The organism is Acinetobacter sp. MB5, from assembly GCF_003261585.1.
In the GTDB taxonomy this organism is placed as follows: Bacteria; Pseudomonadota; Gammaproteobacteria; order Pseudomonadales; family Moraxellaceae; genus Acinetobacter.
In genome coordinates this window covers 1-57671 of sequence record NZ_POVU01000012.1, presented here as the reverse complement: position 1 = coordinate 57671, position 57671 = coordinate 1, and the positions used below count along the sequence as shown (strand labels likewise).

The 57671-nt window shown below is 39.8% G+C and carries 49 protein-coding genes and 2 riboswitches (1 of these 51 running past the window's edge); of the genes, 31 read left to right on the top strand and 18 right to left on the bottom strand.

Annotated elements, in window-relative coordinates:
* Both C1A47_RS13220 and C1A47_RS13215 read right to left on the bottom strand, forming a co-directional pair.
* On the bottom strand, positions 1-915 hold the 5' portion of the coding sequence (locus tag C1A47_RS13220; protein WP_111895491.1) for a phenylacetaldoxime dehydratase family protein. 141 nt of this gene lie to the left of the window's left edge; 915 of the gene's 1056 nt are visible here — the first part of the coding sequence; its start codon is at positions 913-915; the stop codon falls past the left edge of the window.
* 2 nt (positions 916-917) lie between these two features.
* Positions 918-1937 (bottom strand): carbon-nitrogen hydrolase family protein, encoded by a 1020-nt coding sequence (locus C1A47_RS13215; RefSeq protein ID WP_111895490.1) that lies wholly within the window; start codon positions 1935-1937, stop codon positions 918-920.
* A 255-nt stretch (positions 1938-2192) separates the two neighbouring features.
* Between C1A47_RS13215 and C1A47_RS13210 the strand changes: the two genes are divergently transcribed.
* A complete protein-coding gene (locus C1A47_RS13210) occupies positions 2193-3134 on the top strand; it encodes a helix-turn-helix domain-containing protein (protein ID WP_111895489.1) in 942 nt (313 codons plus the stop codon).
* 141 nt (positions 3135-3275) lie between these two features.
* Here C1A47_RS13210 and C1A47_RS13205 read toward each other — a convergent pair whose 3' ends face one another.
* From C1A47_RS13205 to C1A47_RS13155, 11 genes are all read right to left on the bottom strand, one after another.
* On the bottom strand, positions 3276-3515 hold the full coding sequence (locus C1A47_RS13205; protein WP_227539785.1) for a helix-turn-helix domain-containing protein: 240 nt from the start codon (positions 3513-3515) through the stop codon (positions 3276-3278).
* 342 nt (positions 3516-3857) lie between these two features.
* Positions 3858-6332, bottom strand: coding sequence for a plasma-membrane proton-efflux P-type ATPase (locus tag C1A47_RS13200; RefSeq protein ID WP_111895487.1), 2475 nt, complete (start codon positions 6330-6332; stop codon positions 3858-3860).
* A gap of 98 nt (positions 6333-6430) precedes the next feature.
* Complete coding sequence (locus C1A47_RS13195; RefSeq protein WP_111895486.1) at positions 6431-6793, bottom strand: STAS/SEC14 domain-containing protein; 363 nt, start codon at positions 6791-6793, stop codon at positions 6431-6433.
* Between the two features lie 72 nt (positions 6794-6865).
* Positions 6866-7096 (bottom strand): hypothetical protein, encoded by a 231-nt coding sequence (locus C1A47_RS13190; protein WP_111895485.1) that lies wholly within the window; start codon positions 7094-7096, stop codon positions 6866-6868.
* Positions 7097-7480: 384 nt separating this feature from the next.
* Positions 7481-7810, bottom strand: coding sequence for a DMT family transporter (locus C1A47_RS13185; RefSeq protein ID WP_111895484.1), 330 nt, complete (start codon positions 7808-7810; stop codon positions 7481-7483).
* A gap of 14 nt (positions 7811-7824) precedes the next feature.
* Positions 7825-8712, bottom strand: coding sequence for a hypothetical protein (locus C1A47_RS13180; protein WP_111895483.1), 888 nt, complete (start codon positions 8710-8712; stop codon positions 7825-7827).
* Positions 8713-8720: 8 nt separating this feature from the next.
* Positions 8721-9713, bottom strand: coding sequence for an isopenicillin N synthase family dioxygenase (locus C1A47_RS13175; protein ID WP_111895482.1), 993 nt, complete (start codon positions 9711-9713; stop codon positions 8721-8723).
* A 78-nt stretch (positions 9714-9791) separates the two neighbouring features.
* Positions 9792-10673, bottom strand: coding sequence for an ABC transporter ATP-binding protein (locus C1A47_RS13170; RefSeq protein ID WP_111895481.1), 882 nt, complete (start codon positions 10671-10673; stop codon positions 9792-9794).
* On the bottom strand, positions 10673-11617 hold the full coding sequence (locus C1A47_RS13165; RefSeq protein WP_111895480.1) for an ABC transporter permease: 945 nt from the start codon (positions 11615-11617) through the stop codon (positions 10673-10675). The genes C1A47_RS13170 and C1A47_RS13165 overlap by 1 nt, the downstream gene beginning before the upstream one ends.
* Before the next feature lie 389 nt (positions 11618-12006).
* Positions 12007-14172, bottom strand: coding sequence for a malate synthase G (locus C1A47_RS13160; RefSeq protein ID WP_111895479.1), 2166 nt, complete (start codon positions 14170-14172; stop codon positions 12007-12009).
* A 242-nt stretch (positions 14173-14414) separates the two neighbouring features.
* On the bottom strand, positions 14415-15656 hold the full coding sequence (locus C1A47_RS13155) for a D-amino acid dehydrogenase (protein WP_111895478.1): 1242 nt from the start codon (positions 15654-15656) through the stop codon (positions 14415-14417).
* 107 nt (positions 15657-15763) lie between these two features.
* A riboswitch (glycine riboswitch) is annotated at positions 15764-15850 on the bottom strand.
* A gap of 665 nt (positions 15851-16515) precedes the next feature.
* Positions 16516-16603: riboswitch (glycine riboswitch) on the top strand.
* A 160-nt stretch (positions 16604-16763) separates the two neighbouring features.
* Here C1A47_RS13155 and C1A47_RS13150 point away from each other — a divergent pair.
* The 14 genes from C1A47_RS13150 to C1A47_RS13085 all read left to right on the top strand — a co-directional run bounded on the left by C1A47_RS13150 (position 16764) and on the right by C1A47_RS13085 (position 34617).
* Entirely contained in the window at positions 16764-17111 is a 348-nt protein-coding gene (locus C1A47_RS13150; protein WP_111895477.1) for a hypothetical protein, read from the top strand.
* 194 nt (positions 17112-17305) lie between these two features.
* Positions 17306-18151: a fumarylacetoacetate hydrolase family protein gene (locus tag C1A47_RS13145; protein ID WP_111895476.1), complete on the top strand. Its 846-nt coding sequence runs from the start codon at positions 17306-17308 to the stop codon at positions 18149-18151.
* A 40-nt stretch (positions 18152-18191) separates the two neighbouring features.
* A complete protein-coding gene (locus C1A47_RS13140; RefSeq protein ID WP_227539782.1) occupies positions 18192-19520 on the top strand; it encodes an MFS transporter in 1329 nt (442 codons plus the stop codon).
* Positions 19521-19537: 17 nt separating this feature from the next.
* Positions 19538-20728: a M20 aminoacylase family protein gene (locus C1A47_RS13135; RefSeq protein ID WP_111895475.1), complete on the top strand. Its 1191-nt coding sequence runs from the start codon at positions 19538-19540 to the stop codon at positions 20726-20728.
* Positions 20729-20834: 106 nt separating this feature from the next.
* Positions 20835-22013: a carbohydrate porin gene (locus tag C1A47_RS13130; protein WP_111895474.1), complete on the top strand. Its 1179-nt coding sequence runs from the start codon at positions 20835-20837 to the stop codon at positions 22011-22013.
* Between the two features lie 902 nt (positions 22014-22915).
* A complete protein-coding gene (locus C1A47_RS13125) occupies positions 22916-24151 on the top strand; it encodes an MFS transporter (protein ID WP_111895473.1) in 1236 nt (411 codons plus the stop codon).
* A 59-nt stretch (positions 24152-24210) separates the two neighbouring features.
* A complete protein-coding gene (locus tag C1A47_RS13120; RefSeq protein ID WP_162625949.1) occupies positions 24211-25434 on the top strand; it encodes a carbohydrate porin in 1224 nt (407 codons plus the stop codon).
* Between the two features lie 26 nt (positions 25435-25460).
* Positions 25461-28289, top strand: coding sequence for an alpha-L-rhamnosidase (locus C1A47_RS13115; protein WP_111895471.1), 2829 nt, complete (start codon positions 25461-25463; stop codon positions 28287-28289).
* Between the two features lie 185 nt (positions 28290-28474).
* A complete protein-coding gene (locus C1A47_RS13110; protein ID WP_111895470.1) occupies positions 28475-29245 on the top strand; it encodes an IclR family transcriptional regulator in 771 nt (256 codons plus the stop codon).
* A 12-nt stretch (positions 29246-29257) separates the two neighbouring features.
* Positions 29258-30469 (top strand): L-rhamnonate dehydratase, encoded by a 1212-nt coding sequence (rhmD, locus tag C1A47_RS13105; RefSeq protein WP_111895469.1) that lies wholly within the window; start codon positions 29258-29260, stop codon positions 30467-30469.
* Positions 30470-30541: 72 nt separating this feature from the next.
* Complete coding sequence (gene yfaU / locus C1A47_RS13100) at positions 30542-31348, top strand: 2-keto-3-deoxy-L-rhamnonate aldolase (protein ID WP_205669595.1); 807 nt, start codon at positions 30542-30544, stop codon at positions 31346-31348.
* Between the two features lie 37 nt (positions 31349-31385).
* Positions 31386-32822 carry an aldehyde dehydrogenase gene (gene aldA / locus C1A47_RS13095; RefSeq protein ID WP_111895467.1) on the top strand — a complete coding sequence of 479 codons (1437 nt, stop codon included), beginning with the start codon at positions 31386-31388 and terminating at the stop codon, positions 32820-32822.
* Between the two features lie 91 nt (positions 32823-32913).
* Positions 32914-33780 (top strand): amidohydrolase family protein, encoded by an 867-nt coding sequence (locus C1A47_RS13090; protein WP_111895466.1) that lies wholly within the window; start codon positions 32914-32916, stop codon positions 33778-33780.
* Between the two features lie 66 nt (positions 33781-33846).
* On the top strand, positions 33847-34617 hold the full coding sequence (locus C1A47_RS13085; protein WP_111895465.1) for an SDR family NAD(P)-dependent oxidoreductase: 771 nt from the start codon (positions 33847-33849) through the stop codon (positions 34615-34617).
* Between the two features lie 440 nt (positions 34618-35057).
* Here the strand turns inward: C1A47_RS13085 and C1A47_RS13080 are convergent, their stop codons facing one another.
* Entirely contained in the window at positions 35058-35756 is a 699-nt protein-coding gene (locus C1A47_RS13080; RefSeq protein WP_111895464.1) for a DUF1826 domain-containing protein, read from the bottom strand.
* Between the two features lie 135 nt (positions 35757-35891).
* The gene (locus C1A47_RS13075; RefSeq protein ID WP_111895463.1) at positions 35892-36614 is read right to left on the bottom strand and encodes a GntR family transcriptional regulator; all 723 of its coding nucleotides are present in this window, start codon (positions 36612-36614) and stop codon (positions 35892-35894) included.
* A gap of 287 nt (positions 36615-36901) precedes the next feature.
* On the opposite strand from C1A47_RS13075, the gene C1A47_RS13070 reads away from it, so the two are divergent.
* From C1A47_RS13070 to puuE, 5 genes are all read left to right on the top strand, one after another.
* The gene (locus C1A47_RS13070; RefSeq protein ID WP_227539781.1) at positions 36902-38014 is read left to right on the top strand and encodes a porin; all 1113 of its coding nucleotides are present in this window, start codon (positions 36902-36904) and stop codon (positions 38012-38014) included.
* A gap of 79 nt (positions 38015-38093) precedes the next feature.
* On the top strand, positions 38094-39554 hold the full coding sequence (locus tag C1A47_RS13065) for an NCS1 family nucleobase:cation symporter-1 (RefSeq protein ID WP_111895504.1): 1461 nt from the start codon (positions 38094-38096) through the stop codon (positions 39552-39554).
* Positions 39555-39657: 103 nt separating this feature from the next.
* On the top strand, positions 39658-40356 hold the full coding sequence (locus C1A47_RS13060) for an aspartate/glutamate racemase family protein (RefSeq protein WP_111895462.1): 699 nt from the start codon (positions 39658-39660) through the stop codon (positions 40354-40356).
* A gap of 147 nt (positions 40357-40503) precedes the next feature.
* Positions 40504-41517 carry an allantoicase gene (gene alc / locus C1A47_RS13055; protein WP_111895461.1) on the top strand — a complete coding sequence of 338 codons (1014 nt, stop codon included), beginning with the start codon at positions 40504-40506 and terminating at the stop codon, positions 41515-41517.
* 149 nt (positions 41518-41666) lie between these two features.
* Positions 41667-42629: an allantoinase PuuE gene (puuE, locus tag C1A47_RS13050; protein WP_111895460.1), complete on the top strand. Its 963-nt coding sequence runs from the start codon at positions 41667-41669 to the stop codon at positions 42627-42629.
* A 67-nt stretch (positions 42630-42696) separates the two neighbouring features.
* On the opposite strand, the gene C1A47_RS13045 is transcribed toward puuE, so the two are convergent.
* On the bottom strand, positions 42697-43272 hold the full coding sequence (locus C1A47_RS13045; RefSeq protein WP_111895459.1) for a TetR/AcrR family transcriptional regulator: 576 nt from the start codon (positions 43270-43272) through the stop codon (positions 42697-42699).
* A gap of 571 nt (positions 43273-43843) precedes the next feature.
* Here C1A47_RS13045 and C1A47_RS13040 point away from each other — a divergent pair.
* From C1A47_RS13040 to C1A47_RS13010, 7 genes are all read left to right on the top strand, one after another.
* Complete coding sequence (locus C1A47_RS13040; protein ID WP_111895458.1) at positions 43844-44950, top strand: alkene reductase; 1107 nt, start codon at positions 43844-43846, stop codon at positions 44948-44950.
* Positions 44951-45006: 56 nt separating this feature from the next.
* Positions 45007-45654, top strand: coding sequence for an NAD(P)-dependent oxidoreductase (locus tag C1A47_RS13035; RefSeq protein ID WP_111895457.1), 648 nt, complete (start codon positions 45007-45009; stop codon positions 45652-45654).
* A gap of 262 nt (positions 45655-45916) precedes the next feature.
* Positions 45917-46807, top strand: coding sequence for an aromatic amino acid DMT transporter YddG (yddG, locus tag C1A47_RS13030; RefSeq protein ID WP_205669598.1), 891 nt, complete (start codon positions 45917-45919; stop codon positions 46805-46807).
* A 202-nt stretch (positions 46808-47009) separates the two neighbouring features.
* Positions 47010-47702, top strand: a complete 693-nt coding sequence (locus C1A47_RS13025; RefSeq protein WP_111895456.1) for a dienelactone hydrolase family protein — start codon at positions 47010-47012, stop codon at positions 47700-47702.
* Positions 47699-48547, top strand: a complete 849-nt coding sequence (locus tag C1A47_RS13020; protein ID WP_111895455.1) for a DMT family transporter — start codon at positions 47699-47701, stop codon at positions 48545-48547. The genes C1A47_RS13025 and C1A47_RS13020 overlap by 4 nt, the downstream gene beginning before the upstream one ends.
* A 149-nt stretch (positions 48548-48696) precedes the next feature.
* Positions 48697-49200 (top strand): cupin domain-containing protein, encoded by a 504-nt coding sequence (locus C1A47_RS13015; protein WP_111895454.1) that lies wholly within the window; start codon positions 48697-48699, stop codon positions 49198-49200.
* 59 nt (positions 49201-49259) lie between these two features.
* A complete protein-coding gene (locus tag C1A47_RS13010; RefSeq protein ID WP_111895453.1) occupies positions 49260-49790 on the top strand; it encodes an NIPSNAP family protein in 531 nt (176 codons plus the stop codon).
* Positions 49791-49839: 49 nt separating this feature from the next.
* Here the strand turns inward: C1A47_RS13010 and C1A47_RS13005 are convergent, their stop codons facing one another.
* Together C1A47_RS13005 and C1A47_RS13000 are read right to left on the bottom strand one after the other, a co-directional pair.
* The gene (locus tag C1A47_RS13005; protein WP_111895452.1) at positions 49840-51045 is read right to left on the bottom strand and encodes a maltoporin; all 1206 of its coding nucleotides are present in this window, start codon (positions 51043-51045) and stop codon (positions 49840-49842) included.
* Between the two features lie 131 nt (positions 51046-51176).
* The gene (locus C1A47_RS13000) at positions 51177-52547 is read right to left on the bottom strand and encodes a purine-cytosine permease family protein (protein ID WP_111895451.1); all 1371 of its coding nucleotides are present in this window, start codon (positions 52545-52547) and stop codon (positions 51177-51179) included.
* A gap of 431 nt (positions 52548-52978) precedes the next feature.
* Between C1A47_RS13000 and C1A47_RS12995 the strand changes: the two genes are divergently transcribed.
* The 4 genes from C1A47_RS12995 to C1A47_RS12980 all read left to right on the top strand — a co-directional run.
* Positions 52979-54454: an aldehyde dehydrogenase family protein gene (locus tag C1A47_RS12995; protein ID WP_111895450.1), complete on the top strand. Its 1476-nt coding sequence runs from the start codon at positions 52979-52981 to the stop codon at positions 54452-54454.
* 65 nt (positions 54455-54519) lie between these two features.
* Entirely contained in the window at positions 54520-55539 is a 1020-nt protein-coding gene (locus tag C1A47_RS12990; RefSeq protein ID WP_264756268.1) for a proline racemase family protein, read from the top strand.
* Between the two features lie 18 nt (positions 55540-55557).
* Entirely contained in the window at positions 55558-57213 is a 1656-nt protein-coding gene (locus tag C1A47_RS12985; protein WP_111895448.1) for a choline dehydrogenase, read from the top strand.
* Between the two features lie 63 nt (positions 57214-57276).
* Positions 57277-57671, top strand: a 395-nt coding sequence (locus tag C1A47_RS12980; RefSeq protein WP_111895447.1) for a cupin domain-containing protein, incomplete at its 3' end; no start/stop codon positions are given.

The following is a 57671-nucleotide window of genomic DNA, read 5'->3' as shown; positions in this document are numbered from 1 at the left end:
ATAATTCATAAATTCACCGAAAATGGCGACATGGGTCGGGTGAGATTTTGCCCATTGCTCAAGGTGCTGTAGATCCTGAAAATACGCCAAGCCAAAGCTTTTATCGGTCGCTTCACCTGTGTCAGGATTTAATACCGTCAGATAGCGACAGTTTAGACAACCTTCAGCCAAGCCTTCATCGCGTAGAAATTGCATGCCCCGTTTTAAAGTCGGTTCAACATGGTTTAAATATAAATCGCGTTCATCTGCTTCAGTTTCACTCCAGTCCTGACCTGACCGAATCAGGCTTAAATGGTTCTGCCCGATCACCTGAATTCGATGAGCTGATTTATAGAGGTATTTGTCTTTATTCAGTTTTGAACCTGATAATGACAGTTGTTGAGCCACAGGAAGTCGGTCACGCATACTGCCGTAATAACCATGTTCCAGAATTTCATCACTCATGTTTGAACTTAAATGCGCAATGCCTTCTGGTGTAGACGAATCTGAAAAAATAGTTTCAAATTCTGCGATTGTCGGGCAGGAGATTTCCAGAAAATAGCCAACATCGTCCTGTTCACGTTCAGCTGCATTCCACCATTGATCGAAACCACTGTGCTTAAACCAATGTGTAAAATGTGCTTGATCAATCCAGTAAGCGGTAATGATCAGGTTGTGAAAACCTTGGGCATCAACATACTCGGCAGGTGTCCAGTACCCTGGAATTTGATCTTGTTTCAAATACGAAAGAATAGGTTCAAGTTGTTGAAAATCAATTTTCTGCTGGGACTGTATACCCAGATACATCATCACAACTTGATGGGTATCTGGGGCAAATCGTGTCGTCCAAGCAGGAAAAGGTGGGCGATAACCTTGTGGTGTTGAACGCGGTTGCGTGACCGTGGTTCTAAGGTTCGTCGGGATTGCTGATTCCATGCTTATTCTCCTTCGAAGTCCAGTTCTACAGCAGGGTTGGCATGTAAGGATTCGTTAGAAGCGTGCAGGGTCGGTGCTTGAGAAATGACTTTAGGTTTCGGCTGAGCGTTAAACACCAATTGAAAAACATCTGGGCGTGAATAATGTCCAACAGGATCCGCAGCCGTTTTGGCAAAAATAATATGGTTCAGGTCGATCTCGGTGATGAGCAGACCTTCTTCATCTTCTGCAAGTGGTGTGACCAGATCACGACCATCAGGGCCATAAATTCGGGCTGCACCACCACCGACTTTAAGCAGTTGTTTTTTGGTGTCATCAGTGCATAAGAAATCAATCATTTCCTGAGAAACAATCGCACAAGGAGCAAGCACAAAACATTGACCTTCTGCGGCATACAGACGAGAGGCAGCATTATTGACTTCTTTACCGAGTGCAGCAGTTGCATCGCTATACAAGCTAAAGCTTGGCCATGCGGCAATGTGGATTTGTTCGTGCTGAGAATACATGGCATAGCGACCTAAAGGTTGTAAATGCTCCCAACAGCACAGTGCGCCAATACGTCCCAGTGCCGTGTCATAGACTTGTAGAGAGCTACCATCACTTTCACCAAATAAAGTACGTTCCACATGGGTCGCTTTAAGTTTACGACGCACAGCAATGGTTTCACCCTGATGATCAATCAGCCATTGGGAAATATATAAACTGCCGTGATCGCGTTCACTAAAACCAAGAACCACATGCATATTGTATTGTTTTGCAGCATCTGCAATTTGCTTGGCTTGCGTGCTGTTGAGCTCTAAAGAGTTGAGGTGGTATTGATAGACTAGCGGCATATTGGCTGCGGGTGAATCTAGCCATAAAAACCATGGATACCCTGGAATCCATGTTTCTGGAAAAGCGATTAACTCAACACCTTTTTCAGCCGCATCTGCAATCAGTTGAACGGTTTTATCTACAGTTCCTTGTAGGTCAAGAAACACAGGAGCAGCTTGTACACAAGCAACTTTAATAGAAGATTTCATGTAATATCCTAGATTTATCATGCAGCACATGCTGTGCTTTAGTTATAAAACTTAGGATTCATCACACGGTATGCTGAAAAGGAACAAAACATAGGACGATAAGGAACAGGGGGCTGTAAAGCGTTTATATAAAATTTGAAAGGTACAATTTTTGCTTGTTGTAAAGCTTAAGGTCACGCTTGATTTTAGGGCTTGCAAGTTATGTTAAACCGATTAAATTTAATTGATGGATGTCAGGGAACAAAGGAAACAAGGATGTTAACTTTTGACACAAGAGGTGTCCCAAGCAAATTACAACGTGACTACTGGCAAGACACGATCAGTCAGATTTTTGTGCCATTGGCATTTGATATTTCAGTGCAAACCAGTTTCTTTGGGACTTTAGAGGCTAAAAATCTGGGAAATATTCCACTCGTAGAAGTCAAAGGCTCTGGACAGCATGTGGAACGCAATTCTGCCAATATTAAATATGGCTGTAATGATGAAATCCTCATTACCTTCTTAGTTGAAGGCAAAATGGGCATCCAGCATCATGGGCGTGAGCAGCGCCTGAGCACAGGACAGTTTGTATTTTACGATACGCAAAGACCCTATGACCTGTATTTGAATGAACAGTTTGATCAACTGGTGTTGATGATTCCTCGTGAGCAATTTCAACAAAGTTTTGGGCGACCTGAACGCTTATGTGGTTACGCATTTGGTGGAGAACATCCACTTAGATCTTTACTACTTAGTTATGCACAGGATTTATTTCGCCTGCCAAATGAACAAATGTCTGGCGAACTTCAGAATATGGTCGTGAATAAATTTCTTGATTTACTAAGCTATGTAACACTCGATCAAATTAAAGAGCGTGGTCATAAACTGGGTAGTTCCAACATGCTGTTGCAGGTCAAGCATCTGATTTTGGAAAATTTAGACAATTCTGAGCTGAATATTCATGATATTGCTCAAAATCTTCGGATTAGCTCCCGCTATATCAGTAAACTTTTTCAACAGGAAGAAACCACGTTTGGGCGCTATGTGTTACAAAACCGTCTTCAGTTGACCAGGAGAATGTTGATCCAGACCAGTGAGCAGACCCATAAAATTAATCAAATTGCCTATCAATGTGGATTTAATGATATGTCGACATTCTCACGTGAATTTAAGAAATATTATGGAATTTCACCGAGCACGATGCGTAAGACAAACTAAAGGCACCCAATTGTGATGATGAGTTTTTTATGTCTTCATCTGCTCATGCAAATTTGTGGTGTCATATACGAATGACCATTACAGGGCATAATGGTCATGTGCTAGAACTATTAAAAAATAAATTAAAATAATGGATTAAATTTATTTTTCTAATGTTTCTTTTACAAAACATGGATCTTTAATAAATAATTTCATTAAAGATTGTGCTGCTTTGGATGGCTGACGAATTCCCTGTTCCCAACTAATTAATGTGCGAACAGAAATGCCTAATAACTCAGCGAATTGGATTCGGCTTAACTCTAACTTTTCTCGAGCTAAAGCAATATTTAAGGGTTTAGTACAGGTTTTTTCAGATGTAGCTGTGAAAAAGACATTTGGCATTTCTTGTTTAACATTATGAATTTTAATGTTATTCAAAGTTTTCATTTAAACTACCTATTGATTCATACATGCTGTATTTATTTTGATGCGATTCTATACAGCCTTATCATAAATGATTGATAATCATATTTTTTATTTTTGAAACAGCAGATTCCCAAAGATGTTACCTTGTTTATCGAGTGAATTAAAAATAAAAAATGTGACATATGTCACATAATTTATCAAATATGTTTTTTATTTCAACAAAAAATTATTTTAATCTATGTAAACAAGTGCAGAAGACTGCTGAGCATAATTTGAATACTCGAAGCAGTCGATTTGAGGAAGTGACTTATCTATACACTAAGCGTGATCGCGTTTGCCGAGTAAAGGGCGTTCATTTGGATCAAAAACACGATATGCAAATAATTTCACTCTGTCGTTAATAAAGAACCATGCCAAAGCATAAGCCCATACCATTAATGCCCAACTCCAACCCAATGGGGTCATAAACACCCCGTAAACTGCGATGAGTGTTGCAACGATTTGAGTTCCAAAAACGGCTGCCAGTAAAATTCCTGATGGACGGATAGACCAAAATGGCCCACGAGTACGGGTAACAAAAATTGTTAAATGCCCTGCAACTGATAGTTTGAGATACATCAGTACCTGAATATGACCACGATCTAGATGGAAAACTCGCTCCGCAAGATAAAACAGTCCAAAGGCGGAGATAACACCCATAACTCCTAATATAGATGAGACACCGAGCACCATACGCATGTTCCATGCTTCGGGTTTATTCTGGTAATGCACATTATCATAAGCAATGGACAAAATAGCACCATCGTTAAGCAATGCCAGCATCACAATCATGACGGTAGTGACTGGATAAAAATTAAAAATCAGAATAGACAAGGTCATGAACAACAATACACGCAACGTTTCAGTGATGCGGTATATGGCATAGCTGTTCATGCGCTGAAAAATCTTCCGACTTTCCTTGATCGCATTAATAATTGCAGACAGACCTGTTGTGAGCAATACAATTGAGGCAGCTGCGCGAGCTGCATCGGTTGCACCTGAAACAGCAATCCCGCAATCCGCTTTTTTAAGTGCAGGTGCATCATTCACACCATCGCCTGTCATACCGACAATATGATGATGTTGCTGCAATATATCTACGATATGGAATTTGTGTTCAGGGAAGACCTGTGCGAAACCATCAGCATTTTCGATATACTCCGACAATTGTGCTGTTTCATGTTGTTTTATCTCACCGAAGCCACTGGCATCCAGAATATTCGTACCAAGCCCTAGTTTCGCAGCAGTCTCTCGGGCAATTGCGACCTGATCGCCAGTCACCATTTTTACAGTGACCCCCATTTGTTGGGCCGCTTCAATAGTTTCTTTAGCACCTTCGCGAGGTGGATCGAACAGGGGTAATACCCCAAGGAACTGCCACTGGTTGAGCTCGTCAGTTCTGGCGATGCCTAGTGAGCGGAAGCCCCGAGCTGCAAATTCATTGACTGCTTTTTCAACAATAGGCTGCACTTCCTCAAGATTTGCGATCAGGGCTAAAATGACCTGAGGTGCACCTTTTGTGACTTTAAATTGTTGACCATCTGAGGTTTTTACAAGGGCTTCGGTGCGTTTGTGTACTGGATCAAAGGGTTGAAAATGGACGATGTCATAGCTTTGAAGTGCCTGAATATCTTTTACGCCACTTAGAACAGCCAAGTCGATGGTGTCATTATTGTCTGAACGAGATGCAAGAGCAGCACTTAAAATGACTTGATCAGCAGGAACATTATGGACACAAAATGGTTCACCGAGCGTCAATTTATTTTGTGTGAGTGTTCCTGTTTTATCTGAACATAAAACATCTACGCCAGCGAGTTCTTCAATCGCCGCTAATCGGGTGACGATAGCCTGATTCTTTGCTAATTGGCGTGCACCGACAGCCATTGTCACAGACAATACCGTTGGCATTGCGACAGGAATTGCAGCAACTGTCAGTACCAAAGCAAATTGCAATGCGGTAAGCATCGGGTCACCACGGAACAATGCCACACTTAAAATCAAAATCACCAGAGCTATTGCCAGTATGATCAGATAATTCCCGATTTTGAGCACTGCACGCTGAAAATGACTGATGGTATGTGCTTCTTCCACCAGTTGAGTCGTTTTGCCAAAGTAAGTGTTTTCTCCTGTGGCATATACAATTGCACTGGTTTCACCGAGACGAATGATTGAGCCTGAGAATACGGCTTCACCAGATTTTCGCGATGCGGGAAAAGACTCACCTGTGAGTGCTGATTGATCGACTTCTACAGGATCACCTGAGAGTAGGCGTGCATCTGCTGGCACAATATCGCCTAGACGTAAATGAATAACATCCCCAGGCACCAGCTCGCGTGCCTGCAAAGTTGTCCATTTTCCATCACGTCGCCCTCGGGCTTGAATGGCTAATCTGGCTTTAAGTGCTTCAATGGCATTGCCCGCAGCATGCTCTTCCCAAAATCCAACCACTGCATTGGCCAAAAGTAAAACCAAAATAATGATCAGGTCTGACCAATGTCGAGCCAGTGCTGACAAGAGGGCTGCCGCTTCAATCATCCATGGGATGGGTCCCCAAAAATAACTCAGAAATTTCAGGAATAGATTGGTTTCTTTTTCAGTCAGTTGGTTCGGACCATACTGTGACAATCGACGTTCTGCCTCTTGCTGGCTGAGACCCTCTGGTGAAGTCTGCAATTTTTCTTGCAGTTGAGCCATATCCAGACTTTTCCAGTCATCATGATCGCCTTGGTTGGGCGCTTTTTTCACATTATTCATTTGAGCTCTTTTTATGTTTATCTGGATGATTTTTTAAAATATATGCCGTATGTCCGAGTTGAGTTTGTAGTCTGTGTCAACACGGCTTAAATGAATGATTATGAAGTGATCCATTGCTTGGCTTCGGCAAGCTGATTGAGTTCAAAAACTTGGACTGGGCAAGGCATGATAAATTTAAACAGGCTCGTGGCATGTGCAACCCAGTTAACATCGGTGACAATTGCCATTCTTTCCCAAGCGTGCAGATGTCCTAGCCCCAGCTTCATGTCATCCCACATTGCACCTGCTGTAAAACCTGAAAAATCATCAGCAATATGATAGAGAATTCTGATTTTCCCATGCTTTTTAAGTGCGGCTTCAATTGCAGGAACGAGAATGGTCTCATAATCAGAAGCAGAAATATGGCCAGAAGCAGTAATACCAATCACATTTTCTGGAAGCCCTTGTATGAATGTCATCATGTGAGTTCTCCTGTTGAAATTGCTTTAGCAAACAGGTTTGGATAAATCCGTTGTCGTTTGGCTAAAGTGAAATCATGATTCAAAATAGAGCTGATATTCATCAGTCGTCACTTTAATTTTTAATTTCTTGTACTTTCGTTTAGTTGAGCTTAAGGCTGAATTATTAACTTCTTCTGAAAATTTAGAATCATTCATTAACTCAGCAAAGAGTTTGTAGCCAATCAGTAATTTCCCGATATTTTTATCAGAACTTAAGGTCTTTTTTATAAGTTCATCTAAATCTGAAACAGTAAAGCTCTGCATAAAGATGTCCCTCTTATTGTTATATAAAAAATACGCTTCTTAGAGAATTATTCCAAGAATTATCCTGAAAATGCTCAATATGTTGTTCAATTACCCTAGATTCTTTACAAACCGATTGTTATCGTTCTTTTAAGGGTTGCCCTCATTGGAGAAATAGCACTTCAAATGACCATTAAGATGCTTAAAATGTAATAGACTCCTTTCATAATCATCTTTTCTTCTTGAGTAAGATTGAAATTTATTTCAATGCAGCGCAAGACAAATAAAAAGGACTCATGAAAGAAGCCTAATACTGTGGCAGAAAATTGCTGGTGGTTTAGATCAAACACAGATGAATTCGCTTTGTAGTGAAAAGTGCATATATCTTGAAAAAACATCATAAAATTAAAGCTGTGTGCTTTTAGAAAATAGATTGATAATCATAATCCCCGCGATCATAAACGCTAAACCGATGACAGCCGCAACATCTAAATGCTGTTTGTAATAAAAGAACCCGACCAGTGAAACCAGAATAATGCCTGCACCTGACCATAGGGCATAGGTAATCCCAATCGGAATGCTTTTCATGGTGAGAGATAAAAAGTAGATTGCGAAGGCATAACCTAAAATGGTGATACCTGAAGGTAATAACTGACTAAAGCCATCGGAAGCTTTCATGGCAGAAGTAGCAATTACTTCTGCAACAATCGCAATCAGCAAATAGAGAAAAGCCATAAGAGAATTGATTCCTATAGGGTTATTTTTGTGGCATGAAAAAGATGATCTTGTTCTTGTTGTAGCCAGTGTCGACTGGCAGTCGTGGTTTCAGTGTGTGTTGAAAATTCAAAGTCAGGCTGAAATACATCGAGTTTGAAATATAGACGGCAGTTTTCGCCTTGAATCACTTTGCTTTGAACCAGTGTTTCAGCATTCAGCAGTTCAAAATTTTCAAGATCAATCGTCGCGCCAACGCTGTCGGTCACTGTACTTAAATCGATGTTTTCTCGGTCAAAACTGATGGAAACCTCGTAGTCCTGAATCTCTTGAGCACTCATATTTTGCTTGCTAAAGGCATCGGCTAAGGTGTCATAAGTATTGAGACGCGCTTGAATCTCGGGATGTCGAGATTGGGCAAAAGCAAGAAAATGATCGCAAATGATTAAACCACCATCGGCAGCATAGCTTTGCTTTATTTCTAAATTTTCAATTTTAAATAAACGTAAACCCAGATATAGCCCGCGACTGACTTGTTGCCGCCAGTCCTCAACATAGGCATTGCTCGGTGAAAACTCTAAAATGGCATTACCAATCGGGTGCAGTTTGGCAGGTTCGGGCCATTGAATATGATTCTGATAATTGCTGCTGAGCTGCCAAGACAGCAATTGTTGTTCCTGATTCCAACAGGTCTCTCCAACCCAGCCTTGACGTTCCAAAATCGGGGTGGTGCTTGCATTTTTTAAACGCAGATCAAGGGTAAAACTTTTGGACTGAAACCAGTACACAATCGTCTTTTCATCGGTCAGGCCATTGGCAAACGTGATACTTTTGCGCCGAAATGCCCCTAATAAATAACGCGGCAAGGCAAGATCGGTCAGGTTGGTGACAGGCAGTTTTGAGCAAAGTTCGATTAAATTCATGTGGACTCCTAATCTTCATTTAAGCCAAATGAATACAATGGTCGTGCATTTTGAAGCTGAATTTCTCCGTGTTTCACTTTGTCTTTTAGATATTGAAAGGTCTGGGCAGTTTGATTAAACAGGTGTTCGCCACATTGCAGTGCAGGGTATTGAGGTGATTCATTCTGCGTGATGGGCTGAATGACATAGTCATAATCACAGCTAAAAAAGAACGGAAAGGAATAGCGATCTTCAGAAACTTTTTTGACTCGATGTTTGGTTGCCAGATAACGCCCATTGGATAGAATTTCCATCATGTCACCGACATTCATCACCAATGTATTTTCAAGTAGCGGAATATCGATCCATTGCCCCTGTTTGTTGAGAACTTGCAGTCCCGAAGCTGTTGGTAGCAGTAAAGTAAAACACTCATAGTCGGTATGCGCCCCGATCCCATCCTGATCTTGTGCATCGGCATGAAAAGGGTAATGAATCAACCGAAGCTGACTCGGTGCTTTGGAAATGTGGGCATCGAAATAGTGTTCATCTAAACCGAGTGCAAGGGCAAAGCTCTGAAATATCTGCTGTCCAACCGCTTTGATGTGCTGATAATAATTTGAGACATGCGTTTTAAAGTCTGGGTCATTGGGCCATTGTGTTGGGCCAATCAGTGGACGACGGTCTGCGATGTCTAAATGATCATAATTGACATCGTAGGCTTCTTTCAGATCATAACTATTTTCAACAAAACGCTCTTCCCCAATCGGGACATAGCCACTGTGATTCTCAGATAAACCAATGTAATGGTTCATTTTAGTTTGCAGATCTTGAGCAAAATAACGCTTTGCGCTTTCATGCAATGCTTTAAACAACTCAGGCTTAAACTGTGTGCCTGTTAAGTATAAAAAACCGACCTCTTTTGATGCACGATCAAGTGCAGCCGCAACCGTGAGTCGCTCGGCTAAATCAGGACTCGACAATTTCGAGATATCAACTAAAGGTAAAACATGCAAATTCGACATGAAGATCACCAGCGTTGGCCGTCCAACATAGAGTCAAAGCATTTGGGTCGTCCCAAATGCACTTCCTATAAATAGCGGTTATCGGTCGGTACTGACCTGTGTCATCCGTGGAATTTTTGGCAATTCGGCAAGCGCAGGATCCAGTTCATCTTCTTGAGCATGCACCAGTGCATCGACACGTTCTCTAAGACGTTTAAATTCAGGTGTAGTAAACAAATCTGGAGAACGAGGACGAGGCAAATCCACTTCAATAATTTCTTTAATTTCCCCAGGATTGGCTTTTAACGCCACAATACGGTCTGCCAGCAAAATGGCTTCATCCATATCATGCGTCACAAAAATAATGGTGATATCAATGTTTTGCCATAAATCCATAAGGTGTCGTTGCATCTTCTGGCGTGTATGTGGATCGAGTGCACCAAAAGGTTCATCCATCAGCAAAATTTTAGGTTCATTGACTAAGGCACGAGCAATGGCGACCCGTTGTTTCATACCACCCGACAGTTGATGCGGATACTGATTTTCGTATTTCTCTAAACCAATAATATTAATCCACTCTCGTGCCTGTGCTTCGGCAGTCATTTGACTGATGCCTTTCATGCGCGGGCCGAACATGACATTTTCTTTGACGGTTTTCCAAGGAAACAGGGTATAGCCCTGAAAAACCATGCCGCGCTCAGGACTTGGACCTGAAATCGGTTCGCCATCAACGAAAATTTCCCCACTGTGATAAGGGTCTAAGCCCGCGACCACGCGGCTCAAGGTTGATTTTCCACAACCCGATGGCCCAATCACACAGATGAACTCGCGTTTGTGAATTTTTAAATCCAGTTTATTTAACACCGTACGCTCGGTTTTGCCATGTTTAAACACTTGGCTAAGCTGTTTGGCTTCTAAAATGACAGGGCGTTCATAAATTTTTTGAAAATATTCAGCTGCATTAAAATTTGAATCAGTCATTATTTTACTCCTGCTTTCCAAGTAAACATGCGTTCACCGAGTTTCATTAGAACAAAGTCACACACCAGTCCAATCACACCAATAATCAATATGGCAGCATATACATTGTCAAAGTTTTGATAACGCGCTTGTTGTGTGATAAACCACGTAATCCCCGAGGTTGTCCCGATCAGTTCAGACACAATTAAATAGGTCCATGCCCAACCCAGTAAGACACGTAAATCACGGTAAATGTCGGGTAAAGCCGCAGGAATCACCACATGAAATAAGCTTTTGAGTTGATTGGTGCCGAGGGTATAACCCGCTTCGATTAAGCCCCGATCGACCATGCGTGTGGTATTGGCGATAATCAGAATTTGTTGAAACAGCGTTCCAATCACAATAATGGAAATTTTAGGCGCGTCATTAATGCCCAAAATCGCAACAGCTAAAGCCCCGAAAGCAGGCGCAGGCAGGTAGCGAAAGAACTCGACAAAAGGTTCGGTCAACAGGGAAATCTTTTGAGAAAAACCACAGAGAATGCCCAGAGGAATCCCGATAATTGAAGAAATAAAGAAAGCACTAAAGACCAGTTTAATACTGTGCCATAAACTTTGATGGAACCATGGGGCATCGGGTTGTTCTGGTGCTGTGGTAAAAGCGGTGATTAACGCTTCAGCAACTTCATGTGGGGCAGGCAAATAAATCGGATTGACCAGAATTCCTTGTGGTGGTGCAGAATGCTGATTGATCGCATTTTGTGCTTCACTATAGAACACATTTTTATCGACCCGCGTGCCGACTTGTAAATACGGTGTGCTCCCTGAATCTGTAATCTGGACTTGGGGATGCCAAATGAAAGGTAAATAGCTGACTGCACTCCAGATCAGTATTGGAATAAGAAATGAGCCAAAGCTAAGAAATAGCTTATTTTTTTTACTCAGTGCCTTTGCGACATAACCCATATTTCACAGCCCCCATTCTGGCCACAGTATTACTATTTTTAAAATTCGTAATATTTATTAAGCAAAATGGATGCCACTCAGCAGAATGCTTGCAACTTTAAGTCAAAAGGTGTGGGTAGCTCTGAAAAATCAATACTGGCTGATGTGTTGGATTGAGATGGTCAAATGAGGTGAGTACTCAATTGTTGGGGGAATGGCGTTTTAAGGCTTTTTTATGTCTTGCACAGTAATGAGCAACTTGCCTCAATGTTTGAGGCAAGTTGTTTGTATGATTTGAGCGTTAAATACGTGATCTGAGCGATCAATCATTTGAATCATGCTGCAAATCACATGGAAATGGGGAGGATGTGATTTTGCAGCATGTCATCTTGATTCGCTCAGTTAACGTATCAGGAAATTTTATGTGATTTCACTTGTAAACGTGCATGATGCAATACAGGTTCGGTATAACCAGACGGTTGCTTACAGCCTTTAAAGATCAGGTCAGATGCAGCCTGAAAAGCAATACTGGTGGTAAAGTCATTCGACATTGGGCGATACAGGGGGTCATGTGCATTTTGTTCATCGACAATTTTTGCCATGCGTTCCAGCACTTGCTTGACCTCTGCATGTGACACAATGCCATGACGCAACCAGTTGGCAACGTGTTGAGACGAGATACGTAAAGTTGCGCGATCTTCCATGAGTCCGACATGATCAATGTCTGGAACTTTAGAGCAACCGATACCTAAATCGACCCAGCGCACGACATAGCCCAAAATTCCCTGACAGTTATTTTCCAGTTCCTTGGTTTTTTGTGCTTTTGTCCAGTTAAGCTGGCTAGCCAATGCAGGTGACAATAGATCTTGCAAACTCAACATGTCAGTTTCTAACAATGTTTGCTGACGATCTGCCACATTGGTTTGATGATAATGAAGCGCATGAATTACCGCACCCGTAGGGGAAGGCACCCAAGCACAGCTTGCCCCTGCTTCAGGATGCTCCATTTTGCTGTTATACATTGCTGCCAACAGATCCGTTTTTGCCCACATGCCTTTACCAATTTGCGCTTTCCCGCGAAAACCAGCTTTTAAGCCAATCATTACATTACGATTTTCATACGCGTCAAACCATGCTTGGGTTTTAATTTCAGCTTTTGGTACAAATGGGCCAGCTTCCATCAAGGTATGAATCTCATCGCCAGTCCGATCCATAAAGCCTGTATTAATAAAAATCACACGGTCTTTAGCTTCTGCAATACAGTTTTTGAGATTGACTGAAGTGCGTCGTTCTTCATCCATAATGCCAATTTTTAAGGTTTTGGCTGCTAAACCTAGGGCTTGCTCAGCACGTTCAAATAGCTCAACAGTAAAAGCAACTTCTTCAGGGCCATGCATTTTCGGTTTAACAATATACATGGAGCCTTGACGAGAGTTTGAAAGTTGATTTTCTCCACGCAAGTCACTAAATGTCAGTAATGGCGTAATTAAGGCATCCATAATGCCTTCGTAAATTTCTTCACCATTGACCAAAATAGCAGGATTGGTCATGAGATGACCCACATTGCGCAGCAACATCAAAGAGCGGCCATGCAATGTCTTTTGATCACCGTCCAGAGATTGAAAGTGACGATCCTGATTTAATGCACGTGTAATCAATCGACCATTTTTTTCAATGTGTTCTTGCAATGTGCCACGCATTAGCCCTAACCAATTGCGATATGCTTCCACCTTGTCCATTGCATCAACAGCGGACACAGAATCTTCTAGATCCTGAATGGTGGTAACCGCAGCCTCCATAATGATATCTTTAATGTGTGCAGGGTCTTGCTGACCAATCACATGTGTAGCATCAAATTGTACAATGACGTGTAATCCATTATTTTGCAGGATGATTTCACTTGGCTGTGTCCATTCACCATTGAAGCCGACACATTGACTCGCATTTTTTAAAGTCGTGTGCGAACCATCTTTTAGAGTCACAACCAGACCACGTTCATCTAAATGCCATTTTGTGGCATCCGCAAAAGAACCGTGCTCCAATGGGAAACTTTGATCTAAAAAATTCTTTGCAAAGGCAATGACTTTTTCGCCCCGAACAGGGTTATAGCTTTTGGTTTTTTCTGCACCCTCAGTTTCAGGAATTACATCGAAGCCATATAAGGCATCATACAAAGAGCCCCAACGCGCATTGGCTGCATTTAAACTATAACGTGCATTACGTACAGGTACGACCAATTGTGGGCCAGCCAGTTGCGCAATTTCCTCATCGACATTTTCAGTGGTAATCTGAAAATCTTCGACTTCAGGTAATAAATAACCAATTTCTGATAAAAATGCCTGATATGCATTTAATTCAAAGTCATTGTGACGATGCCAATTATCAATCTGCTTTTGTAAGTCTTCACGTTTTTGCAATAACGCTTTATTTTTTGGTGTTAAATCCAAAACGACTTTTTCAAAATTTTTCCAATACGTTGTACTGTTTAAACCTGTGCCAACCAATGCTTCGTTTTCAATAAAATCATAAAGCTCTGTTGAAATTGCTAAATGTCCATATGTGGTAAATAATTGCATCTTTACTTTGCCTATTTTTTAGCGCTCTTTTTACAGATACATGATCCTTTGCTGCAATAGAGCGATTCTATGTCTGATATAGGCTTGCTGTGTTTTGTTTCGATCAAATTTGTGCAATAACACTCGCAAAAATGCTGAGTATTTGCAGCAGAAGCAGGAAACCCAAGCACAGCCAGCCCAATTTTTTATTGCGTTGCTGAAACTTGGAGACAAAACCTTTCATTTTATCTCCTCAAGCTATCTTAAGCAGCTAACGCCATTTGGATTTCATGGCTAATCATCACGGCTGTGGCCGCAGATAAGGTGAATCCTAGGTGGCCGTGACCTGTGTTATAAAAAACGCGGGCTTGTTTACTGCGCTGCACTTTCGGCATCATATTTGGCATCATTGGTCTGAGACCTGCCCAAGACACCACACTATCGGTGGCAATATCGAAGTTTTTGTTGACCCAATCGACCAATGGCTGAATACGGTCATTGCGAATATCTTTGTTATAACCATTAAATTCTGCAGTACCTGCAACACGGAAACGGTCTGCACCTAAGCGTGAGGTCACAATTTTCGCACTTTCATCGAGTAAGCTGACCCACGGTGCATTTTTTACACTTCGTTCATCATTTAAATTGACGGTAATTGAATATCCTTTTACTGGGTAGATATTGACTTTATCGCCAAGCTGCTCGCCCAAATAATAGCTATTAACACCACCACAAATCACGACACCGTCAAACACAGCCGTGATGGTGTCTTCGTTTGGCATGTTTTGCGTTTGTTGTTGATGGTATTGAATTTCAACGCGATCGAGAGCAGGTTTAATGTTTAAGACATTGGCAGCAAAGCAAAATTTAACACCGCGTTTTTCGCAGACATTTGCCAAGCCGCGGGTAAATTTATGTATATCGCCTGTTGCATCGTCTGGTGTGAAAAAACCTCCAAAGTAATCGCCTGTTAATGTCGGTTCAATGGATTTAATTTCTTCAGGAGTCACCGCATAGCGCTCCAGGCCGCCTTTTTTGAGTAAGGTATTTACATTTTTAGCCACCCCAAAGTCTTGTTCGGTATGGTAAAAATGCAAGATGCCTTTTTTCTCTAAATTAAAATCAAAGCCTTCCTGATCAGCAATTGCAAACATGTGTTTGCGTGACTCCAGTGCCAAGCGAACTGTTTCGATGGTATTACCTTCATAATTTTTAATTTGATTTAAAAATTCGAGCAGCCATGCGTATTTGTGCATATTGAAGGATGGATTGAGTAGTAAAGGCGCATCCTTTTGCGACATCCATTTAATTCCTTTCGCAATGGTCGATTTTTGATTCCAGACCTCGGCATTGCATGCTGAAAGTTGTCCACCATTCGCGAAAGAAGTTTCCATTGCTGGATATAAATTCTTTTCGAAAACAGTGACTTCAAAACCTTTTTTTATTAATTCGTATGCAGTGGTCACACCAGTGATTCCTGCACCGATAATGGCAATATGTGGCATATAATCCTCACAATTTCAGGTGATGCCCCATCTGTCCTTTGACCTGAGAGTTTCGGGTTTGACCCTTCCTCCTTCGGTGTGCTGTGCAAGCACTCTCCAGATTTTTTTTATGACGTACAGTCCTTTTGCCTGAGAGTTTCCGGGATGTTGCCCCTTCGGCGAATCAATGCTGATTTCTCTCCTGTAGTAATTTCTAATAAGCAATTGGTATGCCAAATTCATTGTTATTTTGAAAAATGTAATCTTTAAGAAGTGATCTATATGCATTTCCGACAAGAAATAACTCAAATAAATGCACCAAAATATAGAGACTAAATTTAATCGCACTAAAATTGAAAGAATTCTTGAACTAAATTAATGAGAATAAAAAGTACAAGATCCATGCAAAAAGAACGTAGCAGGACTAAATACAAACAGATGAAATTTTAATTGAAATTTCAATATATCGTATTGAATCTTAACGAGATGAGGAAGGCGTTAAATGTGACTGAGGGGACACTAGAATTTTCTTAAAGGTTAGCAGATCAATAAACTGTTTAAGCGTTGGAACGAGAGAGAAGAATCAGAATTATGCATATTTAAGCTGAGTAGCAAGACAATAGAACAACAACTTTTATGGCACTGAAAATGTTGAATCTTAGAGGAGTTAATAAAAAGCCAAATAGGATCAAAAAGCATGTTTTGGGTTAAATATTGGATCCAAAAAAGAACACCGCGTATTATTTTTGTGCAAAAAATGCATTTATGGCAAAAGTTGACCAAAAGTGTCAGTTTTGTGAGTTAAAATTAACTAATTGTTTTTTATGTGAAAAAATATATTATACATTTTTGATAGATTTGGTATGAGCTTTGCTATATGTTAGATATTACAGGAGAGAAATCAGCATTGATTCGCCGAAGGAGCAACGACCCCGGAAACTCTCAGGCAAAAGGACTGTAATAATGTAACAATCTGGAGAGAAGTAAGTGTCATAGGAAAATGATATTTGCTCACCGAAGGAAGAAAATTTCTTGTGAAAATGGATGTTTACAATAAATTGAAGATCTCAGGTACCACATACAGATGGGGCATAACCATTCACTTAATTTTATTTAGGGATGTGTGCTATGCCGCATATTAGTATTCATAAAGAGCCAAGCCGCACTTGTATACCTATTATTTACGAGTTTGCGCAATTACGTGCTCAAATCACAGCAATCAAGCCATCTTTGTATCCAATTTCTCAATTCTCATGTGCGAATGATGAGTCGTTATTTACATCTTTTACTCAGATTTTGAGTCTAAAACCTCAAGAGTTTATGAGTATGAACAGATCAGATCAGCGACCATACGTATATTCTCGTAAAGTGAATCATGTGTTCTATAACACGGGACAAACTCAGCCAGATTTTACGTTGACTACAGCCACCTCAAGTTTGATGAATCAAGGTTTACTGCTAAAGAAAGCTGCTTAATTTTGATTTAACAATTCGTTTGAGCAAACAACTTTTATGGCGTATTGCATTCGAAGTAGGGGCAAGTCTGGCTTTAAAATCAGCCAAAAGGATGATCAATCATTATTTTAACCTAGTTAAGATATTTTGATTGCTCAGTCTCCATCACCAGATTGCGCATACACCATGGAAAGAAAATTATTAGGGATAATACAATGAAATTATTACGTGTAGGTGTAATTGGACAAGAGAAACCGGCTATTTTGGATACTGACTATAATATTCGTGATTTAAGCCAGATCATTGAAGATATTAATCCAGAATTACTCGCCAAAAATTTTTCAGATTTAAAAAATCTTGATATCGAGCAGTTACCAATACTTTCGTCAAATGAGCGTATTGCACCATGTGTCGCGGATGTCGGTAAGTTTATTTGTATCGGTTTGAATTATTCAGATCATGCCAAAGAATCCAATGCTGCGATTCCAAATGAACCGATTATCTTCAATAAATGGACCAGTGCAATTAGTGGTGCCAATGACCAAATTTTGTTACCACGTAATTCCGTAAAAACTGATTGGGAAGTCGAACTTGGGATCGTCATTGGTCGTGAAGGACGTTACATCTCAGAAGAAAATGCGTTGGAGTATGTCGCAGGTTATTGCGTGATTAATGATATTTCTGAACGCGAATATCAGTTAGAACGAGGAGGTTCTTGGGATAAAGGTAAAGGCTGTGACAGCTTTGGCCCAATTGGCCCGTGGTTGGTCACGAAAGATGAAGTAAAAGATCCACAACAGCTCGAATTGTGGCTGGAAGTAGATGGTCAACGATACCAGCAGGGTAGTACTAAAAATATGATTTTTAGTGTGGCTAAAATTATCAGCTATTTAAGTCAATTCATGAGCTTACAGCCAGGAGATATTATTGCAACAGGGACACCTGCAGGCGTAGGTATGGGGCAAAAACCACCGAAATTCTTACAGCATGGCCAAGTGGTTCGACTCGGGATTGATGGTTTAGGCGTACAGCAGCAACAAGTTGTCGAAGCAGCGGCTTAATTGCACGCATTCTGTCACTTAAATTTAGGAATTGTTGAACATGCAAAATATGACCCAAGATGTAAATTTCAGGAAAAAAGCAATTGCTGCTGTGATTGGTAATACCTTGGAATGGTATGACTTTATTGTTTATGGTTTTGTAGCAGCCTTTATTGCGACCCAATTTTTCCCTGCTGAAAATCCACATGCAGCACTTTTAGTTGCTTTGGCAACATTTGGTGTTGGTTTCTTGATGCGTCCAGTCGGTGGTTTATTACTCGGCTATTATGCTGACCGTAAAGGGCGTAAGGCTGCGATGCAAATCATTATTTTAATTATGACTGTTGCCGTTGCAATCATGGCTTTTACTCCACCTTGGAGCGCAATTGGTCTTGCTGCACCTTTACTCATTGTAACTGCACGCTTATTGCAAGGCTTTGCAACAGGTGGTGAGTATGCAACTTCAACTGCCTTTCTCGTTGAAGCAGCGCCATCTGAAAAACGTGGTTACTATGGGTCATGGCAAATGGTGGGCCAATGTTTAGCGGTATTGATGGGGGTTCTGACAGGTGCTGCTTTAAGTCGATATCTCAGTCCGCATGAGCTGGAAACTTGGGGATGGAGAGTTCCATTTATCATTGGTTTGCTGATTTGTCCTGTAGGACTATGGATTCGACGCAATCTTGAAGAAAATGAAGAATATACAGAGTCAGTTGAGGATACTAGCAATAGCAAAGAAAAGAAAACCGTAATTTTCAGTAATGTAAAATCATCATTTAAGGAAATTATTCTCTTCGTTGGTATGGGTGCTGGTGGAACCACATCATTCTATATTCTTCTAGTCAATACACCGACTTATGCAGCTAAAACGTTGGGTTTAAATATGCATGACGTATTTATGGTGCAATGTTTGGCAGTATCACTTCTTACTTTCTTGATTCCAATCAGTGGTTATCTGTCAGATAAATTGGGACGTAAAAAAATCATTTTGACGGGCTATATCGGTGTGCTTGTCCTGCTGTATCCACTCTATAAAAACTTGGTCGATGCTCCATCCATTCAAAATTTAATGCTGCTACAAATTCCAGTATGTTGCTGCCTAGCTTTGGCTTATGGCCCGATGGTCGCGTTATCTACTGAGCTATTTAAAACTTTGGGTCGGACTACAAGCATGTCAATTGGCTACAACATTAGTGTCACTGTCTTTGGCGGATTCTCACCGTTCATTGTGACTTGGTTGGTAAGTTCACAACATGTTAGCTATGGCCCAGCGTATTATTTAATCGTTACTTTGATGATGAGTAGTATCGCAATGTTCATCGTCCGTGAAACTGCACCTGCATGTGTGCAACAAAAAGATCAACCTATTACTCGCACATCTTCAATTTAAGATAAGGACATCAAATTATGAACCAATTAACTAACCCAGCACCATTTGTAGACATGAATGAACAATATGTTCCTTATGTGAAAATTCGTCACCATTTGCACCAATACCCTGAACTTGAAGGTGAAACAGTAGAGGCTGCTAACTTGGTCGCAGAGACATTATCCAATTTAGGCTATGAGGTACATCGTCATATTGGTGGAAATGGTGTCGTTGGCGTGTTGAAAAAAGGCAACTCTTCTAAAGCAATTGCTTTACGTGCAGACATGGATGCATTGCCAATCGTGGAGGCAAATACCTTTGCGCATGCTAGTAAAATTCATGGTCGTATGCATGCCTGTGGTCACGATGGACATACCGCAATTATGTTAGCCGCTGCCGAGTTGCTTGCTAAACAGGCGAATTTTTCAGGCACGGTCAATCTGATTTTTCAGCCTGCCGAAGAGCCATTAACAGGCGCTAAAAAAATGCTGGATGATGGATTATTTACACGTTTTCCAAGCGATGCAGTTTTTGCATTGCATAATATGCCGGGTATTCCTGTTGGGCAAATTGTTGCACAAACAGGCCCTGCAATGGCTTCTTCACAAAAAATGGTGTGTTTGTTAAAAGGAAAATCGGGTCATGGTGCTTTGCCTGAATTAGCACTTGATCCTTTGCCTGCGTTGAGTGCATTTATTGCGGCTTTACAAACCATTAAATCTCGCACTTTAGCGATTTCAGAACACGCTGTAATTAGTATCGGCTCAATTCATGCTGGTTCTAGCTACAATATTATTCCTGAAAATGTTGAAATCCAGCTCAATGTACGTACCGATACCGAAGCTGTACGTGAAAAAATTAATCAACGTGTACAACAGATTTTACAAGGTTTGGAACTCAGCTACGGGATTAAAACCGAACTTGATATCCAGTTTTTGGTACCACCAGTCATTAATAGCGCTGCCGAAACTGAACAGGTTCGAGAATGTCTAAAACCTTTATTTGGTGATGACAATGTGCTGAGTGTCGGCCAAAAAGTGATGGGTTCTGAAGATTTTGCATGGATGTTACATGAAGTCCCTGGTTGTTACATGATGCTGGGTAATGGCGAAGGGCAGTTCCATGGTTGCTCGGTGCACAACCCGCATTATGACTTTAATGACCAGATTATTCCACTTGGTGCGCAAAGTTGGCTACGTATTGTAGAGCACTTCTTAAAACCTGAATAATACCGCTTTCTCATCTGTATCTTTTCCAATCGCTGTGTGCGCATGCACACGGTGCAGATGAGTTTTGTGTTCTGGATAAGCTGAAAAAGAAATTAGAGAGTTTTAAATGAATAAAAATCAGTATCTTGCAAAATTATGTTTAACAGGTCTGTTAGGTTTGGCAAGTTCTCAGATCTGGGCTGGTGTACAAACAGGCCCCCTAAATACGTCGTTAACATATGCAGACTTGGCACTCGATAGTTCGGAAAATACCACAAAGCATTTTACCAATATCAATATGTTTATTCTGGATTCAACCTTAAATTTGAATCAGGTAACTGGAGATGATCTTGGAAAAATTAAGCTACAAGTTACGACGAAAGGTATTTTTGGAAATCAGGATCAAGATCCACGCTATCGAAATATGTGGATGTCAGGAACAGGAAGTTGGTCTGCAGGTTGGTTAGCGAGCAATGAACTGTCTGACTATCAGATTTCCCAAATTACGTGGGATAAAAGTTGGTTAAATAACAGTTTAGATACAGTCATTGGTCGTACCAACCCACGCAAGTATTTTTTATATAACTACTGTCAAAACTTTGCATTATGTATTGACCCAATTAAGGGGGCTATGGGGGCTGCTGGCTTCAATTACGGCTATTGGAGTGCGTATGGTAAATATCATGTGAATGATAAACTGTATTTACACTCAGGCATCTTTGAGGTGAATACTGATGATTGGCTAAATCAGAAACATGGCCTAGATTTTTCATTCCATCACGGAAAAGGTTGGCTGACTGTTTTTGGGGCAGGTTATAAAATTAATGATAGTAGCAAAATTGAAGCTTTCTATTTTAATAATAGCTCCAAAAATAAAAATGCTTTAACGGGTGAAGTCTATAAAAATACAGATGGCTTTAATATTCGTATGAATTACGATTTTGTTGATAAACCATTTGGTGTTTTTGCAAATTACTCACGTATTACTGAAAGTAACTACCCAATGAAAGGCACTTGGGAAGCAGGTGTGCATTGTTATCATTGTCTGTTTAATCAACGCATTAGTGCAAAGGTTGGTCAAACAGAATTGCATCCTTATTATACGGTGCTTACAGAACGGGCGAATGGGGTCGATCAGGCAAAGAATACCTATGTTTCTATAGATACCAACTTTAAATATAAAAACTTGTCTGTTGGGCCATTTGTCCAATACTTCTTTAGTTCAGATAACTTCTGGCTTTCAACACAAAAACCAATTAAACACAATGTGGTGGTTGGTGCAGCAGTAACTTTATCAATTTTTTAAGAAGTTCTCGTCTCGCAATCGTGAGGTACGACAGAAGATTGACCAAAATCAAAATATGCGGAAGCCCTGATATCCTGTCGGGGCTTCTCTTTATCTAATGTATTGTTTTGATTCTACTGATGCTAGAAATTACATAAGAATATAAATCGATTCATAACCAAGAATGGTTTTATAAAAGCTGTATTTAAGATATTGAATTATATTCCAATTTAATAGACTTCTTTCATAATTACTTACACCCTCTTTATTTTTCTCCCTGAGCAAATTGAAATATTTTTCAATGCAGCGCAAGAGAAATAAAAAGGACTTGAGAAAGAAGTCTAATGAATTTAAAAAATTAGCGAATGGCGAATCATGTATTAATAAATCAGGAATCGACAAAACAATGCCGTTGGTTGAATAAAATAACGTCAATAATTTTTTTATAGCGTTTAACTTATTTTTTAAACCCAGTCTTTAGTGCTTCAACATTCTAATAAGAACAAGAGGATACAAGCTCTCACTGAATAGCGAATTCAGGGTCTGTTCTTTTACTAGGTATTCCATGTTCAAACATATTATAAAAATAAATAATATATTTATATAAATAATTGTATTTGAAAGATTTTATAAATTCTAATTTATTGTTTGACTTAATTGATCTGTATTTATATCATGAATTATCCATTATAGAGGAATGCTTTCCAGTATATTGGAATTGATTGAAGGTCAAAGAATGGATTCAATAAAAGGCGACAACTAAAAAAACCTATGGAAGGAAGTATTAAGGGAATCGTCATCATGAATGGATACGTTCAGGAATAAGTATTGAAATCAATTTAAATAATGGATGAGCAATATAACTTTATTGAATCATAAGGATTATATGATTCTAAAATTAGGTTAATTATTAAGGAAAATTCATGAACCAACAGATAAAGACTCGTATAGGGATTTTTGCACTAGCCTCATTAATGATGTCAGCACTCGCAATTTCACCCTCTATTGCAGAAATTTCTAAAACATTTCCAAAAGTAAATCTATCTATTATTCAGTCCTTAATTGCTTTGCCAAGCTTAACGAGTCTAATTGCAGGATTTATCGTGAGTAAGCTGGCAACAAAGATTCAACGACCAAAACTGGCAATAGGTGGGTTATTTTTTATTATAGTCGGAGGATTATTTCCATTTTTCTTTAATACGCATATTGAATATTTACTTATCGGTGCAGCTATTTTAGGACTGGGAATTGGTACATTAGCAACAACCAATCCTACGATTATTGCAGAAAATTTCAATCTGGAACAAAGACAAGTTGTTTTTGGGCAATTAACAGCCTTTGTAAACTTGGGTGGGATGTTCCTCATCTTTACTGGCGGAATGTTAGCAACAATCGGATGGAAGTATAATTATCTTGTGTTCTTTTATCCAATTCTGGTTTTGCTTATTGCTTATATTTGTTTGCCAAAACAGCAGAATGTACAGGTTAAAAATACAAACCAAAGTGCAAATAAAGTGAACTTACTCACTGTATTTAAAAATAAAAATGTTCTGATTATTGGCCTGCTAAGTTTCGCCTTTATGTTTGTATTTGATACCTTTGCGGCAAATATTTCTGTGTTCATTGCACAGGAAAAATTGGGTGATATTAAGCTGGCGAGTATGGCATCGGCTGTGTTTATCCTGAGTGGATTTATTTCAGGTCTATTATATCGTTATATTTCTAAGCTATTTGGTTTTTACAATATTGCGCTGGCATTCTTTGTACTTTCAGCAGGGCTTCTAATTACATTCTTTAGTCACAGCATTTTGTTTACGATTATTGGATCATTTATTTCAGGCTTTGGTTTAAGTATTTATATGGCACGTACCCCTTATATACTTTCTGTGATTATTGAAAGTATTTATTTGCCAATGGCGATAACAATTTATACCACTGCAACAGCATTCGCAGCTTTTGTATCACCATTTATTATTAATTTTATCCGAAACACATTGGGTTATAACCAAGTCAGTTTTTCATTTTTGATTGCATCTATTATTGGGTTTGTTGTTTTCATTCTCTTGGTCACATTAGGCCTCGAAAAGAAATTTTTATCGGCAACGCTCAGTAAGGATAGCAAGTCACTACTCAATATGAATGAGTTAAAAACACATTAAGTCTACTGCTTAGTTTAGCTAAAAAACGAATATCTCTTTAATTTGAAATGGAATTTCATATGTTAAGATTTACCGCTGTAATTGTTGCCTCTGGTTTATTTGGACAAGTGTATGCTGGAGAAATTGCCAATGATTTAAATGATTATGGGATTAGCCCAATTCTAAATGCGTCATTCCTGCATTTAGAAAACCCGTCATTAGGTCAGACAACTGGCCAGACAGAAAATGTTTATATCATTAATTATGGTGCAAATATTGATTTGTCAAAAACATTACCTGTCAAAGATTTGAATGTGCACTTTGAGATGGCTTATATCCCGAATATTACCAATAAGACATTTGGTTCTACAGTTGGCGATTCCATTTTTGCAGATCCATCACCATATATTCCAAACAAATCAGAATTGCAGCAATTTACAGTCAAAAAAGGATTTTTGGATCATAAAATTGTTGTAGAAGCAGGTAAAAGCTCACCATCTTCGTATTTCGCCAAGCCACTGTGTAATTTACTCTATAGTTGCCAAAGTCCGCTATTGCCATCTAATCCATCGCTCTTTTCGTCTTGGGGCGGCACTTTAGATTACATGATTAATTCAGAATATGATTTGCGTGTAGGCGGTTGGAATTATATTGCGGAATTTCCGTTCCAATCGGGTTGGGAAATGAATGAACAAAGCACAGGCCGAACGTATATGGCGAGCCTTTTCTATCAAGATCAGAAGGAGCGTAATAACTTCGGCGAGGTCGGGTTCTTTAGACGAAGTGCACCTGAAACCAATCCGTTAACAGGCGAACAAAATAGCGGTTATTCTGGTTTTTATATCAATCGAAAAATTCCAATTTCAAAGAGTCATGAAATCAACAAAACGTTTAAAGTTCCTGGAACCACCTTTTTCGAGCAGTTCACGTATAGCTTTGATAAAGGCAATGCCAAAGGATTACTGTTTACCAATACGATGGGTCTGACATTCGATTCATTTATCAATTCACGTCCAATGGATTCGTATTCGATTACATTAAAAAATTATCAGGTCACGAAAGATAAGCAAAATCAATTGGTTAATAATTATGCGCTAAATGGTCTAAATTATAATGTAGATCGTATGCAAACGTTGGTTCAGCTTGATGCCAATTTATTTGTAAGCCCGCAATTTATTATTTCTCCTTATATTGTCTATTCATGGAATACCAGCTCTAAAAACAGTTATGACTTCTCTAAATTGCCTCGGGATGGTGTGGGCTTTGGATTGATGGGAATCATCTTTCTAGACAAATTATTTTAATTCTTATTCATTTTCAGGAGTTTGGTGTGATTAATATTTATGATTTAAAGTGCGAATACCAGAAAAATCCTTTGGGAATTGATGTGCTAGAGCCTGCATTGATGTGGAAGATTTCTGCAGATACCCATGGTGTAAAACAAACCGCATATCAATTGATCATGACTGAGAATCTAGAGGATATGAATGATGAGAATTCATATTTCTTTAATAGTGGAAAAGTCTTTTCAGAGCAGTCTACTAACATTTTATATTCTGGGTCAGCTTTACAATCACGCCAACGTTATTACTGGAAAGTGAGGATTTGGGATCAATTTGACCAAGTGACTGAGTGGAGTGCAATAGCTTGGTGGGAAATGGGATTGTTACATGCAAGTGACTGGTGTGCGATATGGATTGAACCTGTACAAAAGGTCGCAAAACAGGAAAGTGTGAAACACCCTGGTGAACTTTTCTCACCAATTCCTGACCCTATACAAGTGAGCCAGCGCGAGCTGATGCCATGTCAATATGTAAGACGAGTATTTGAATTTTCAGGTAAACCTGAGACTGCACGTTTATATATCACAGCTCATGGGATTTACGATGCCAAGATCAATGGTCAGAAAATCTCTGATCAATTGCTTGCTCCAGGGGCAACCGCGTATCAGGACTATTTGGAATATCAAACTTATGACGTTACAGATTTTTTGAAAGCGGGTCAGAATGTTCTGGCAGTTACATTGGCAGATGGATGGTATGCAGGACGTTTGGGATTGCCAGGCGTCAATCAAAACTATGGGGATAAAGTCGGGGTTCTATTCCAGTTAGAACTGCGTGATACATCGGGAGAGCTTACCCAAGTTGTGTCCGATGATCAGTGTCGGTCTTCAACAGGGCCGATTGAGTACTCTGATTTATATATCGGGGAAAAATATGATGCCAATAAAGCGCAGGCAGGCTGGGACTCTAGCGGCTTCGATGATCAAAACTGGCAAGCTGTAATTGAAAATCAGCAATATGGAGTAAAGAATCTGATTGCTCAGTGTGGAGAACCCATCCGCATTGTGCAAGAAATAACGAATATGCGAATTATACAGACACCAAACGGTGAGCAATTGCTTGATTTGGGTCAGGTCATTTCAGGCTGGCTTCGTATCAATGTTCAGGCTAAAAAAGGAACAGAGATACAGTTGGAATTCACTGAAACTCTTGATGAACATGGTAATTTTTTCCGAAATATTGTCGGGAAAAATAAAGACCAAACCGACATTTATGTTGCGAATGGACAAGGTGTTGAAACATGGGAACCCCAATTTACTTTTCATGGTTTTCGCTATGTTCGGGTGACAGGAAGTCCAGAAAAGCTTCGAGCTGAAAATTTCGTTGGTGTGGTGATTGGTTCTGATCTCGAAATCACTGGAAAATTTAAATGTTCAGATGAACGGATTAACCAGCTACAAAGTTGTATTTTATGGAGTCAGCGCGGTAATTTCATTTCCATTCCAACCGATTGTCCACAACGAGAAAAAGCAGGCTGGACAGGGGATATCAACATCTATGCGCCGACCGCGATTTTTAATATGCAGAGCTACAATTTTCTCAAGCGCTGGTTGCATAATTTGCGTTTAGAACAGCAAGCGGATGGTCAAGTTCCAACGATTATTCCTTTTTGGCAAGGTGACCGAAAGTTTAGTGAAATGTTGATGGGGCAAGGAAAAGTAAGCTGTTCGGGATGGGGGGATGTCTGCATTATGTTGCCGTGGGAGTTATGGCAAAAATATGGAGATAAACGCATCCTGATTGAGAACTATTCGACCATGAAGAACTGGTTAGCTTATGTCAAAAAGGAAGCAGAAAGTTTTATCAGTGAAAGTGCTTTAAATAGTGGTGATCAGAAGCGCATAGACAACCAGAAATATTTGTGGAATTCGGGTTTTCACTTTGGTGACTGGTTCACGCCAAGCTTTCTTAAAGCAGATCCGACACATAATGGCATTATGCATTGTGCACATGTGACCAAAGACCTCGTGTCTAGTGCATTTTATGCGCACAGTACAAAATTGATGGCACAGATTGCTGAAATTTTAGGTAAGCCGCACGAAAGCTGTGAATATGCTGCCTTACACGCCAAGGTGAAACAGGCATTCATCGATGAATATTTTGATGAAGACTATAAACTTACCCCTCATTATCAGGGAGCTTATGTTATTGCATTGGCTTTTGATTTAGTCCCTGTAGCTGCAATTAAAATAGTGACACAACATTTAGTTAATCTGATTGTTGATAATAACTTTACGCTTGATACAGGGTTTATGTCAGTTTCATATTTAATGAATGTATTGACTCAATATGGGCAAGAAGACTTGTCATGGAAATTATTATTTCAAAATCAATCACCATCTTGGTTATATGAAATTGAAAAAGGAGCAACTACATTATGGGAACGTTGGGATAATATTGGTCAGGATAATAAACCACTGCATAGTTCATTTAATCATTACGCATTTGGCTGTGTGGGAGATTGGATGTACCAGCATATTGCAGGTATTCAATGCCACGATATTGGCTATAAAAAAATCAAAATTTCACCCTGTATAGACCAGTCTATTGATTATTGTGATGCAAGCTATATCTCTGATTATGGGGAAATTAAGGTCAGTTGGGAGCGAAAAGACAGTGTGGTCAGGCTGAGTGTGCATGTCCCTTGCAACACTAGTGCCCAAATTATCTTGCCTCATAGTGCACAAAGTGAAATTTATGAAAATAGAGATTTAATTGAAAACTGTGATGGCATATTGAATATTTCAAGAGATACAAAACACACGCAAATAAATCTGAACTCAGGTTTATATCATTTTAATTACACGATGGTTTAAATAAAAAAGGTTTCAGTCAAAATACGATGCTGGTTTTCAAAATACTAGTATTAGTTATTTTTGGTATTAACTTTATGTTTTATTTAATTATAAATGTTGATTAATTTTTGAATTTATCGCTTGTTTTAACATCTGATTGTTATTAGTATGAATGTATATTCTATTATATGGGAATTGATTCTAGTATGCTGAAAAACTCAAAAACCCCTGCATTGTCTCGTGCGATTGCGATTCTGGATTACATTGCAAAAGAAGGAACTTGTTCAGCGCTAGATATACATAATGCGTTAGAGATTCCAAAAAGCTCACTGTATGTAATTTTAGATGAGCTGTGTGATGCAAAATTTATTATTAAAAATGAACAGGGTAATTTTTCACTTTGGTTGAAGTTGGTTGAGCTATCGAGCCATGTGTTAGATCAAATTGATCTACGTGCAATAGCAAAACCGTTTCTAACCGAACTTATGGAAAAAACAGGTTTGATGTGTCACTTGGGTATTTTGAACCAGTCACAAGCTTTCTACATTTTAAAAGTTGAATCTTATTCAACGATTCGAGTTCATTCTTATGAAGGTAAAGCACTGGCATTGGAGCGTTCAGGAATCGGGAAATGTTTGTTGGCATTCCAGCCAGAGCAAGTGATTCAAAATGTCGTCAAAAATCTAAAATTTGTGGCAAAAACACCGACATCAATTGCATCAGAAAGTGCTTATTTGCAGGAACTCGAACTGATTAGAAATCGTGGTTGGAGTTTTGATGATAGTGAAGATGTTGAAGGCGTGCGTTGTATTGCAGCACCAATTTTCAATCTAAAAGGAAAACTTGAGGCGGCTATTTCGATCGTTGGTGCTTCTATGCAAATCGATGATTCAAATAAAGATGAATTTGTACGTTTAACAGTGCAATGTGCGCAAAAAATTTCAAATCAACTTTCGTTAAGAACAGGGAATATTTAAAAGGGAATATCGATGAAGTTACCAAAAATCAAACAGATCCGAGCATATTTTACAGGTGGTGCAACCGCAGATAAGAGTAAAGGTGGAGGTGGTGCAGACTACCATGACCAAAAAGGAGGACACTGGATTGATGACCATATTGCGACCCCAATGAGTAAATATGCTGAATATGCTCAATCCAGACAATCTTTTGGAATCAATGTACTAGGTACGCTGATTGTTGAAGTTGAAGCCGATAACGGACAAACAGGATTTGCAGTATCAACTGGCGGTGAAATGGGGTGCTTTATTGTTGAAAAGCATCTGAATCGCTTTATTGAAGGGAAATGTGTTTCTGATATCAAATTGATTCATGACCAAATGCTCAATGCAACCATGTATTACAGTGGTTCAGGTGGCTTGGTGATGAATACTATTTCTTGTGTCGATTTGGCGCTATGGGATTTGTACGGCAAAGTGCTGGACTTACCTGTGTACAAGCTTTTGGGTGGGGCTGTTCGAGATGAAATCCAGTTTTATGCGACAGGTGCACGTCCTGATCTGGCCAAAGAAATGGGGTTTATTGGCGGAAAAATGCCAACCCACTGGGGCCCACATGATGGTGATGCAGGCATCCGTAAAGATGCAGAAATGGTGAAACACTTCCGTGAAAAATGTGGCGATGATTTCTGGCTGATGCTGGATTGCTGGATGAGTCAGGATGTGAACTATGCTGTTAAACTGGCACATGCCTGTGCACCTTACAATCTCAAATGGATTGAAGAATGTTTACCGCCACAAAACTATGAAGGCTATCGTGAGCTTAAACGTCAGGCTCCAGCAGGAATGATGGTCACAACAGGTGAGCATCATGGCACGATTCAATCTTTCCGTACCTTATCTGAAACAGGGGTGGACATTATGCAGCCCGATGTTGGCTGGTGTGGTGGTTTAACAACGCTGGTAGAAATTGCTGCAATTGCTAAGTCACGTGGTCAATTGGTTGTGCCACATGGTTCGTCTGTGTATTCACATCATGCAGTGATTACTTTTACCAATACGCCATTTAGTGAATTTTTGATGACTAGCTCAGATTGCTCATCATTACGCCCACAATTTGATCCGATTTTATTAAATGAACCTGTTCCGTTGAATGGTCGTATGCACAAGACCGTACTGGATCAACCAGGGTTTGGTGTAGAACTGAACAGGAATTGCGAACTGACAAGACCATATACCCATTAAATGGAATATTCCAATTTAAACTCTCAGGGGAATATAAAACTCTTGATAGTTCAATGTATTAAAAGGATTTTTATGATGAAAATTTCAAATAATTTTAAAAAGGCGTTAGAAGCAGGTGAAGTCCAGTATGGACTTTGGTTAAGCACCACATCGTCTTATATGGCAGAAATTGCAGCAACATCAAATTATGACTGGTGTTTGATCGATGGTGAACATGCACCAAATACCATTCAAAACATTTATACCCAACTGCAAGCAATTGCGCCATATAAAACACATCCGATAGTCCGCGTTCTGGAAGGGACGCAGGCCAATATTAAGCAGGCATTGGACGCTGGCGCACAAACTTTGCTCATTCCAATGGTGGATTCAGCAGAGCAAGCATTACAAGTACTGAAAGCGACTCAATATCCACCTCAGGGAAGTCGAGGTGTTGGCGCAAGTGTTGCCCGAGCTTCTCGCTGGGGGCGTATTCAGAATTATATGCAAAATGTCAGTGATGATCTTTGCATATTAATTCAGGTGGAATCGTATACAGCTATACAAAATATTGATGAAATTCTTGAAGTTGAAGGAATCGATGGCGTATTTATCGGCCCTGCGGATCTTTCGGCTTCTTTAGGATACCCAGACAATCCTGGTCATGAAAAAGTACAACAGATCATTGAGCAAACTGTTCAGAAAATTATTGCATCAGGTAAAGTCGCAGGCTTTTTAGCACCAAGTCCTGACATGGCAAAGAAAGCCATTGAATGGGGGGTGAAATTCATCGCGATTGGTGTTGATACGATGTTGTACACGCAAGCGATTGATGAGCGTTTGGCATTGTTTAAGACGGAACTTAAACAAGCAAAGCTAAAGGTTAGTTTGAGCTATTAAAATTTGTCATCAAGAATAAGATAGGGATCTAATAATCATGAATAAATTAATTCAATATCAGAATTTTATTAATGGTGCTTTTGTCGAAGCAAAGGAATTTTTTAGTGTAGAAAACCCTGCCAACCAAACATTACTTGCGTATGTACCTGACTCTACCGAGCAAGAGGTGGATCAGGCGCTAGATGCTGCCCGTTTGGCACAAGTGGCTTGGGCAAAGAAACCCGCGATTGAACGTGCTCGATATTTAAATGAAATTGCAGACAAAATTCGACAGAATGCTTCGCGACTTGCAGAAATTTTGGTACTTGAACAAAGTAAAGTCAAAGGATTGGCAGAAATAGAAGTCAACTTTACCGCTGATTATTTTGATTATGTTGCTGAATGGGCACGTCGTATAGAAGGTGAAGTGATCCAGAGTGACCGTGCCAATGAAAATATTTTCTTATTCCGTAAACCTGTTGGTGTTGTCGCTGGAATTTTGCCATGGAATTTCCCATTTTTCCTGATTGCCCGAAAAATGGCACCTGCTTTGCTTACAGGGAATACCATTGTCATTAAACCGAGCGAAGAAACCCCGATTAACTGTTTCGAATTTGCAAAACTTGTGGCTGAAACCAGTTTACCTGCTGGAGTCTTCAATCTTGTGGGTGGGAAAGGTGCTGTTGGCGGTTATTTATCGGCAAGTTCCAAGGTCGATATGATTAGCTTTACAGGCAGCGTTGCAACAGGAAGTCGTATTCAAGCTGCATCTGCACCACACATCACCAAATTGAATCTGGAACTGGGGGGTAAAGCACCTGCAATTGTACTGGAGGATGCAAATCTGGATTTGGCTGCGAAGGCCATCTGGAATTCTAGAATCATTAACACAGGTCAGGTCTGTAACTGTGCGGAACGTGTTTATGTACAGCGTAATGTTGCCGATAAATTTATTGAAAAAGTCACTGCACTGATGCAGGCAACCAAATATGGTGATCCGTCTGTAGAAGCAGATTTGGATATGGGATCTTTAATCAATAAAGCGGCACTGGAACGTATTAATGCTCAGGTCAAAGGTGCTTTGGCAGAAGGTGCACATTTAGTTACGGGTGGTCAGATTGCAGATACGGGCAAAGGCTATCATTACCAGCCGACTGTGCTAACCCAATGTCGAAATGATATGGACATCATGCGCAAAGAGATTTTTGGGCCAGTGCTTCCAATTGCAATTGTGGACTCTCTTGATGAAGCCATTCAACTCGCCAATGACAGTGAATACGGCCTGACCTCATCTATTTTTAGTCAGAATATTAACGCAGTCATGAAAGCCTGTCGTGAACTCAATTTCGGTGAAACCTATGTAAACCGTGAGCATTTTGAAGCCATGCAAGGGTTCCACGCAGGTGTGCGGAAGTCAGGTGTTGGTGGGGCAGATGGAAAACATGGCTTGTATGAATATACACATACCCAAGTTGTTTACATGCAAACCGAGTAATCATTCAAAATAGATCGTTAACGGGACTAGGATTTGCTTTCGTTAACGGTCATGAAATTTGTTTTTAAAAAATCAGGACAGGTTAAGGACAATGCAGACTGACGTGCCAAAGATTATTGATAGCCACATTCATTTATTTGATCCAACCCGTCCGCAAGGTGTGCCATGGCCGAAACAGGGTGATCCGATTTATCGACCTTTTTTAGCAGAACACTATCAAGCGGTTGCAGAACCTTTAGGTGTGATGGCTGCAATAGCCGTAGAAGCAAGTCCATGGCTAGAAGACAATGGCTGGTTATTAGAGCAAGTTGAGCAACATGATTTTTTTCTGGGATGTGTTGGCAATCTGGATTTAGGCAGTGCAGACTTTGTTCGCCATTTTGAACGCTTGGCATGTTCCCCGAAATATCTGGGTCTGAGAAGCGGCAACCTCTGGGATTATGATCTGACCGCTTTAGTTAAGAAGCCGCATGTCATAGAGCATCTGAAACTGATTGCGGCTGCCAATAAAACTCTCGATTTGGCCAATCCAGATCTTCAAATGTTAAATACAGTTGTGAAAATTAAACAGCGTATACCTGATTTAAGAGTTGTGATTGATCATCTTCCAAATATTAGTTTGCAACCAGATGAAATTGAAAAATTTAAACAGTGCTTAAAAGAATTGAAGCTACTCCCAAACCTGTTTGTTAAGTTCTCGGAAATTGCCCAGCTTTCTTGGCAACACGATCGCTTCAATGTTCAACATTATCAGGAACGCTTAGACCAGATTCTGAACACTTTTGGTTATCAGGCTGTGCTTTTTGGCAGTGATTATCCGAATAGTGAATACCTTGGTGAAGTCTCATCTATTTTTCAGCTCGTTCAGGATTATTTACGAGATAAAACAGCGTTAGAGCAGCATCATATTTGGTTTTTAAATGCACTAAATGCTTATGACGTTGCATTCAGTAGTTAAAGCAGTTTTTTGATTGGAAAGATTGGATCTACCTCAAAGCAAAAATAGAAATGTAAGGAAAGAGAAATGTTATTAAAAGATAAAGTTGTGGTGATTACAGGCGCATCGCGTGGCATTGGTCGTGCAGTCGCTTTGGAATGTGCTAAACATGGCGCACAAGTGGTGATTGGTCATAGCGGAAGTGCTACAGGACAAGCTGCGGCTGCCAGCCTGATTCATGAGATTAAAGAGCTTGGTCAAGATGCGATTGAGGTTGGTGGCGATGCTGCAAATCTTGATACGGGCAAGATTCTGATTGAGAGAGCAGTTCAAGCCTTTGGAAAAGTTGATGTTTTTGTGAATAATGCAGGGATTTGCCCATTTCATTCCTTTTTGGATATGCCACAAGATTTATATATGCAAACAGTCAACACCAATCTGAATGGTGCATACTTTGCAGTTCAGGCAGCCGCTAATCAAATGAAAAAGCAAGGGCATGGTGGATCAATTATTGCGATTAGTTCAATCAGTGCACTGGTAGGCGGTGCTATGCAAACCCATTACACGCCAACCAAAGCAGGTTTATTGTCACTCATGCAGTCTTGTGCTGTAGCATTGGGGCCATTTGGAATCCGTTGCAATGCCATATTGCCTGGAACGATTGCAACAGATATCAATAAAGATGATTTATCAGACTTAGAAAAACTAGAAAGCATGACCAAAAGGACGTGTCTAGGGCGTTTAGGAACACCTGAAGATTTAGGAGGGCCAGTGGTGTTTTTGGCATCAGATATGGCGAGATATGTGACTGGAGCCTCTTTATTGGTAGATGGTGGACTTTTTGTTAATTTACAGTAATTTAATTCAATTAGTGGATTAAATATCTATCACCAAAAGCAGGTGACTTGTTGACGTGAAAAGTAATTTCTCATGAATACAGGTCATTTGCTTTTATTCAAAAGGTTCTTATAAAAATTTCGCGATATTTTGTAATAGTTAAATAGATTAAGTAATTAAATTATATAGCTATTTTATATAAGTATAAACTTTAAATTTTAGAAAAATAAAGCGATAAAAAATGAATGAAATTCATATTCCACAGTAATTATTTAATTCTTTGTCGTGATTTGAATATCATTTGGCATGATCCGATTTATTGTTGAAAGCGTATAATTTCTAAAATGCCTTTAATGAATGTTGAGCATAATCAATAAAGGTAATCAAAATGAATAAAGTTCAAGATCAAGTTGTACTCATTACAGATAAGGATCAAGTTTGCCCGATCTCTTGGAGATTATTTAACAAATCAAGAGCAGTCGATATTCACCTTCGTTTTCAACTGGTGCTCTATGAACACAAGGCAAGACCAGTTGTGTGGGATGATCTACCGCCAAGCGCCATAGATGACCTAAACCTAAATTCACAGGTTTTGCACTGAGTTTAGGCTGATAATGCAGATCAAAGAAATATTCTTCTAGGAAGTTTTCAAAATCAGCTGCTGGGCCGTCATGTAATGCTTTAAGTTTTTCCCTGATTTCTGGAATCAGAATTTTTTGTTCAACCTGATCATTGGGCAAGATATCACTGACAGCGCCATGATAGGTACATAAAAAAGTATCTGTTGCGATGGGAGAACGATCAACATGATATGAATATACATCTGTCGAAATGAAGTCTAGCTCGTCATCCCGTTCGTAACTTTTTAGCAAATTTAGAGAAGGAAAGGCTCCAAAACCTGTTAACAGCTGTAGATCTGTTAAGATAATTTCCCTTGCCAGATTGCCTTTTTCTGAAAGTTGTAGTGCTAAAAGATCTTCGATAGAAACTTCTGTAATATTCTCTTTTAATTCCAGTTTATCTACAATTTCTTTAAAATCACCAACCAAATTGCGATGCCAGCACATGGCATTCATGACGCCATGAAAATCTGAATTTATAAGTTCAGCAAAACTTGGAACCACTTTGATTTGCGTATTGTCAGAAAAAGCATTCTTCATATAAGAATTAAATCAATGAGAAACTGTATCTAATTATATACGCTCGGCTTTATAGAAGCGGAGAATAATTAATGACACAAGTCAATTTTTAAAAATTCTAGGTTATTCCTGTACGAACTTTGCTCATCATAAACCTTAGTCAGTTATTTTTTTATTCTGAAAAATCTCAAATAAATTGGCATGATTTGATGCAGGCTGTCTATTGAGAAATGCACTGGCGTAATCTTCTAAATGATTTTCCATAAGCGAAATCGCTAGCTGTTCATCACCTTTTTCAATGGCATTGAGAATGGCAGTATGTTCTTCAACCGAACAACAATTATGCGTAGGGGTTTCATACATACGAATCAACAGTGACGTTCTGGCGATCAAGGTTTGAAGATAATTGGTCACCAGTGGATTATTGTTGATTTCGCTCAACTCAAGGTGGAAGTCGCCTGACAGTTTTACCCACTCCTGCCAGTTGCCATTGGATAAGGCATTTTCCTCTTTTCGTACAAGTTCCCTGATATTTTTTAAATTGAGGGTTTTTGCTTCTTTCGCCAGTTTTTTTACAGTTCCAAGCTCCAGCATACTGCGAGCTTCAAATACCGCTTTGGTTTCTTCAATATCATGTTCTGCGACAATTGCACCACGATTGGGCTCAATTTTAATGATTTTATCATGAGCGAGTTTGACAAAAACTCGTCGGATAACACCACGGGTCACACCAAATGCTTTGCATAAAGGTGCTTCCACCAAACGTGCGCCAGGCGTTAATTGACGGTTTAGGATGGCATCAAGAATGGCATTGTAGATGTGCAGATCTATATCTTTCTTATGGATAACATTGTTCACATTTTCTGTAGGCAATGACATTTTTTGAATCCCCTTAGTGCATTCAAATTTCAAAATGGTGCACATTTCAAAATCAAATTTGCAATGCAAATCGAACTATATTGAATCATCTTATCAATGAACGACGAGAATTAACAGTTAAAATTAAAATTAAAAAAATATAAATATTATATGTTTAGGTTAATTTTAAAAATACACATTCATTATTTTTCTTCGATCAAAAAAACATTGGCTTAGTTTTTGCACAATACAGATTGTGCACAATTTCAATCAATATTATCAACAATCTTGTTTTATGGGGTAAAGCGATGAGCAATGTTTTGGGGAAAGATGCGCTAAAAATGAAAAGAAAAATTCTGTTTGGCTTAACGATGTCGTGTACAGGATTGAGTTATGCAGGCGTAGAATTTAATACGCCAGATATGAACTTCCGTATTTCGGCTGTAATCGACACAGGGATTGCTTTTGTAACGAATGTCAAAGAAGGGAACAAAAGCAAGACTGAAGCTGTAGACAGTATTTTGGGTGTATCGAATATTGGATTTAGTGGCAGTTATAAACTGGATGACAATTACCAAGCATTTTTCAACTTGCAGTCGGGTTTTAAGCCATCAACAGGGGAACAAAATAAAGAGGGTGAGCTTTTTGACCGCAATGCTTATGTTGGGCTAAAAACGCCATATGGTGCGGTGAGTGTAGGTAAGCAATGGACATTTAATGATGACTGGTTTGTCGGAAGTGTTTTTAAAGGCGGTTACAACTCAGGCGCAGTGTTCAAAATGTCGGAATTTGATGCTGTCAGTGAGTTATATAGTAAGACTTTAAAATATGTTTCCCCAGAAATGACAGGCTGGCAGTTTGGTGGATTCTACGCGACCAAAGATGATTCTTCAAAAAACACTCACGGGCAAATTTTTTCAGGTGCAGCAAAATACACGACCAATAAAATGTTGCTGGGCGCTGCATACGAAGATCATGAAGCTCAAGATACCAGTAACCATTACCGCTTAACGACCCTAGCATCGAAGTATAGCTTCGACAAACTCACGACACGTTTGGGTTTTGCCTATGCGGATATTTCAGGGCCAGGACAATACGCTGCAATTGCCAGTAATTCAGCAAAACAAAAAGCTTGGGCAACTGAGGTTGGCGTAGATTATGCATTTACACCGAAATTCACTTTGTCGGGTGACATCATCTACAAGAAAAATACGACCTTTGAAAATAATGCCGTGGTTTACCGAACTCTGGCAATTTACAAGCTATTTGAGCCACTGAGTCTTATCGCAAACGTTGCCTATCTTAAAAATTATAAGGGATCTAGTGAGAGTTTAGTCAATACAGATTCATCACTTTCTGGTGGAGGCTATGCCAACCAAGATCAGCTTTCCACAGCACTAGGCGTCAGATTTTCATTCTAGGTTACGCAATAAAGCCGTGAGCTCAATGTCAATAAATTAGAGCTTACACATGCATATGAATATGAAGTGAGTAATGACAATGGATAACAAATCAGAAGCATTAATAAAGCCAAGTTATGATCCAGCATTAACCAATCAGGACTTAGCACCGCTCAAAAAGCAGACTTGGGGCTCGTATAACATTTTTGCTTTCTGGATGTCAGATGTCCACAGCGTTGGTGGCTATGTGACCGCAGGAAGTTTGTTTGCACTCGGTTTAAACAGTTGGCAAGTCTTAATTTCACTGCTTATCGGGATTGTGATCGTACAATTTTTTGCCAATCTGATCGCCAAGCCCAGCCAAAAAACCAGTACACCATTTCCTGTGATTTGCCGAGGAACTTTTGGTGTTTTAGGGGCTAATATTCCTGCAATTATCCGTGGCCTGATTGCGGTTGCTTGGTACGGAATCCAGACTTATTTGGCATCGAGTGCTTTTATTCTGGTGATTCTCAAGTTCAATCCAGAAATGACTGCGTATGCCGATGTTAAACAGTATGGTTTCTTGGGACTTTCATACCTCGGTTGGGTGGGTTTTATGACACTCTGGGTTTTGCAAGCTGTGGTGTTCTGGTCAGGCATGAACAGTATTCGCAAGTTTATTGACTGGGCTGGGCCAGCGGTTTATGTGGTGATGTTTGCCATGGCTGCTTGGTTAGTCACACAAGTGGGCTGGGAAAATATTGATCTCAATCTTGGTGGGGTCAAATATGAAAGTCTAGATGTTTTACCTGTGATGATTGGCGCAATTGCACTGGTTGTGTCTTACTTCTCTGGCCCTGTTTTAAACTTTGGTGACTTTTCGCGTTATGGTAAATCTTTTGAAGCGGTCAAATTTGGTAACTTCTTGGGTTTGCCAGTGAATTTCCTTGGTTTTTCATTATTAACGGTGGTGTGTATTGCCGCGACTTTACCAATTTACGGCAAACTCATTACTGATCCTGTGGAGATGGTCGGAAAATTAGACAATACATTTGTGGTGATCTTAGGCAGTCTAACGCTCATGATAGCAACAGTCGGCATCAATATTGTGGCGAACTTTGTTTCTCCAGCCTTCGACTTTTCAAACGTATCGCCAAATAAAATCAGTTGGCGTATGGGAGGAATGATCGCTGCCGTAGGTTCGATTTTTATTACCCCGTGGAATTTGTTTAACAATCCACAAGTCATTCACTACACCATTGATATTTTAGGTGCATTCATTGGGCCTTTGTTCGGTATTTTAATTGCAGATTATTATTTCATTAAAAAACAAAATGTTGTTGTCGATGATCTTTATACATTAGATCGTAACGGAAGCTATTGGTATAAAAATGGTTATAACCATCATGCGATTTATGCCCTGATTCCTTCTGCCATTATTCCAATTCTCTGTGTATTGCTACCTCAGTTCCATGCAGTTGCAAATTTCAGCTGGTTTATTGGGATGGGGCTAGGGGTGATGACTTACAGCTTTATTAGTATGAAATCATCAACTAAATATTCGAAATCGACGACTTAATTTCTCCTCGGACTCTGTTCATCATGATTGGCGGAGTCCATTACTCGGAAAGATCTTTAATTTAAGGGTCTTTCAATTTGTTTAAAAATATTCAAGGTTCATCATGCGTATTCAAGTAATTAATCCGAATACTTGTCTGGAAATGACACAGTCTATTGCTGAAAGTGCAATTAAAGTTGCAGCTGATTCAACAGAAATTATTGCAGTCTCCCCAAGTCAGGGGGTTGCATCTATAGAAGGACACTATGATGAAGCGATTGCATCCTTTCATTTATTAGAACTCGTGAAACAAGGTCAATCTCAACACGTCGATGGACATATCATTGCCTGTTTTGGTGATCCTGGTTTAGATGCAGCAAGAGAGTTAACCGATGCTCCTGTTATTGGCATAGCAGAAGCGGCTTTTCATATGGCGACTCTCATTGCAACCAAGTTTTCTATTGTTACAACGCTGAAACGAACCAAAATTATTGCAGAGCATTTGCTACATCAATACGGCTATAGCCATAAATGCGAAAAAATCCATTGCATTGATTTACCAGTACTCGATCTTGAAAAAAACGAAAAAGAAACCTACGACAAATTACTCGAAACCTGTTTGCGTGCAAAAGAAAATGATGGCGTTGGTGCGATTGTCTTGGGCTGCAGTGGTATGTCCAAGCATGTCGAATCTATCTCAAAACAATTAAATATCCCTGTGATCGATGGCGTGACCGCGGCAGTGAAATTGCTTGAAGCACTGCATGGATTAGGACTTCGTACCAGTAAATGGGGCGATTATGACTATCCCAATCAAAAGTAATGCTTAACTTTTTAGAAATTGACGATGGCATGGAGGTATTGATCTGACGGACAAGGGTGATTCACAACATGACTATCTGCAATAAGTAGGCATTGTAATTTTTATTCTCAAATTTTTTATTTAAAACTGATTCAACTTGGAAAATATATGGCAACTTTACTCGCACCAATTTTTGATATTCCGACCTATTTACAGCCGTTTACCAATCTGGCAGATCAACGAATTGGAGCCAAAATCATAGATTGCTCTGACGATTTCTTTGCAGAAGCTAAACGTATGCTCAATGCTGATGCCCCAATTTTTGTTGAAGATAAGTTTGATGATCACGGCAAATGGATGGATGGTTGGGAAACTCGGCGTAAACGTCATGCGGGTTATGATTGGTGCATCGTTAAACTGGGAGTCGCAGGAAAAATTCATGGCATAGATATCGATACCACATTCTTTACAGGCAACTATCCTGCATCAGCTTCACTTGAAGCGTGCTATGCACCTCATGATGAGCTGGAGCAGGCCGAATGGATTGATTTATTGCCCAATAGTATTTTAGGTTCAAGCCAGCACCATATTTTTGATATTGCATCGAATCAGGTGTTTACGCATATTCGCCTGAATATTTTTCCTGATGGTGGTGTTGCACGGTTACGTATTTATGGTGAAGTGCAGATTCAACTTCAAAAAAGCGATCAAATACTCGATTTACTCGCTCTGGAAAATGGTGGGCGTGTCATTGCCTACAGTGATGCACACTATGGTCATCCGCGTAACCTGATTAACCCTGGGCGTGGAATCAACATGGGGGACGGCTGGGAAACGAAGCGTCGTCGTGAACCGGGGTTTGATTGGTGTGTACTGGCTTTAGGGCAAGCAGGGAAGATTGAAAAAATCGAAATTGATACCGCCCATTTTAAAGGTAACTTTCCAGCACAGGTTTCTATTCAAGCGGTGTATGTTGAAGATGCAACAGATCCACAATTGATTCCGCAAAGTATGTTCTGGCCATTTTTGCTCGAAGCTCAAGACATGCAAATGGATCATGTACACAGTTATATCAACCAAGTTTTAGCGCATGAGAAAATTTCACATATTCGCGTCAACATGATCCCAGATGGCGGCATTAGCCGTGTGCGTGTATGGGGTAAAGTCACGGCTACTGTGTGAATAACCTGATTAAATTCATATATAAACAATTTTAGATGCTTGAGTCTGTTCCATCCAAAATGGGTTTATGAGTCAAATTACTTTGAAAATATAGTGTGTATCTCATCACTTTGAGATGCACATGTGTAGAAAAATATAAGGAGATTTGTGTGGCACAAGATTATTTACGTGGACAACAATTAATTGACCAAATCAATACCGCACCTTATTCACGTGATTTAATTGGTTATCATGGACAACCTCCAAAAGTGCAATGGCCAAACCAAGCCAGAGTTGCTGTTCAGTTTGTGCTGAATTATGAAGAAGGTGGCGAAAACCATGTTGAACATGGAGATGCAGGCTCGGAACAGTTTTTATCGGACATCATTGGCGCAGCCAGTTTTCCAGATAAACACATGTCAATGGATTCGATGTACGAATATGGCTCACGTGCTGGATTTTGGCGTATTCATCATGAGTTTAAAAAACGCAATTTACCCATGACTATTTTCGGTGTGGGGATGGCATTAGTTCGTAATCCCTACATTGTTGAGGCAATTAAAGAAGCGAATTACGATGTGGTCTCACATGGTCAGCGTTGGTTGCATTATCAAGATATGCCGATTGAACTTGAACGCCAATATATGGATCAGGCCATTAGTGTATTAGAGACTTTGTTTGGGCAGGCACCTATCGGTTGGTACACTGGGCGTGATAGTCCAAATACACGTCAATTATTGGCTGAGTTTCCTCAAATTAAATATGACTGTGACTACTATGGCGATGATTTACCATTCTGGAGTACCTTAACCAGTCTGGAAGGATATACGCGCCCACATCTGATTATTCCTTATACATTAGAAAGTAATGATATGAAGTTTAGCTCTCCTGGTGGTTTCAACAGTGGTGAGCAATTTTATCAATATCTAAAAGATTCATTTGATGTGTTGTATGAAGAAGGTGAAAGCTCTCCGAAAATGTTATCTATCGGGATGCACTGTCGTATTCTAGGACGACCAGGTCGTTTTAAAGCGTTACAACGATTCCTAGATTATATTCAAGCACATGAAAAGGTTTGGATTTGCCGACGTGGTGATATTGCTGAGCATTGGTATCAGCATCATGCAGAATGATTGATCAGTAAGACTGAAATATTTGAAAATCAATGCTGTTTTCTCAGCTACGAGTCTATTTTCCCAATTAGGCAAATAGGCTCGAAAAGATAATCTGATCAAACTCTTCAAAAGGTTTTGAATTCATCTCGACCTTCGCTCGCATAGTTGCACCTTCCCAAGAATTAATGAGGAAATCGGCAATACTTGCAGCGGGAAGATTTACTTTTATTTGTTTTTTATCTTGTGCTTCTTGGACACATTGCTCAACTGAATGTTTCCAAGATTCATATAGAGATGTAAGCCGATCTCTAAAAACTGGATGAATAGCGAGCTCAGTACTCATGTTTCCAATTAAACAACCATTCTCATAATTGTTGTTGATAATGGCTTTCGTTAATAAATTAAAGAACTCATGTAATCTTACAACGGGCTCTATATTATTGTTTTTTAATACATCTCGACGTTCTTCACCATTTGTCCAAAATCGGTCAAGTGCATATAGAGCAAGTTCATCTTTACTTGCGAAATGATTGTAAAAAGAACCTTTAGGTACGCCCGCAAAACTTGTAATGTCTTGTACAGAACAGCCATTGAATCCATTTTGATGAATTAAGTGTAGACCAGCTTCAAGAATTTTTTCTTTTACGTTTGGCTTTGGCATCTTTCAAATTCTTCCTGCAAATATAGCTCGTAATATAGGGTCGGTCAGTTCAATGATCAAGTTGTTCAGCTTTCATTTGATTTTAAAATAAAGCGACTGGTCATATTGTGAGAAATCTCAGTATACATGAAACAATTTTGCGTAGCAAAAGGGGGAAACAATGTGATTAGGCATCCATTCTGTATATGGGAAGATGGTCATCACGAATAAATTCATAAAATCCATAAATAAAACAAAATAGTGAATGCAAATCTCACATGTAATTTTCAATCAAGCCCAAACAGAAAATACTGATTTCTCAGAAAGAACCTTGCTGAATTCATCTTTAAAAATCTAGAGCCATAAGACAGCAAGTATTTTATTTATATTTTTCAATATTTTAATGAAATTACTTTATGAAATAGAATTTTTTTAACTAGCAAATAGAATTTCTTCTTGAGTTTTAAGATGACTGGTCATATTATAAATGAAAGGCTACTTTGCTAGTAAAGATCAAGATGAAAACTAGTGATGAAGTCATGGGTCGTAGAACACGGACTCTTAAAACTTTCTCTCTACAGGATTCAAATCAATGTCTACTCTAAAAATCTTTTCACCACTGAAATTGGGTCGTTACGAACTTAAACATCGTATCGTTATGGCACCACTTACGCGAATGCGTGCTCAGGACGGTAATGTTCCCAATCAATATGCTGCCGAATATTATGGTCAACGCGCATCAGAGGGTGGATTGATTATTTCTGAGGCGACTCAAATTTCACCTTATGGACAGGGATATCCTGCAACGCCGGGCATTCATTCTTCAGCGCAGATCAAAGGCTGGAAAAAAATTACCAATGCCGTGCATGCAAAAGGCGGTCTGATTTTTCTTCAGCTTTGGCATGTCGGAAGATCTTCTCATCGCAGTTTTCAACCCAATGGTGTTCTTCCAGTTGCGCCTTCAGCAATTGCGATTACCACTGAAAAGTCTTTAACACCAGAATGGCAACAAGTTGAGTACGAAACACCAAGAGCATTGGCACTAGAAGAAATTCCAGAGATTATTGCAGCGTATAAACAAGCTGCTGAAAATGCATTAGATGCTGGATTTGATGGTGTAGAAATCCATGGTGCAAATGGCTATTTATTAGAGCAGTTCTTACATGATCATTCGAATAAGCGAACTGATATTTATGGTGGCAGTATTGAAAATCGAGCAAGACTGTTATTGGAAGTAACTCAAGCGGTTATCGACGTTTGGGGAGCTGATCGTGTGGGCGTTCGACTATCTCCATTCGGTACTTATAATGACGTTGGTGATTCAGACCCGATCACATTATATCGCTATGTCCTTACTGAATTGGCTAACTTGGATATCGCTTACTTAAGTGTAATTGAAGCGAGATCTGCAAATGGCATGGAAATCAGTATGCCTCAATCGGTTGATCAACTTCGTCCATTCTGGTCAAAAACCTTAATCATTGCAGGTGGATTCAGCAAGGAATCAGCAGAAGCAGCGATTGAAGCAGGTAAGGCAGATGCGGTCGCATTTGGCCGTCAATTTATTGCAAATCCAGACTTACCCATTCGCTTTGAAACGAATGCGCCATTAAACAAATATAACCGAGCTACTTTCTATGGTGGCGGTGCGGATGGCTACATTAGCTATCCATTTCTTGAACGGCATGCCAATTCCTGATGAGCATTGAAGTTCAACACGATCTAAATAAATTAAATTTAAAAGGAATATTTCCAATGAAAGTCGTTGTATTAGCTGCAACAGGTCAAGCGGGTCGAACAATTTTGAGTGAACTGATTCTACGTGGACATGAGGTTACAGCCGTTGCCCGTACCCCGAGTAAACTCCCAAAAAGTATTCATACTATTCAAGATGACCTGAGCAATGTTGATCGGATTGCTGAGATTATTCAAGGGGCTGATGTGGTTGTCAGTGCTTTTGGTCCTCCAAAAATTGATCGCTTTTTTTCAGATGAAAGTTATACGGATGAATTGGCAAGAGTGACTGAGCGAGAAATCGCTGCTGTTCAAAAAGCGGGTGTTCCGCGATTAATTATGGTGGGTGGGGCAGGTTCGCTTTGGTTCTCATCAGGTGTGACTGTTCTTAAATCGGGGCATTGGCCAGAACATCTAGTTCCTATTGCAGTATCACACACGAAAGCTTTTGCAGCTTTAAGAGCTTCAGAAATTAATTGGACGTATTTCAGCCCACCCATGTTTATTGAACCTGGTGTTCGTACGGGTCAGTTCCGATTAGGTGGTGATGATCTGATTTTCGATGAGAACGGAAAGGCATGGGTTTCCTTTGAGGATTATGCCATTGCATTAGTGGATGAAATTGAAAAACCTCAACATGAACGTGCCCGTTTTACCATAGGTTATTAATTGATCTGCTATTTCTCCATCCACGCTAAATTGTTCAGGTGGATGGAGAAATTTTATCTAAATTAATATTGAAACACGCTTCAAAATCTCAAAGCTGATCAATGTCTTATTTGTGTATTGGCAAAATGAGAAGGCTATTCATGACATGCCCTGAGAATTGTGAGTTGCTCTTGAAAGTTGTTACTGGTTTTAACTTTTAATAGAAATTTGAGAATCACATGAGTCAATCTTAAATTTAAACGGAATCTTTTTGCGTATGGTGTTGAACAAAACAAATGCAACCTGTATTGGATTAATCGCGATTTTACTCTGGAGTTCAATTGTCGGATTAATTCGTAGTGTTAGTGAAAGTCTGGGAGCAACGGGTGGTGCAGCCATGATGTACAGTGTTGCCGCTGTATTTCTGCTGGTCAGTGTTGGATGGCGTCGTCTGGCCGAATTTCCAAAACAGTATTTGATTTGGGGCAGTTTACTGTTTGTTTCTTATGAACTGTGTTTATCGCTGTCGATAGGCTATGCCAATACCAACAGACAAGCCATTGAAGTAGGCATGATTAACTATTTATGGCCTGCACTGACCATGGTTGCTGCAATTATTTTTAATCAGCAAAAAGCCAATTTTTTGATTATTCCTGGATTTGTGATCGCAATCGGTGGTATCTGCTGGGTGCTAGGGGGAGACCAAGGCTTTGATTTGCAAGGTATGTGGCATAATATCCAACAAAACCCACTGAGTTATGGTTTGGCATTTTCAGGGGCATTGATCTGGTCTGCTTACTGTACCGTGACTGCACGAATTGCAGGAGGTACAAATGGAGTCACTTTATTTTTTATGCTGACGGCAATGGCACTTTGGCTCAAGTATTTTTTAGTCGGTGGCAGTCCAATGACCTTTGATATGCATGCCATTATTTATTTGTTGTTGGCGGCAGCGGCAATGGGCTTTGGATATGCAGCGTGGAATGTCGGAATTTTACATGGCAATGTCACCATTTTGGCAGGTGCATCGTATTTCATTCCTGTATTTTCTGCGGGCTTGGCAGCTTTGGTCTTACAGACACCCTTAACTTTGTCTTTTTGGCAAGGAGCCGCGTTGGTGTGTTTGGGGTCAATTTTATGTTGGTTCGCAACACGTGAACGTAAAAAAATTTAGTCTTTTAACTATTCATCACTTCGTGTAATGAATAGTTAAAAATTTTAAATGAATTCAATATTCTGTATTTAAAGTAAAAATGATCAGGTTTGTGCTAAACCATTAAAGTTGTTGCTAACAATTTTGGATTGATCAAATAGAAAGCTACACATGATCTCTCTTTTTAAGATAAAATGTAAACGTTTACATTTGAGGGATTGTCATGCAAAAACTGAAAATATCGTTAGAAGGGAATTTATCCGCAAATGTGCTCTATCTCCCAGCACTCCGAGATTCTGATCAGGTGTTACTTTTGCTTTCAGAAATTTGGGGGATCAACCAGCATATTTTGGAAATCGCAGAACAATATGTGAACTTGGGTTTTCATGTACTGATTCCCAATGTCTTTTTCCGTCAAAAAGAAACGGTCTGTTTAGATTATGATGAACAGGATACCCAAACGGCCTACCATTTATATCAGCAGCTCGATCTGGTTCAGGCTGCTACCGATTTAGATCAGATCATGGATCAGTCGCTCAAAATGATTGGAAAGACACAGATTCATATTCTTGGTTTCTGTATGGGGGGAACACTTTGCTATTTATTGAAAAATGCTCAGATAAAAACCCGTATTGCTTATTATGGCAGCAAGATTGGTCAATATCTTGAGCAAATCCAGTCGATTCAACAGCCTACCATCATCCATTTGGCTTTAAATGATCATCTTATTGGCCTAGAAGAAATTGATCACTTAAAAAAAGCAGTTCAAGGCTCAAAAAACATTCAGACTTTCTGCTATGACAAGGTTGGTCATGGCTTTAATTGTCCATATCGAGCGAATTACAACAAAGTGGCAAGTGAACTGGCATATCAAACCAATCTATCATTTTTAAAGAATTTTTTAGGTGAGAGATGAGTCTGATCAAGCAAAAAAATGAGGCGATCTTATTTGTTATTCTCGCGGTGTTGTTGCTTTCCTGTCATGATTTAACAGGGAAAATACTGAGTCAGCATTATTCTATCATTGTGATTTTATGGTTCAGGTATTTATTCCATTTCTTATTTGCAGGGTTGAATCTGAAATTCAAGATTGAACCTTCCCATTTTAAGAAAATTCATTGCTTACGTGCGTTACTGATGTCCTTGATTGGCATTAGCTTTATTACAGGTTTGAAATATATTCCTTTAGCAGAAGCAACCGCGATTAATTTTTTATCCCCATTGTTTGTTCTTTTGTTGTCTAAGGTCTTTTTAAAAGAAAAAATTAGCGTTGAAAATACAATTAAAATTGTCTGTGGCTTTTTGGGTATTTTGATTATTGCCCGACCGAGTGGCGATATTTTTAAACCCGAAATCCTATTTCCAATTTTAGCAGCCACTTTTTTTGCCATTTATCAGGTGCTCTCCCGAGTGGTAAGTGTGCAAGAAAAACCATTAATTTCAAATTTTTATCTGGGTTTTTATGCATTTTTAATGATGTCTGTGGTTTTACCTTTTTTCTGGGTTAATATTCATCTGGCTGATTTAATTCTATTTCTAATGATCGGTATGTTTGGCACTTTTGCGCACACATTGTTCAATCAAGCCTATACGCTACAAAGCCCAGCATTACTTTCGCCATTTACTTATTTTCAGATTGTATTTGCAACTATTTTGGGTTTTATATTTTTTCATCGTATTCCAGATGGTTTATCTCTATTTGGAGTTTTTATTATTTTGCTCTCTGGATTTAATTTAAAAAAATTCATATTTAGATCATAAAAATGTCATTTTTTATTTTGAAAAATAGCAGAACAGCGTATAATGAAAACGTTTACATTTGGGGTAATCCTCTGAGAACAACATCAAGTTCTCTTTTTTTGGATTGTTAATGTAAACGTTTACATTTATCGTAATAATGGAGTACAACAATGACAGAGATATCAGAGAAAGGCACTGTTTATTATTTCAATAAACAAACCGTAAAGAGCTACTGGCAGCCAAAACCAGCTAACGGTCATGTAACCGTTGCGGTTTCACCAGAGTTCACTCCAATGGAACGTGACTTCTCATTAGGAACACAAACTTTACCACCAGGTGGTCGTGTGCGTGAGCATGCACACCCAGGCAACGAAGAAATCCTGCATTTTATTTCAGGTCGTGGTCAGGCGATTATCGATGGGAAAGAGTATGTGCTAGAGCCGGGTGTGACCGTGTTTTTAGGCAAACATAACTCCCATACCTTCCTTAACAATGGCACAGAAGATTTGCACTGGGTTTGGTTTATGACACCAAGTGGTTTGGAAGGTTTCTTCCGAGATATCGGTCGTCCACGTACCGAAGGTGAACCTGCCCCAGAACCATTCGATCGTCCAGAAAATATTGAACAGATCGAAAGTTCAGGCAATGGTGTTTTTGCTTACACCAAAAACTAAAGCAACACAAAGACCCGAAATTCGTTTCGGGTCTTTTTTCAGCAGGATGAGGACACATCATGATTTATGAATTAAGAAGCTATTTTTTCTCTTATGAAAATTGGGACACATATAAAGAATTATTCTTTGATAAGTGTTTACCGATTCGAAAAGATGATTATGGTATTTTAAAAGGGAAGTGGATTTGTAAGCTAGATCATCAAGTGATCTTCTTTCATTTGTGGCAATATGATTCTTTAGATCATCGTCAGGCTTTACGTGAACAATTAGGTGCTCGTGATGACTGGAAGAATGATTTTATTCAATATGCACCCGCTTTATTAGATAACCAGTTTTTAAAAGTGCTCAATCCAATTGCTGCTGATTTTGATTTTAAACAAAACCTGAATCTGTTCACGATAGATTGTATGCCAGGGACATTAAAAGAGGTTTTAGGACTGATTGATCCAGAGATGGGGCAATTTAATACTCAAGAATTCCCAAATCCGAATGAATTAAAGGTGTTTTCTGTAGAAAATAATCTTTTAATTCATCATTCTAAACACATTAAAAATATTACAAATTATGAGCTGGTTTATTTAGAGGCCTGATTATGGCGAAAAAGAAAAGAGCATATGCTCTTTTCTTTTTGTTTGGGATTTACCACCAATATTCGATTTGTAAACCGAAGTTGCTGCCATTACGTGCAGTCCCGAAGTTCCCTGTAGAAGAGATGGTTGAACCTGGGCTGAGTAAATCGGCTTGTTGCTGAGCTTCTTTGTTCCAAACGGCATAGGTGTAATACAAGCGGATTTCTGGACGATCCCAGAAACCTTTACCTTTTGGAGACCATGTTGGTGCAAAGGTAAATTTGGTTAAAGTTGCTGTTTTATCGCGTTTTACTGCATCGAAGCCAACTTCACCGACCAGTTTAAACTGTGGGCTGATTGCATAAACTGGGCGAGCACCAATCGAATACCACGTTTTGTCATCTGCTGAGTTTTCACGTTGGTCTTTTTGATAAACCGCTTCAAACTGACCACTGAAATTTTCAGTAAATTGACTATCAAAAAATTCAGTCACGCGCCAACTTTTATCTTTGTGTGACAAGGTGCTATCACCTGTATAGCCTAAGCCTGTACCAGAACCATAGCCATATTGCACACTGAAGGTATTATTGAGATTGCCGATTTTCTGCTTATGCATTACGGTAATTGCGGCCCCAGAATGACTTGCAGGATCATTGGTTTTTTCGAGGTAACTGAGTCCTACCCCAATTTTTGCATCTTGATTGGCAGGAATATCTTGAATGGTAAAGTCATGGCGATTCACGGCCTTTTCTTGGAAGACGCTGTCTTTTCGAGAAAAAGAGTAGGAATAAGATAAACCATGATATTTAAAACTATCGATCCCGAAACCTGTGGCGCTTTCATCCCAGACATAGAAGTCTGAAATATGAATATCATTACGGTTGTAGAAGCGTCGTCCTGCCCAAAGATTCGCACCGTTTAAAGCACTGATGTTATTCCACATGGCATAGGCTTCTGCCCATTTGGCATAATTATCTCCAGAAAAATCTTTATCTTTCCCGAAGTCCTGATACAGTGCCAAAGTGCCTTTGACTGCCAGATTTGAACCATCGGCAAAGGTATAGAGTTTTTGTGTGCCTGTCAGTTCGGCATACTGTTCACATTCATTACCTAAACGATATTTGCTTGCTGCACCATCGAGATGAAAACAACTTTGAGTATCACCTTTGTCGCTGTAACCAATCCCTGAACGTAAATAGCCATTGAATTCAAAAGCACTGACATCAGTTACAGGTAGTAATAAACCAAGTAATAAGTAGCGTAGTTGGATGTTCATAAATTTCCCCAAAATAAACATCATTTTTTAGGTGCAACTTAGCCTGCTGTATTTTTGAATAAATACAGCATGAATTTACACCGTGGCTTGAAAAACTATTGCTTGAAAATACTTAGATCAATCTAAGTGCTTTAGTGGGTTGGGTAAGATTGAGTCGCTTTGACGGTGACCTTATTTTTGTTCCAGAAATAATACAGTGCAGCAGGAATAATAAGGGCAGGAATCCAGCTTTGGTCTGAGCCAAAAACTTGAGCGAAATAACTGTGGTAGAACGATAAATCCATAAATGGCACAGTCGATAATACACCGATCAAATAAATGACCATGGTCGAAACATTATATTTGCCATATTGACCATTCACGTCATACATATCAGGTACGCTATATTGACCTTTGCGAACCAAATAATAATCTGCGAGATTAATTGCACTCCACGGCACTAGGAAATAAATTTGTGCAATTAAAATATCTGAAAAATAAGCATTAAAGTTGTATTGGGTTTTAATTGCGATCAGCGTCGCTACAAGCGCGGTTAGACCCATTGCAACAAACTTAACTTTACGGCTAATACGTTGCATGCCATGAATGCCACTCACCATCGTAATGCCTGACATATAAGCACTATATAAGTTGAGTGAGTTAATTTCGATAACACCCATAACAATCACAACCATCGCCACTTTAGACCATGGCCCAAACAAACTGCCAATTGCATTTGCAGGGTTAGATGTTACATCTTTAAGCAAGCTTGCAAGTAATGCCCCAAGCAGCATGACTAAAGCAGCACCTAAAACATTACCTAAATAGCTATACCAAAATGTTTGTTTGTCAGAGAGTACACGTGGAAGATATCTTGAGTAATCAGCAACATAAGGGCCAAAACCGATCGCCCATGATGCAGATTGCATGATGACTAAGCCAAAAATTGCAGCTTTAAATCCTTGAGATATATCTAAAGCACCCACTGGCAGTGGTTTCTGGAAGGCAAGGATTGCAACGATTAAAAATAGACCACCAGAGAGTGCGGCCATTAAAGCACCTAGGCGGTGAATGAGTTCATAACCGACATAACCAATAATGAAAGAAATCAAGCCAAATAAAATAATCGCGGTATTATCACCGACATCCAAAAAGGCTTTAATCGCATCTCTCATTACGACGCCATTTGCTGCAGTAAATAAGATGAATGCTAAATAATTAATTAGTAAAGGAAAACCTGCACCAATGACACCAAACTGAGCACGGCTTTGGATCATTTGGGGAATCCCCAAGTGTGGTCCTTGTGAAGAGTGTGCTGCCATAAATACGGTGCCTACTGCGACACCGAGCAAAATGGCAATACACGTCCAAATGAGGCTTAATCCAGATACAATTCCTAAAGTCCCGACCACAAGTGTTGTGACTTGCATGTTGGCACTAAACCAAATTGTAAATAAGCGTTTGGGGTGACCATAACGTTCTTCATGAGGAACAAACTCAATACTGCGTTTTTCAATATCCATATTTAACTCTCATCGTTATATAGCCATTGTACATATATGGCTATGTGTTAATCAGCCAATAAAATTGACCTTTAGGAATTAATGTAAACGTTTACATTATTCGCTAAAACAAATTCCTTTTTTTTAAACTAGCAGAAATATCAAAAAAGGGAATAGGTCTTTTAAAAAAAATGTAAACGTTTTCATTTGGTATGCATATTCCATACCAAATATCAAAATCCAAGTGAAGAAGAGATTAAATACGATATTTTTTAAAATATGCGCTTTAATTTGGTTCGTAATGAATTATTTTGGTGCAAATTGATGGTCATCCTATTATCTATAAGGTTTTCTTAATTAAAAAAATGCAGGATTGCTCGATTTTTATTTGACACAAATCCAAAGTGAATATATAAATGTAAACGTTTACATTAGTATGACAGGACTGACAAATGCGCCACTATAATAATTGGATTAATGGACAGGAACTCGCGCCAATTAATGCAACCTTTATTGAACGAATCTCCCCAGCAGATGGCACAGCATTGGCTAAATTTCCAAGCAGCACACAAGGTGACTTAGAAATTGCAGTGGAAGCGGCAAACAAACTTCATTTTTCTGGCGCATGGGCAAATCTTGCAGCGTCTGAGCGTGCCAAACTTTTGGTTAAATTTGCTGAGTTAATTGAACAAAACTGTGAATTTCTTGCAAAAATTGAAGCTGAAGAAGTAGGCAAGCCAATTACTTATGCACGCGGTGAAGTAATGTGGTCGGCTGAATTAGTTAAGTTTGCAGCAGCTTTGGCTTGGCAAATTCCAGGTGAAGCACATACGCATTTAGGTGAAAATAAACTCGGTTTAGTGACCCGTGAGCCTCGCGGTGTAGTGGGAATGATCGTACCTTGGAACTTTCCAATGGTGTGTTTATTCCAAAAACTCCCATATGCAATTGCAGCAGGTTGTCCTGTCGTGATTAAACCGTCTGAATATACCTCAGGCACAGCTTTGGAAGTTGCTAAATTAGCCAAACAAGCAGGACTGCCTGATGGTTTGATCAATATTGTCTGCGGTAAAGGCTCAGTGATCGGTGATGGTTTGACTCGTCATCCAGATGTTAAAATGATTTCATTTACAGGTTCAACTGCTGTGGGTAAAACCATTGCACGGACTGCTGCCGATGATATGACTCGTGTTGCACTTGAACTTGGTGGTAAAGCAGCCAATGTGGTTTTTGCTGATGCCGATCTGGAAGCTGCACTCGATGGTGTTTTATTTGGTGTGATGCTGAACCAAGGTGAAGAATGTGTTGCTGGGACACGTTTATTGATTGAAAAGAGCATTGCAGATGACTTTGTTGCAAAACTGGTTGAGCGTGCTAAAAAAGTGGTCATTGCACATCCACTCAAAGATGAATCACAAATCGGCCCGCTGATCTATGAACAACATTATAAAAAAGTTCTAGAGTATATTGAAATTGGTAAACAAGAAGCGACTTTGGTGCTCGATGGTTCACATCCTGAAGGTGAAGACCTTGCACAAGGTTACTATGTCGGGCCAACAATTTTTACAGATGTAAAACCAGAGCACCGTATTTTTAAAGAAGAAATTTTTGGTCCTGTGCTTGCTGTGACCACTTTCGAAACACAGGAAGAAGCCGTGCAATTGGCCAATGATGTTGAATATGGTCTAGGCAATGGCTTATGGACAAAAGATATCGACAAAGCGCTTCAAGTGTCTAAGCAATTACAAAGTGGCACTGTTTTTGTGAACACATACCTTGAAGGTGCTGCTCAAATGCCATTTGGTGGTTATAAACAAAGTGGTTATGGTCGTGAAAATGGTGTGGATGCGTTGCTCGAATATTTAGAAGTGAAATCAACTTTTATCAAACTTGGTCAACGTACCCCAGTTTTACCGAACACCTTGTAATTTAAGGTGTTCAGGTAATCTTTATTGCACTATGGAATTGGTAAAGTGAAATGAACTTCAAAAGAATGATAAATGTAGTGGGCGCACACGCTGGTGGTGAACGAAATGATGTGATCACAGGAGGCGTGCTTGACGTTCCGGGTCACAGCATGTTCGACAAGATGACCTACCTTCAGCAAAATAAAGATGAAGTGCGTAAGCTCATCTTGCAAGAACCACGCGGTAGCGTGACCCAGTGTGTCAACTTGGTTTTGCCATCGAATCACCCTGAAGCGGATGTTGGCTTTGTGATTATGGAATCTGAGTACTACGTGCCCATGTCAGGAACAAACACCATTTGTACGGTGACTGTTTTATTGGAAACGGGCATGATTCCAATGGTTGAACCTGTCACTACATTTACATTGGAAGCACCGGGCGGATTAGTCCGTGTAGAGGCACGCTGTGAAAACGGTAAATGCCTCGATGTAAAATTTAAAAATGTACCTTGTTTTGTATTTGGACTCGACCAGCAGGTTGAAGTTGCAGGTCTGGGCACAGTGAAAGTCGATGTGTCTTATGGTGGCATGATCTATGCCATTGTAGATGCGCCAAGCTTAGGCTTCTCATTAACGCCTGATGAAGCTGCTGACTTGGTGACGATTGGCGAAAAAGTGAAAAAAGCGGCTGCAGAACAAGTTCCAGCGGTTCACCCTGAACAGCCACTCATTCATACCATTAATCAAACTTTGTTTGCAGGGCCAATCGGACTCACTGCTGATGGAACAAAGACTGCGAAAAATGCCGTGATTGTTTCTCCAGGACGTTTGGATCGTTCACCTTGTGGTACGGGTACAAGTGCACGTTTGGCGGTCATGCATGCACGCCAGCAAATTGCTGTGAATGAACCCTTTATTCATGAGTCGGTGATTGGCAGTAAATTTATTGGTGAAATCCAAGAATTGAGTTCAATTCAAGGACAGCCAAGCATTGTCCCAACCATCACTGGCAGTGCATGGATTACAGGCTTTTATCAACATGTTCTCGATCATTCTGATCCATTCCCTGAAGGTTTTACTTTGGGTGATACATGGAAAAAGGTCTAGGGAATTGGAGATAAGACAATGAGAGATATTTACGGACAAACAACCTTTCGTGGTTATGACTATGTGGTGATTGGATCTGGCTCGGCGGGAAGTGTCGTAGCTGCACGCCTTGCTGAAGACAATGGTACGCGAGTACTGTTACTCGAAGCGGGCCCTTCGGATCAGCATTTATTTATTCGTATGCCTGCGGCTTTAGGTTTTCCTCTCGGAAATGACCGTTTTAACTGGTTTATGCATACCGAAGAAGAACCTGAACTGAATCATCGTAAAATTTATGAAGCGCGCGGTCGGGTTTTGGGTGGCAGCTCCTCCATCAATGGGATGAACTGGGTACGTGGTAACCCTTGGGACTATGATAACTGGGAAGCTTTGGGCAATAAAGGCTGGAGCTATCAGGACTGTCTGCCATACTTCAAAAAATCTGAAAGTTTTGATCAGGGTGAAGATGACTATCGTGGTGGTTCCGGCCCGATGAAAATTGAAACCTGTAAGGCTGAAAATCCGCTCTATCATGCTTTTTTAGAGGCAGGGCAGCAAGCAGGCTATGAACAAGTCCACGATCATAACGGTTATAAGCAAGAAGGCGTGCATATTACCCAGCGTAATGTTCATAATGGACTCCGCTGGAATACATCGCGTGCTTATCTACACGAAAATCGTAATCGTAAAGAATTACATGTCTGCGATCGTGCTCAAGTGACTAAAATTGAGTATGACAATAAAAAAGCGGTACGTGTACACCTGATTTGGCATGATCAGAAACAAGTGGTTGAAATTGGGAAAGAGCTGATTATCTGTGCAGGTGCATTAAATAGCCCACACTTATTAATGCTTTCAGGCGTAGGCGATGCCAACCATTTGAAACAACATGGTATTCCTGTCGTCAGCCATATTCCGGGCGTGGGTCAAAACCTAAAGGATCATATTGCTGCACCTGTTCAGTTTAGGGCGACACAAAATGTATCGATTGCCAAAGAATTAAGCTTATTTGGTAAAGCACTGTTAGGTGCTCAGTGGCTATTCTTCAAGAAAGGTCTAGGTGCAACCAACTTCTTTGAGGTCGGTGCTTTTATCCGTACGCGTGAAGAAGTCAAAGTCCCTGATGTACAGTTTGAATTTATTCCATTACTGGGTGAATTCCAGCATGGTAGTGTCAAACTTGAAAATGGTTTTCAGTATTTCTTTAGCTTGATGCGACCAACCAGTACAGGGCGGGTCTGGTTAGGCAGTCGAGATCCTTTGGCGCATCCAAAATTTGTATTTAACTATTTATCTACTCCTGAAGATAAACGTGATGCAATTGCTGCAGTTAAAGCCATCCGCAATGTGGTTGCACAAAAAGCATGGGATCATTTGCGTGGTGAGGAAGTTACGCCAAGCGCCCAAGTTCAAACAGATGAGCAAATTCTTGCCACATTAAGAGAAACTGCGGGCACTAACTATCATCCATCGAGTACCTGCCGTATGGGACACGATGACATGAGTGTTGTCGATGAACAGGGGCGTGTGCATACCCTCGACAATGTTCGGGTTGTGGACGCTTCAATCATGCCTGAGATTCCAAGTGGTAACCTGAATGCCCCGATTATTATGATGGCAGAGAAAATTTCTGATCATATTCGCGGTAAGCATTTAGCATTGGATCATGCTGTAGATTATTATCGCTACGCTTGATCATTCTCTTTTTTTAGCTAATAATGTAAACGTTTACATTACAACCGTAATGGAGTACAACAAATGACAGACAACGTAGAGAAAGGCACCGTTTATTACTTCAATAAACAAACCGTGAAGAGCTACTGGCAGCCAAAACCCGCCAACGGTCATGTAACCGTTGCGGTTTCACCAGAGTTCACCCCAATGGAACGTGACTTCTCATTAGGAACACAAACTTTACCACCAGGTGGTCGTGTGCGTGAGCATGCACACCCAGGCAACGAAGAAATCCTGCATTTTATTTCAGGTCGTGGTCAGGCGATTATCGATGGGAAAGAGTATGTGCTAGAGCCGGGTGTGACCGTGTTTTTAGGCAAACATAACTCCCATACCTTCCTTAACAATGGCACAGAAGATTTGCACTGGGTTTGGTTTATGACACCAAGTGGTTTGGAAGGTTTCTTCCGAGATATCGG

Excerpts from the sequence above, each read along its gene's own strand:
- C1A47_RS13125 (WP_111895473.1), top strand. The coding sequence starts at position 22,916 with ATGAACCAACAGATAAAGACTCGTATAGGGATTTTTGCACTAGCCTCA.
- C1A47_RS13015 (WP_111895454.1), top strand. The coding sequence starts at position 48,697 with ATGACAGAGATATCAGAGAAAGGCACTGTTTATTATTTCAATAAACAA.
- C1A47_RS13150 (WP_111895477.1), top strand. The coding sequence starts at position 16,764 with ATGCCGCATATTAGTATTCATAAAGAGCCAAGCCGCACTTGTATACCT.
- C1A47_RS13070 (WP_227539781.1), top strand. The coding sequence starts at position 36,902 with ATGAGCAATGTTTTGGGGAAAGATGCGCTAAAAATGAAAAGAAAAATT.
- C1A47_RS12985 (WP_111895448.1), top strand. The coding sequence starts at position 55,558 with ATGAGAGATATTTACGGACAAACAACCTTTCGTGGTTATGACTATGTG.
- C1A47_RS13120 (WP_162625949.1), top strand. The coding sequence starts at position 24,211 with ATGTTAAGATTTACCGCTGTAATTGTTGCCTCTGGTTTATTTGGACAA.
- C1A47_RS13075 (WP_111895463.1), bottom strand. The coding sequence starts at position 36,614 with ATGTCATTGCCTACAGAAAATGTGAACAATGTTATCCATAAGAAAGAT.
- C1A47_RS13175 (WP_111895482.1), bottom strand. The coding sequence starts at position 9,713 with ATGTCGAATTTGCATGTTTTACCTTTAGTTGATATCTCGAAATTGTCG.
- C1A47_RS13140 (WP_227539782.1), top strand. The coding sequence starts at position 18,192 with ATGCAAAATATGACCCAAGATGTAAATTTCAGGAAAAAAGCAATTGCT.
- C1A47_RS13060 (WP_111895462.1), top strand. The coding sequence starts at position 39,658 with ATGCGTATTCAAGTAATTAATCCGAATACTTGTCTGGAAATGACACAG.
- C1A47_RS13110 (WP_111895470.1), top strand. The coding sequence starts at position 28,475 with ATGCTGAAAAACTCAAAAACCCCTGCATTGTCTCGTGCGATTGCGATT.
- aldA (WP_111895467.1), top strand. The coding sequence starts at position 31,386 with ATGAATAAATTAATTCAATATCAGAATTTTATTAATGGTGCTTTTGTC.
- C1A47_RS13080 (WP_111895464.1), bottom strand. The coding sequence starts at position 35,756 with ATGAAGAATGCTTTTTCTGACAATACGCAAATCAAAGTGGTTCCAAGT.
- C1A47_RS13025 (WP_111895456.1), top strand. The coding sequence starts at position 47,010 with ATGCAAAAACTGAAAATATCGTTAGAAGGGAATTTATCCGCAAATGTG.
- C1A47_RS13145 (WP_111895476.1), top strand. The coding sequence starts at position 17,306 with ATGAAATTATTACGTGTAGGTGTAATTGGACAAGAGAAACCGGCTATT.
- rhmD (WP_111895469.1), top strand. The coding sequence starts at position 29,258 with ATGAAGTTACCAAAAATCAAACAGATCCGAGCATATTTTACAGGTGGT.
- C1A47_RS13195 (WP_111895486.1), bottom strand. The coding sequence starts at position 6,793 with ATGATGACATTCATACAAGGGCTTCCAGAAAATGTGATTGGTATTACT.
- C1A47_RS13040 (WP_111895458.1), top strand. The coding sequence starts at position 43,844 with ATGTCTACTCTAAAAATCTTTTCACCACTGAAATTGGGTCGTTACGAA.
- C1A47_RS13005 (WP_111895452.1), bottom strand. The coding sequence starts at position 51,045 with ATGAACATCCAACTACGCTACTTATTACTTGGTTTATTACTACCTGTA.
- C1A47_RS12990 (WP_264756268.1), top strand. The coding sequence starts at position 54,520 with ATGATAAATGTAGTGGGCGCACACGCTGGTGGTGAACGAAATGATGTG.
- C1A47_RS13010 (WP_111895453.1), top strand. The coding sequence starts at position 49,260 with ATGATTTATGAATTAAGAAGCTATTTTTTCTCTTATGAAAATTGGGAC.
- C1A47_RS13130 (WP_111895474.1), top strand. The coding sequence starts at position 20,835 with ATGAATAAAAATCAGTATCTTGCAAAATTATGTTTAACAGGTCTGTTA.
- C1A47_RS13215 (WP_111895490.1), bottom strand. The coding sequence starts at position 1,937 with ATGAAATCTTCTATTAAAGTTGCTTGTGTACAAGCTGCTCCTGTGTTT.
- C1A47_RS13085 (WP_111895465.1), top strand. The coding sequence starts at position 33,847 with ATGTTATTAAAAGATAAAGTTGTGGTGATTACAGGCGCATCGCGTGGC.
- C1A47_RS13090 (WP_111895466.1), top strand. The coding sequence starts at position 32,914 with ATGCAGACTGACGTGCCAAAGATTATTGATAGCCACATTCATTTATTT.
- C1A47_RS12995 (WP_111895450.1), top strand. The coding sequence starts at position 52,979 with ATGCGCCACTATAATAATTGGATTAATGGACAGGAACTCGCGCCAATT.
- C1A47_RS13210 (WP_111895489.1), top strand. The coding sequence starts at position 2,193 with ATGTTAACTTTTGACACAAGAGGTGTCCCAAGCAAATTACAACGTGAC.
- C1A47_RS13185 (WP_111895484.1), bottom strand. The coding sequence starts at position 7,810 with ATGGCTTTTCTCTATTTGCTGATTGCGATTGTTGCAGAAGTAATTGCT.
- C1A47_RS13165 (WP_111895480.1), bottom strand. The coding sequence starts at position 11,617 with ATGGGTTATGTCGCAAAGGCACTGAGTAAAAAAAATAAGCTATTTCTT.
- C1A47_RS13190 (WP_111895485.1), bottom strand. The coding sequence starts at position 7,096 with ATGCAGAGCTTTACTGTTTCAGATTTAGATGAACTTATAAAAAAGACC.
- C1A47_RS13200 (WP_111895487.1), bottom strand. The coding sequence starts at position 6,332 with ATGAATAATGTGAAAAAAGCGCCCAACCAAGGCGATCATGATGACTGG.
- C1A47_RS13170 (WP_111895481.1), bottom strand. The coding sequence starts at position 10,673 with ATGACTGATTCAAATTTTAATGCAGCTGAATATTTTCAAAAAATTTAT.
- C1A47_RS13160 (WP_111895479.1), bottom strand. The coding sequence starts at position 14,172 with ATGCAATTATTTACCACATATGGACATTTAGCAATTTCAACAGAGCTT.
- C1A47_RS13000 (WP_111895451.1), bottom strand. The coding sequence starts at position 52,547 with ATGGATATTGAAAAACGCAGTATTGAGTTTGTTCCTCATGAAGAACGT.
- C1A47_RS13135 (WP_111895475.1), top strand. The coding sequence starts at position 19,538 with ATGAACCAATTAACTAACCCAGCACCATTTGTAGACATGAATGAACAA.
- C1A47_RS13045 (WP_111895459.1), bottom strand. The coding sequence starts at position 43,272 with ATGCCAAAGCCAAACGTAAAAGAAAAAATTCTTGAAGCTGGTCTACAC.
- C1A47_RS13035 (WP_111895457.1), top strand. The coding sequence starts at position 45,007 with ATGAAAGTCGTTGTATTAGCTGCAACAGGTCAAGCGGGTCGAACAATT.
- yfaU (WP_205669595.1), top strand. The coding sequence starts at position 30,542 with ATGATGAAAATTTCAAATAATTTTAAAAAGGCGTTAGAAGCAGGTGAA.
- alc (WP_111895461.1), top strand. The coding sequence starts at position 40,504 with ATGGCAACTTTACTCGCACCAATTTTTGATATTCCGACCTATTTACAG.
- C1A47_RS13020 (WP_111895455.1), top strand. The coding sequence starts at position 47,699 with ATGAGTCTGATCAAGCAAAAAAATGAGGCGATCTTATTTGTTATTCTC.
- C1A47_RS13180 (WP_111895483.1), bottom strand. The coding sequence starts at position 8,712 with ATGAATTTAATCGAACTTTGCTCAAAACTGCCTGTCACCAACCTGACC.
- C1A47_RS13065 (WP_111895504.1), top strand. The coding sequence starts at position 38,094 with ATGGATAACAAATCAGAAGCATTAATAAAGCCAAGTTATGATCCAGCA.
- C1A47_RS13155 (WP_111895478.1), bottom strand. The coding sequence starts at position 15,656 with ATGCCACATATTGCCATTATCGGTGCAGGAATCACTGGTGTGACCACT.
- C1A47_RS13205 (WP_227539785.1), bottom strand. The coding sequence starts at position 3,515 with ATGCCAAATGTCTTTTTCACAGCTACATCTGAAAAAACCTGTACTAAA.